General features: G+C 66.9%; 57 protein-coding genes, 1 tRNA gene and 1 pseudogene (1 of these 59 only partly in view). 32 read left to right on the top strand and 27 right to left on the bottom strand.

What is annotated here, in order from left to right; genetic code table 11:
• The 3 genes in view from VRZ77_RS07155 to fabI are tightly spaced (at most 45 nt apart) and all read left to right on the top strand, a layout consistent with a single transcriptional unit that may run on beyond the window.
• A protein-coding gene (locus VRZ77_RS07155) for a DUF3141 domain-containing protein (RefSeq protein ID WP_414591975.1) crosses the window boundary here: on the top strand, positions 1–160 show its final stretch. 2,030 nt of this gene lie to the left of the window's left edge; only the last 160 of its 2,190 coding nucleotides appear in the window; its start codon lies off the left edge, out of view; it ends in the stop codon at positions 158–160.
• A 6-nt stretch (positions 161–166) separates the two neighbouring features.
• Positions 167–1,135 (top strand): phosphate acetyltransferase, encoded by a 969-nt coding sequence (locus VRZ77_RS07150; protein ID WP_414591974.1) that lies wholly within the window; start codon positions 167–169, stop codon positions 1,133–1,135.
• A gap of 45 nt (positions 1,136–1,180) precedes the next feature.
• Positions 1,181–1,966: an enoyl-ACP reductase FabI gene (fabI, locus tag VRZ77_RS07145; RefSeq protein ID WP_414591973.1), complete on the top strand. Its 786-nt coding sequence runs from the start codon at positions 1,181–1,183 to the stop codon at positions 1,964–1,966.
• Between the two features lie 72 nt (positions 1,967–2,038).
• Here the strand turns inward: fabI and VRZ77_RS07140 are convergent, their stop codons facing one another.
• From VRZ77_RS07140 to VRZ77_RS07085, 12 genes are all read right to left on the bottom strand, one after another.
• Positions 2,039–3,274, bottom strand: a complete 1,236-nt coding sequence (locus VRZ77_RS07140) for an HlyD family secretion protein (protein ID WP_414591972.1) — start codon at positions 3,272–3,274, stop codon at positions 2,039–2,041.
• Positions 3,267–3,662: a hypothetical protein gene (locus tag VRZ77_RS07135; RefSeq protein ID WP_414591971.1), complete on the bottom strand. Its 396-nt coding sequence runs from the start codon at positions 3,660–3,662 to the stop codon at positions 3,267–3,269. The genes VRZ77_RS07140 and VRZ77_RS07135 overlap by 8 nt, the downstream gene beginning before the upstream one ends.
• A 96-nt stretch (positions 3,663–3,758) precedes the next feature.
• Positions 3,759–4,259, bottom strand: coding sequence for a hypothetical protein (locus VRZ77_RS07130; RefSeq protein ID WP_414591970.1), 501 nt, complete (start codon positions 4,257–4,259; stop codon positions 3,759–3,761).
• A 66-nt stretch (positions 4,260–4,325) separates the two neighbouring features.
• A complete protein-coding gene (gene ppk2 / locus VRZ77_RS07125; RefSeq protein ID WP_414591969.1) occupies positions 4,326–5,132 on the bottom strand; it encodes a polyphosphate kinase 2 in 807 nt (268 codons plus the stop codon).
• 213 nt (positions 5,133–5,345) lie between these two features.
• Positions 5,346–6,560, bottom strand: a complete 1,215-nt coding sequence (gene zigA, locus VRZ77_RS07120) for a zinc metallochaperone GTPase ZigA (RefSeq protein WP_414591968.1) — start codon at positions 6,558–6,560, stop codon at positions 5,346–5,348.
• A gap of 176 nt (positions 6,561–6,736) precedes the next feature.
• On the bottom strand, positions 6,737–7,066 hold the full coding sequence (locus VRZ77_RS07115) for a hypothetical protein (RefSeq protein ID WP_414591967.1): 330 nt from the start codon (positions 7,064–7,066) through the stop codon (positions 6,737–6,739).
• A 229-nt stretch (positions 7,067–7,295) separates the two neighbouring features.
• Positions 7,296–7,382: transfer RNA gene (locus VRZ77_RS07110), tRNA-Leu, on the bottom strand.
• Between the two features lie 13 nt (positions 7,383–7,395).
• A complete protein-coding gene (locus VRZ77_RS07105) occupies positions 7,396–9,090 on the bottom strand; it encodes a formate--tetrahydrofolate ligase (RefSeq protein WP_414591966.1) in 1,695 nt (564 codons plus the stop codon).
• Between the two features lie 55 nt (positions 9,091–9,145).
• Entirely contained in the window at positions 9,146–9,556 is a 411-nt protein-coding gene (locus VRZ77_RS07100) for a DoxX family protein (protein WP_414591965.1), read from the bottom strand.
• 99 nt (positions 9,557–9,655) lie between these two features.
• Positions 9,656–10,048 carry a hypothetical protein gene (locus tag VRZ77_RS07095; RefSeq protein WP_414591964.1) on the bottom strand — a complete coding sequence of 131 codons (393 nt, stop codon included), beginning with the start codon at positions 10,046–10,048 and terminating at the stop codon, positions 9,656–9,658.
• 12 nt (positions 10,049–10,060) lie between these two features.
• Positions 10,061–10,567, bottom strand: a complete 507-nt coding sequence (gpt, locus tag VRZ77_RS07090) for a xanthine phosphoribosyltransferase (protein ID WP_414591963.1) — start codon at positions 10,565–10,567, stop codon at positions 10,061–10,063.
• 166 nt (positions 10,568–10,733) lie between these two features.
• On the bottom strand, positions 10,734–11,492 hold the full coding sequence (locus VRZ77_RS07085; protein WP_414591962.1) for a competence/damage-inducible protein A: 759 nt from the start codon (positions 11,490–11,492) through the stop codon (positions 10,734–10,736).
• 203 nt (positions 11,493–11,695) lie between these two features.
• Here VRZ77_RS07085 and VRZ77_RS07080 point away from each other — a divergent pair, with 203 nt between their 5' ends.
• From VRZ77_RS07080 to VRZ77_RS07055, 6 genes are all read left to right on the top strand, one after another.
• A complete protein-coding gene (locus VRZ77_RS07080) occupies positions 11,696–13,114 on the top strand; it encodes a circularly permuted type 2 ATP-grasp protein (RefSeq protein ID WP_414591961.1) in 1,419 nt (472 codons plus the stop codon).
• An 88-nt stretch (positions 13,115–13,202) separates the two neighbouring features.
• Positions 13,203–13,826 (top strand): LysE family translocator, encoded by a 624-nt coding sequence (locus VRZ77_RS07075; RefSeq protein ID WP_414592043.1) that lies wholly within the window; start codon positions 13,203–13,205, stop codon positions 13,824–13,826.
• Between the two features lie 12 nt (positions 13,827–13,838).
• The gene (locus VRZ77_RS07070; RefSeq protein ID WP_414591960.1) at positions 13,839–14,783 is read left to right on the top strand and encodes an alpha-E domain-containing protein; all 945 of its coding nucleotides are present in this window, start codon (positions 13,839–13,841) and stop codon (positions 14,781–14,783) included.
• A gap of 22 nt (positions 14,784–14,805) precedes the next feature.
• Positions 14,806–15,642, top strand: coding sequence for a transglutaminase family protein (locus tag VRZ77_RS07065; protein ID WP_414591959.1), 837 nt, complete (start codon positions 14,806–14,808; stop codon positions 15,640–15,642).
• Between the two features lie 78 nt (positions 15,643–15,720).
• Positions 15,721–16,464, top strand: a complete 744-nt coding sequence (locus VRZ77_RS07060) for a peptidase (RefSeq protein ID WP_414591958.1) — start codon at positions 15,721–15,723, stop codon at positions 16,462–16,464.
• Positions 16,465–16,833: 369 nt separating this feature from the next.
• Entirely contained in the window at positions 16,834–17,580 is a 747-nt protein-coding gene (locus tag VRZ77_RS07055; RefSeq protein ID WP_414591957.1) for an SDR family oxidoreductase, read from the top strand.
• A gap of 7 nt (positions 17,581–17,587) precedes the next feature.
• Here the strand turns inward: VRZ77_RS07055 and VRZ77_RS07050 are convergent, their stop codons facing one another.
• A complete protein-coding gene (locus tag VRZ77_RS07050; RefSeq protein ID WP_414591956.1) occupies positions 17,588–18,190 on the bottom strand; it encodes an exopolysaccharide biosynthesis protein in 603 nt (200 codons plus the stop codon).
• 137 nt (positions 18,191–18,327) lie between these two features.
• On the bottom strand, positions 18,328–18,603 hold the full coding sequence (locus VRZ77_RS07045; protein WP_414591955.1) for an usg protein: 276 nt from the start codon (positions 18,601–18,603) through the stop codon (positions 18,328–18,330).
• 292 nt (positions 18,604–18,895) lie between these two features.
• Between VRZ77_RS07045 and groES the strand changes: the two genes are divergently transcribed.
• The 3 genes from groES (at position 18,896) to VRZ77_RS07030 (ending at position 21,788) form a co-directional block, all read left to right on the top strand.
• Positions 18,896–19,210: a co-chaperone GroES gene (gene groES, locus VRZ77_RS07040; protein ID WP_414591954.1), complete on the top strand. Its 315-nt coding sequence runs from the start codon at positions 18,896–18,898 to the stop codon at positions 19,208–19,210.
• Between the two features lie 62 nt (positions 19,211–19,272).
• Positions 19,273–20,913, top strand: coding sequence for a chaperonin GroEL (groL, locus tag VRZ77_RS07035; protein WP_414591953.1), 1,641 nt, complete (start codon positions 19,273–19,275; stop codon positions 20,911–20,913).
• Positions 20,914–21,239: 326 nt separating this feature from the next.
• Positions 21,240–21,788: a hypothetical protein gene (locus VRZ77_RS07030; RefSeq protein ID WP_414591952.1), complete on the top strand. Its 549-nt coding sequence runs from the start codon at positions 21,240–21,242 to the stop codon at positions 21,786–21,788.
• Here VRZ77_RS07030 and VRZ77_RS07025 read toward each other — a convergent pair.
• The 5 genes from VRZ77_RS07025 to VRZ77_RS07005 form a co-directional block, all read right to left on the bottom strand.
• Positions 21,785–22,960, bottom strand: coding sequence for an ABC transporter permease (locus VRZ77_RS07025; protein ID WP_414591951.1), 1,176 nt, complete (start codon positions 22,958–22,960; stop codon positions 21,785–21,787). The genes VRZ77_RS07030 and VRZ77_RS07025 overlap by 4 nt on opposite strands.
• Positions 22,957–23,901 carry an ABC transporter ATP-binding protein gene (locus tag VRZ77_RS07020; RefSeq protein ID WP_414591950.1) on the bottom strand — a complete coding sequence of 315 codons (945 nt, stop codon included), beginning with the start codon at positions 23,899–23,901 and terminating at the stop codon, positions 22,957–22,959. Before VRZ77_RS07020 ends, VRZ77_RS07025 begins: the two co-directional genes overlap by 4 nt.
• A complete protein-coding gene (locus tag VRZ77_RS07015; protein ID WP_414591949.1) occupies positions 23,898–24,845 on the bottom strand; it encodes an HlyD family secretion protein in 948 nt (315 codons plus the stop codon). The genes VRZ77_RS07020 and VRZ77_RS07015 overlap by 4 nt, the downstream gene beginning before the upstream one ends.
• Positions 24,842–25,501, bottom strand: a complete 660-nt coding sequence (locus VRZ77_RS07010) for a TetR/AcrR family transcriptional regulator (RefSeq protein WP_414591948.1) — start codon at positions 25,499–25,501, stop codon at positions 24,842–24,844. The genes VRZ77_RS07015 and VRZ77_RS07010 overlap by 4 nt, the downstream gene beginning before the upstream one ends.
• A gap of 145 nt (positions 25,502–25,646) precedes the next feature.
• The gene (locus tag VRZ77_RS07005; protein ID WP_414591947.1) at positions 25,647–27,860 is read right to left on the bottom strand and encodes an esterase-like activity of phytase family protein; all 2,214 of its coding nucleotides are present in this window, start codon (positions 27,858–27,860) and stop codon (positions 25,647–25,649) included.
• A gap of 270 nt (positions 27,861–28,130) precedes the next feature.
• Here VRZ77_RS07005 and VRZ77_RS07000 point away from each other — a divergent pair, with 270 nt between their 5' ends.
• The 3 genes from VRZ77_RS07000 to VRZ77_RS06990 all read left to right on the top strand — a co-directional run bounded on the left by VRZ77_RS07000 (position 28,131) and on the right by VRZ77_RS06990 (position 31,506).
• Positions 28,131–29,273: a TRAP transporter substrate-binding protein gene (locus VRZ77_RS07000; RefSeq protein WP_414591946.1), complete on the top strand. Its 1,143-nt coding sequence runs from the start codon at positions 28,131–28,133 to the stop codon at positions 29,271–29,273.
• Between the two features lie 287 nt (positions 29,274–29,560).
• Entirely contained in the window at positions 29,561–30,181 is a 621-nt protein-coding gene (locus VRZ77_RS06995; RefSeq protein WP_414591945.1) for a TRAP transporter small permease subunit, read from the top strand.
• Positions 30,181–31,506, top strand: coding sequence for a TRAP transporter large permease (locus VRZ77_RS06990; RefSeq protein WP_414591944.1), 1,326 nt, complete (start codon positions 30,181–30,183; stop codon positions 31,504–31,506). The genes VRZ77_RS06995 and VRZ77_RS06990 overlap by 1 nt, the downstream gene beginning before the upstream one ends.
• A gap of 75 nt (positions 31,507–31,581) precedes the next feature.
• On the opposite strand, the gene VRZ77_RS06985 is transcribed toward VRZ77_RS06990, so the two are convergent.
• A complete protein-coding gene (locus VRZ77_RS06985) occupies positions 31,582–33,066 on the bottom strand; it encodes a helicase HerA domain-containing protein (protein ID WP_414591943.1) in 1,485 nt (494 codons plus the stop codon).
• A 190-nt stretch (positions 33,067–33,256) separates the two neighbouring features.
• Here VRZ77_RS06985 and VRZ77_RS06980 point away from each other — a divergent pair, with 190 nt between their 5' ends.
• Complete coding sequence (locus VRZ77_RS06980) at positions 33,257–33,718, top strand: DUF488 family protein (protein WP_414591942.1); 462 nt, start codon at positions 33,257–33,259, stop codon at positions 33,716–33,718.
• 220 nt (positions 33,719–33,938) lie between these two features.
• A complete protein-coding gene (bcsS, locus tag VRZ77_RS06975; RefSeq protein WP_414591941.1) occupies positions 33,939–34,613 on the top strand; it encodes a cellulose biosynthesis protein BcsS in 675 nt (224 codons plus the stop codon).
• Positions 34,614–34,618: 5 nt separating this feature from the next.
• On the opposite strand, the gene VRZ77_RS06970 is transcribed toward bcsS, so the two are convergent.
• From VRZ77_RS06970 to VRZ77_RS06960, 3 genes are read right to left on the bottom strand one after another with little or no spacing between them, the layout of a single operon-like run.
• Positions 34,619–36,283, bottom strand: coding sequence for an NTP transferase domain-containing protein (locus VRZ77_RS06970; RefSeq protein WP_414591940.1), 1,665 nt, complete (start codon positions 36,281–36,283; stop codon positions 34,619–34,621).
• Entirely contained in the window at positions 36,280–36,981 is a 702-nt protein-coding gene (locus VRZ77_RS06965; protein WP_414591939.1) for an XdhC family protein, read from the bottom strand. The genes VRZ77_RS06970 and VRZ77_RS06965 overlap by 4 nt, the downstream gene beginning before the upstream one ends.
• A complete protein-coding gene (locus VRZ77_RS06960) occupies positions 36,981–37,304 on the bottom strand; it encodes an XdhC family protein (RefSeq protein WP_414591938.1) in 324 nt (107 codons plus the stop codon). The genes VRZ77_RS06965 and VRZ77_RS06960 overlap by 1 nt, the downstream gene beginning before the upstream one ends.
• A 90-nt stretch (positions 37,305–37,394) precedes the next feature.
• Between VRZ77_RS06960 and VRZ77_RS06955 the strand changes: the two genes are divergently transcribed.
• Both VRZ77_RS06955 and VRZ77_RS06950 read left to right on the top strand, forming a co-directional pair.
• Positions 37,395–38,483 (top strand): lysine-2,3-aminomutase-like protein, encoded by a 1,089-nt coding sequence (locus VRZ77_RS06955; RefSeq protein WP_414591937.1) that lies wholly within the window; start codon positions 37,395–37,397, stop codon positions 38,481–38,483.
• Complete coding sequence (locus VRZ77_RS06950) at positions 38,480–39,670, top strand: NAD(P)/FAD-dependent oxidoreductase (protein WP_414591936.1); 1,191 nt, start codon at positions 38,480–38,482, stop codon at positions 39,668–39,670. The genes VRZ77_RS06955 and VRZ77_RS06950 overlap by 4 nt, the downstream gene beginning before the upstream one ends.
• 6 nt (positions 39,671–39,676) lie before the next feature.
• Here the strand turns inward: VRZ77_RS06950 and VRZ77_RS06945 are convergent, their stop codons facing one another.
• On the bottom strand, positions 39,677–40,177 hold the full coding sequence (locus tag VRZ77_RS06945) for a flavin reductase (RefSeq protein ID WP_414591935.1): 501 nt from the start codon (positions 40,175–40,177) through the stop codon (positions 39,677–39,679).
• Positions 40,178–40,563: 386 nt separating this feature from the next.
• Here VRZ77_RS06945 and VRZ77_RS06940 point away from each other — a divergent pair, with 386 nt between their 5' ends.
• The 7 genes from VRZ77_RS06940 to VRZ77_RS06910 all read left to right on the top strand — a co-directional run bounded on the left by VRZ77_RS06940 (position 40,564) and on the right by VRZ77_RS06910 (position 47,017).
• The gene (locus VRZ77_RS06940) at positions 40,564–41,481 is read left to right on the top strand and encodes a branched-chain amino acid ABC transporter permease (protein ID WP_414591934.1); all 918 of its coding nucleotides are present in this window, start codon (positions 40,564–40,566) and stop codon (positions 41,479–41,481) included.
• Positions 41,482–41,492: 11 nt separating this feature from the next.
• Positions 41,493–42,932 carry a high-affinity branched-chain amino acid ABC transporter permease LivM gene (gene livM, locus VRZ77_RS06935; protein ID WP_414591933.1) on the top strand — a complete coding sequence of 480 codons (1,440 nt, stop codon included), beginning with the start codon at positions 41,493–41,495 and terminating at the stop codon, positions 42,930–42,932.
• Positions 42,932–43,891, top strand: coding sequence for an ABC transporter ATP-binding protein (locus tag VRZ77_RS06930; protein ID WP_414591932.1), 960 nt, complete (start codon positions 42,932–42,934; stop codon positions 43,889–43,891). The genes livM and VRZ77_RS06930 overlap by 1 nt, the downstream gene beginning before the upstream one ends.
• 29 nt (positions 43,892–43,920) lie before the next feature.
• Positions 43,921–44,634 carry an ABC transporter ATP-binding protein gene (locus tag VRZ77_RS06925; RefSeq protein ID WP_414592042.1) on the top strand — a complete coding sequence of 238 codons (714 nt, stop codon included), beginning with the start codon at positions 43,921–43,923 and terminating at the stop codon, positions 44,632–44,634.
• A gap of 107 nt (positions 44,635–44,741) precedes the next feature.
• Positions 44,742–45,095, top strand: a complete 354-nt coding sequence (locus tag VRZ77_RS06920; RefSeq protein ID WP_414592041.1) for a DUF6867 family protein — start codon at positions 44,742–44,744, stop codon at positions 45,093–45,095.
• Between the two features lie 182 nt (positions 45,096–45,277).
• Positions 45,278–46,378 (top strand): branched-chain amino acid ABC transporter substrate-binding protein, encoded by a 1,101-nt coding sequence (locus VRZ77_RS06915; RefSeq protein WP_414591931.1) that lies wholly within the window; start codon positions 45,278–45,280, stop codon positions 46,376–46,378.
• Between the two features lie 126 nt (positions 46,379–46,504).
• Positions 46,505–47,017, top strand: a complete 513-nt coding sequence (locus tag VRZ77_RS06910) for an N-acetyltransferase family protein (protein WP_414591930.1) — start codon at positions 46,505–46,507, stop codon at positions 47,015–47,017.
• Positions 47,018–47,030: 13 nt separating this feature from the next.
• Here the strand turns inward: VRZ77_RS06910 and VRZ77_RS06905 are convergent, their stop codons facing one another.
• On the bottom strand, positions 47,031–47,762 hold the full coding sequence (locus tag VRZ77_RS06905) for a cytochrome c biogenesis CcdA family protein (protein WP_414591929.1): 732 nt from the start codon (positions 47,760–47,762) through the stop codon (positions 47,031–47,033).
• A 124-nt stretch (positions 47,763–47,886) separates the two neighbouring features.
• On the opposite strand from VRZ77_RS06905, the gene VRZ77_RS06900 reads away from it, so the two are divergent.
• The 4 genes from VRZ77_RS06900 (at position 47,887) to VRZ77_RS06885 (ending at position 52,000) form a co-directional block, all read left to right on the top strand.
• The gene (locus VRZ77_RS06900) at positions 47,887–48,906 is read left to right on the top strand and encodes a P1 family peptidase (RefSeq protein ID WP_414591928.1); all 1,020 of its coding nucleotides are present in this window, start codon (positions 47,887–47,889) and stop codon (positions 48,904–48,906) included.
• A 100-nt stretch (positions 48,907–49,006) separates the two neighbouring features.
• Entirely contained in the window at positions 49,007–50,206 is a 1,200-nt protein-coding gene (locus VRZ77_RS06895) for a quaternary amine ABC transporter ATP-binding protein (protein ID WP_414591927.1), read from the top strand.
• Positions 50,207–50,217: 11 nt separating this feature from the next.
• Entirely contained in the window at positions 50,218–51,072 is an 855-nt protein-coding gene (locus VRZ77_RS06890; RefSeq protein ID WP_414591926.1) for an ABC transporter permease, read from the top strand.
• A 73-nt stretch (positions 51,073–51,145) separates the two neighbouring features.
• Complete coding sequence (locus VRZ77_RS06885) at positions 51,146–52,000, top strand: glycine betaine ABC transporter substrate-binding protein (protein WP_414591925.1); 855 nt, start codon at positions 51,146–51,148, stop codon at positions 51,998–52,000.
• A 91-nt stretch (positions 52,001–52,091) separates the two neighbouring features.
• Here the strand turns inward: VRZ77_RS06885 and VRZ77_RS06880 are convergent, their stop codons facing one another.
• Entirely contained in the window at positions 52,092–52,463 is a 372-nt protein-coding gene (locus tag VRZ77_RS06880) for a hypothetical protein (RefSeq protein ID WP_414591924.1), read from the bottom strand.
• A 183-nt stretch (positions 52,464–52,646) separates the two neighbouring features.
• Here VRZ77_RS06880 and rpe point away from each other — a divergent pair, with 183 nt between their 5' ends.
• Both rpe and purB read left to right on the top strand, forming a co-directional pair.
• On the top strand, positions 52,647–53,333 hold the full coding sequence (gene rpe / locus VRZ77_RS06875; protein WP_414591923.1) for a ribulose-phosphate 3-epimerase: 687 nt from the start codon (positions 52,647–52,649) through the stop codon (positions 53,331–53,333).
• 71 nt (positions 53,334–53,404) lie between these two features.
• On the top strand, positions 53,405–54,712 hold the full coding sequence (purB, locus tag VRZ77_RS06870; protein WP_414591922.1) for an adenylosuccinate lyase: 1,308 nt from the start codon (positions 53,405–53,407) through the stop codon (positions 54,710–54,712).
• Between the two features lie 59 nt (positions 54,713–54,771).
• On the opposite strand, the pseudogene VRZ77_RS06865 reads toward purB, so the two are convergent.
• Positions 54,772–55,095: pseudogene (locus tag VRZ77_RS06865) on the bottom strand (hypothetical protein); the annotation flags it as partial.

Raw genomic sequence — 55,095 nt, 5'->3', positions numbered from 1 at the left:
TGCCGAAGTGCTGGCGCTGCTGGAGAAGGTGTTGACTGCTCGCGGAGCGCTGACGGGTGCGGCCGCCGAACATTTCGAGGAAATCAGGGCGCTGTTCGACGCCCCGGCGCGGGGCGGCCGCCGGACGCGGCTGGCGGTCGCGGCGCGAAAGGAAGGCTGAACGAGAATGGCGGATATGCTCGACCCTGACGGCGCCGCTCCGAAGCTCTCGAAATATGACCGGCTGATCGCCAGTGCCAGCGCCTGCGACCCGGCGCCGACCGTGGTTGCCCATCCCTGCGACGAGACCTCGCTGCGCGGCGCGCTGGAAGCCGCCGAAGCGGGTCTGATCGTGCCGGTGCTGGTGGGGCCGCAGGCGAAGATCGCGGCGGTGGCCGCCGAACACGGGATCGATATCACCGGCATCGAAATCGTCGATGCCCCGCACAGCCACGCCGCCGCGGCAAAGGCGGTGGAACTGGTGCGGCAGGGGCGCGGCGAGCTCTTGATGAAGGGCAGCCTGCATACCGACGAGCTGATGAAGGAGGTCACCTCCTCGGCGACCGGCCTGCGTACCGCGCGGCGCCTGAGCCATGTCTTCGTGATGGACGTGCCCGGCCATGATGAGACCCTGTTCATCACCGACGCGGCGATCAACATCTTTCCCGACCTCGACGCCAAGCGTGACATCATCCAGAACGCCATCGACCTGTGGACCGGCATTGGGCTTGGCACGCCGCGCGTGGCCATCCTCTCGGCGGTTGAGACCGTGACCACCAAGATCCCCTCCACCATCGAGGCAGCAGCGCTGTGCAAGATGGCCGATCGCGGCCAGATCACCGGCGGGCTGGTCGACGGGCCGCTGGCCTTCGACAACGCGATCTCCCCGGAAGCCGCCGCGATCAAGGGCATCGCCTCGCCGGTGGCCGGCCGGGCGCAGATCCTCGTGGTGCCGGACCTCGAAGCCGGCAACATGCTGGCGAAGAACCTCACCTTCCTCACCCATGCCGATGCCGCCGGCATCGTGCTCGGCGCGCGGGTGCCGATCATCCTCACCTCGCGGGCGGATTCGGTGCGTACCCGCCTTGCCTCCTGCGCGGTGGCGACGCTCTATGCCGCCGCCCGCCGCGCCGCCGCCGCCGTGCCGGCGGTGTAGCCCGTTCTCCCCGCCCCGGCCCGCCGCCCCAACCGGAGACCTGCGATGTCGATACCTGCCGCCACGGCGAAGCTGCTCGACGGCAAGAAGGGACTGATCGTCGGCATCGCCAACGACCAGTCGATCGCCTGGGGCTGCGCGCGGGCCTTCCACCGCTTCGGGGCGACACTCGCGCTCACCTATCTCAACGACAAGGCGAGGCCCCATGTCGAGCCGCTGGCCCGCGAGGTCGAGGCGCCGATCTTCCTGCAGCTGGACATGAACGTGCCGGGGCAGGTCGAGGCGGTGTTCGAGACCATCGCCGAGCAATGGGGCGAGCTGGATTTCGTCATCCATTCCATCGCCTTCGCCCCGCGCGAGACGCTCGCCGGACGGGTGACCGACGCCCCGCTGGAAGGTTTCCTCAAGACCCTGGAAATCTCGTGCTGGTCGTTCCTGCGCATGGCGCAGCTCGCTGAGCCGCTGATGAAGAACGGCGGCACGCTGTTCACCATGACCTATTACGGCTCGCAGATGGTGGTGGAGAACTACAACATCATGGGCGTCGCCAAGGCGGCGCTGGAAAGCGCGGTGCGCTACATGGCCGCCGAGCTTGGACCCAAGGGCATCCGCGTACACGCGATCTCCCCCGGGCCGCTGGCGACGCGCGCGGCTTCCGGTATTCCCGAATTCGACGCGCTGCTCGACAAGGCCCGCCGCAAGGCGCCGGCGCGCGAGCTTGTGGGTATCGACGATGTCGGCACCACCACCGCCTTCCTCGCCCATGACGCCGCCCGGCTGATCACCGGGCAGGTGCTCTATATCGACGGCGGCTACCACATCATCGACTGAGCCGGCAGACGAGCGGGCAACGGAAAGGCCGGCGCGGAGCCCCCGCGCCGGCCTTTCGTCGTCCGAGCCTGTTCAGTGTCCGCCGGAGAACACCAGAGTTTGCACCGGCAGGATCAGCGCCTGGATGCGCAGCAGCAGCGCGTGGACCAGCGCTACCGCGTCGACCATATGCAGGTACAGGGCGGTGAAGAAACCGAGGCCGCCCGCCGCCAGCTGCTCATGGTTGCTCGAATAGGCATTGGCGACGCAGCTCGATCCCGGCGGAACGCCGTCCAGGCCGCCCTCATAGAGCGGCTCAAGGAACACGGTGATCGTGCCGGGCTGCTGCACCTGCTGGGCATCGAGCAATTGCTCGGTGGAGCGGAACTGGCCGGCGGCGATGACATCCTGAACGCTGGTAACGACCATCGGGATGATGGCGAAGGGCTTCGACAGGCAGGTTGCCTCCGCCACCATGCCCGGCTTCATCACCTGCGCCTCGATCTGGCCGAAGCCGGCGATAAGGCGCTCGCGCCCGGCGCCATCCGGGATCAGCACGCCGGCGGTGCGGATCATCGGATTCACCAGGTCTCCGGCCCGAAGCGAGAACTGCTCGACGCGCCCGTCAACGCCCGCGCGCACCACGGTCTTGGCGAGCTGAGCCTCGGCCTCGATAAGCGCCGCCTCGGCGCTCGCCTTCTGGGCCGGCAACAGGGTATCGAGCCGGGCCTGAGCCCCCTCCTTCGCCGCCTTCGCCGCGATGACCGCGCCTTCACGGCCATCGACCACGACCTGAAGCCGCTCGATCTCGCGCTGGCTGACCACATTGGCGTTGCGGGCGTTCAGCTCCTGCTTGGTCGCAAGTTCGTCCACGGCCTGCTGCAAGGCCTGCTCTGCCTGCCGGATCTGGCCATCAGCGGCCGTGATGTCGGAGCGCGCTACCACCATGGCCGCGTCGCTCTCCACGATGCGCCGGCGGGCGCTTTCCACCGCGGCACGCTGAACGGCGTCGTCGAGGGTGAACAGGGGCTGTCCCTTGGCGACGTGATCGCTGGGCGTCACCAGCACCTGCGAAACCCTGCCGACAGTCTCCGGCAGGATCGATACCGTCCGGAAATAGGCGGTGACGTTGGAGGTTGCGGGGTGGTGATAGAAGATCACCGTGATCAACGAGACCGTAAGCATGAGGCAGGTGGTGATGCCCCAGCGCAGCTCGAACCACACCGAATAGAGCGTGATCTCGCGCCCGATCCGCTTGCCTTGCACATAGCGCCGGTACAGGTAGTCCGGCAGGACGGTCAGCAGCGAGCAGAGCAGCAGCTCAAGCATGATGGTCGCCCTCCGCGCGTGTCTCGGCTTCGGGCTTCGGCGAGGGCAGGCCCGCGAGCTTTTCCTGCGCGCGCGCGATGCGGTTCAGCGGGGCGAGGAAGTCCGGCAGGTCGATGAAGGCCAGCAGAAGCGCCGCCACCCACAGCACATGGGCATGGGTGAAGAGCGCGAGCAGGCACATCACCGCTACCAGCTCGAACTGAAGCTTCTGGCCCTTGTGTGCCAGCCGCTCGGGCAGCGAGTGGATGTGCAGGAAAAACACGCCGGCCAGCAGGACGGCGCCGATCAACGTGATCGTCGCCACCACCATCAGCACGTCGGTATTGCCCGGAGCGGTGATGAAGAACGGCAGATCGTGGGGAGCGGATGGATTCAGAGCCGCCATCAAGCGCAAACTCCAGAGGGCGCGCCACCATCGGCCGCCGCGACTGACGAGGAATGCGGTGCCTCGTTGCCGCCGTCAAGCTAGGCGGCGCCGCGAGTCTCAGTGATGACCCCAGGTGAGAAAGAAGCCGACATCGCCGGGCATGCCGCGCGGCCATTCCACGATCATGGCGGCAAGGCCGAAACCCTTCGGCTTCAGGAGATCGCGCCACAATTCATAAGCCTGGCGCGGGCGCCCGGTCAGCGTGTCGGGCCAGCCGTCCAGCGAGTTGTTAATGGCGCGGCCATGGTCGGTGCACAGCGTGTTGGGAAAGCGCATGACCATCATTTCGGTCTCGCCACGCTCGGCGGCGGCGCGCAGCTTTACCAGCACGTTCTGCTCGATCTCCGCGATCCTGGCCGGGGTGAGGTCCAGCGGCTGGGCAAGCGTCTTCGCCAGCTCCTGCTTGGCCTTGTCGGCCTTTTCCATCGCCTCCACCGCTTCATTGGCGCGGGCGAGGGCCACCTGGTCCATATAGTTGCGCAGGTCTTCGGCCGTCATGAAGGATTCATCGCCGAGGGGGCGCTGGTGGGGGTCGGAAATCTTGCTGGCATCACTCATCATCGGACTCCATACCGAACTGGCGGATCGTCTTGACGCGGGCACGGCAACCGGACGGGCGCCCGGTCAGTACACGGCGGGGACATGGTGGCGCGTGTCTTCCGGCGGCTGGTAGCCCTCGGCTTTCTGGCGCTTGGGAAGCTTGATCTTATGCCGCTTAGGCGCCTCGTAGGGCACCTTGGACAGCAGGTGGGTGATGACGTTGAGCCGCGCGCGCCGCTTGTCGTTGGAATTCACCACGTACCAGGGCGCCCAGGGCGAATCCGAGGCCGCGAACATCTCGTCACGCGCGCGGGAGTAGTCGTACCAGCGGCTGTAGGATTTGAGGTCCATCGGCGAGAGCTTCCAGACCTTGCGCGGGTCCTTGATCCGGCTCTCGATGCGCCGGGTCTGCTCCTCCTGGCTGACCTCCAGCCAGTATTTCAGCAGCAGCACACCGGAATCGATCATCGCCTTCTCGACCGCCGAAATGGTGTCGAGGAATTTTCGAGCCTGCTCGTCCGTGCAGAAGCCCATCACGCGCTCGACGCCGGCGCGGTTGTACCAGCTGCGGTCGAAGATCACGACCTCGCCTGCTGCCGGCAGATGCGGCAGGTAGCGCTGGGCGTACATCTGCGACTTCTCGCGGTCGCTGGGCGGCGGCAGGGCGACCACGCGGAACACGCGGGGACTGACGCGCTCGGTGATCGCCTTGATCACGCCGCCCTTGCCGGCGGTGTCGCGGCCCTCGAACACGATGCAGATCTTGGCGCCGGTCGCCTTAGCCCATTCCTGAAGACCGACCAGCTCGCCATGGAGCTTCTTGAGCTCGGCTTCATAGTTCGTGCGGGAAAGCTTGGCGTCCTTGGAGGGCTTCTCGGCCTCGCCGCTCATGGACCTTCTCCCTTTCGAGGCAGGTTCGCCCCGGCGGCGTGCAGACGCCCCTGTTATTATCGCGCGTTCGCAGGTGATCGCCACCTGCATGGATCATAACCCGGCACGAACACGCCGAGGTTATTCTGATCGCAAGAACAGGAGGGCTTTTCAACTTGGGAGAATAACGGAGAGGAAGCCGCCGGGGTCGCTCAGCAGCCGGGGGCGCGCGGCCTAAGCCGGCTCCGTCTCCCAGGAGGGAAACGGGTCCGGCAGGTGCTTCAGCTCGGTCGGATCGAACAAGGTTGGCGTGAGCGGGCCGACGAGGCACTCGTCCAGCGCCGCACGGATGGCCGCCTCATCCATGTTCACGCCGATGAACACCAGCTCCTGCCGCCGGTCGCCATAGCCCGGTGTCCAGTGCGAGCGCAGCCACGAGCGCCAGTCCGGCTGCGTCGGCCAGCGCTCGGTCGGGATCGCGGCCCACCACTGTCCGATCGAGCCGGTGCGGCAGATGGAGCCGGCGAGCGACATTTCGCCGACCCGGCGCGGACGGGTCGCCAGCCAGAACAGACCTTTGGCGCGGACGAGGCCGGGCCAGGTCCGGGACAGGAAGGCGCTGAACGTTTCGGGATGGAACGGGCGGCGAGCGCGGTAGACGAAGCTGGAGACGCCGTATTCCTCGGTCTCCGGCACATGGTCCTTGAAGCCGTTCAGCTCCTTGAACCAGGTCGGGTGCTCATGCGCCGCTTCGAAATCGAAGCGGCCGGTGCCCAGAATGTCCCTCAGCGGCACGTTCGCGTGGTCGGCTTCGATGATCAGGGCGTCGGGATTGAGCGCCTTTACCACCGCCCGCACCTCACGCCGTCGCTCATGGGCGACGTCCGACACCTTGTTCAGCACGATGACATCGGCGAATTCGATCTGCTCGGTCAGCAGATCGACAAGGGTACGCTCATCGCCCTCGCCCGCCGTCTCGCCCCGGTCGCGCAGGAAGTCGCGCGAGCCGAAATCGCGCAGCAGATTGGCCGCGTCGACCACCGTCACCATGGTGTCGAGCCGGGCGAGGTCGGACAGCGAGAAACCATCCTCGTCGCGGAACTCGAAGGTGGCGGCCACGGGAAGCGGCTCGGCGATGCCGGTGGATTCGATCAGCAGATAATCGAAGCGCCCCTCACCCGCGAGGCGCTTCACCTCGGAAAGCAGGTCGTCGCGCAGCGTGCAGCAGATGCAACCATTGGTCATCTCCACCAGCTTCTCCTCGGTCTGGGAGAGGTTGGCCCCGCCTGAGCGCACCAGCTCGGCGTCGATGTTCACCTCCGACATGTCATTGACGATCACGGCGACGCGCAGCCCCTCGCGATTGGCGAGGACATGGTTGAGCAGCGTGGTCTTGCCGGCGCCAAGAAAGCCGGAAAGAACCGTTACCGGAAGGCGTGAGTCTGACATATATGCGCGCTCAACTTGCATAATGATACAATGTATCATTTGCACGCTGCACGCGCTCGATCAAGGCACCGGGAGTTGCGCCCTCCGTCGGCGATAGCCAGACGCGACAACGCCGCCCCGGAAGCGGCGATCCCGGGGCGGCGGTCGGTTTCTGCGTGGGTAAGGAGCGCGGCGGCTCAGTCGATCCGGCGCGGAGTGCGGCGTATCATGGCGTCGCGGCTGCGCACGCGCACCGGGACCAGCGCGGGACGCGGCGTCATCTGTCGGCGCCCCCCGGTCCCATCGTCTTCGCCGAGCAGCATCACGGCAAAGCCCATCTGGACGCTGCCGAAGGTGATGGCGAGCGCAACCGTGAGCACCAGAGCCGCAAGAAGGCCGTTGGAAGAGTGCAGCACCAGCTCGCCGAGCCGGGCCACGTCGAACGCGATGAGCCCGCCGACGAACAGGACAGCCAGCGCGCACCCGATGAGGGCGTGACGCAGAAGGAAAAGAACGTGCCTGGGCATGACGCCATCCGCCTTTCCGAAACGCGCCGGATTCGGTCGCGCATATTCTCTCAAAGATAATCCGCGCAGGGGCGCCCGCAAGCGGGAAAGGTCGTTAAATCCGACAATCGGCGCGCGCGTGGGGAGGATCCGTCAGGACCGCCGACCAGTAAGCGCGAGGAGCACGCACGACCGCTCGACGGCCGCAAGGGCTTTGGCGTGGGGATCGTCGGTAAGTCGGATATCAGAATGGTGCGGACGACGGGACTCGAACCCGTAAGCCTTTAAGGGCGCAAGATTTTAAGTCTCGTGCGTCTACCAGTTTCGCCACGTCCGCCAAGTCTGATGGGTCAGCTCAGGCCCCCGATGAAGCCGGTCTCGTCGACGAAAATCTGTTCCGCCGCCGGCCGCGAGGGCAGGCCCGGCATCGTCATCACGTCGCCGCACAGCGCCACCACGAAGCCCGCGCCGGCCGAGAGCCGCACGTCGCGGATCGGCAGCACGAAGCCTTGCGGCGTGCCGCGCTGCGTCGGGTCGGCCGAGAAGCTGTACTGGGTCTTGGCCATGCAGACCGGCAGGTCGCCATAGCCGAGCGCCTCGTACTCGGCGAGCTTCCTGAGCGCGGCGGGTTCGACCGAAATCGAGCCGGCGCGGTAGATGCGGCGGGCGATGGTCTCGATCTTCTGCACCAGCGGCAGCGCACTGTCATAGAGCGGCTGGAACGAGGAAGGCTCGGCGGCGAGCTTCATCACCTCGGCCGCAAGCCCGGTCGCGCCGGCCGAACCCTCGGCCCAGTGCGAGCACAGGTGGACGCTGGCGCCGACCGTGTTACACGCAGCCTCGACGGCGGCTATCTCGGCCGGGGTGTCGCTGGTGAAGCGGTTGATCGCGACCACCACCGGGACGCCATAGGCCTTCATGTTCTCGATGTGGCGCACCAGATTGCCGGTGCCGGCCGTCACCGCCGCGACGTTCTCCGGCCCGAGGTCCTTCTGCGCGACGCCGCCATGCATCTTCAGCGCGCGCACGGTTGCCACGATGACTATGGCGGACGGCGCAAGGCCGGCCTGTCGGCACTTGATGTCGAGGAACTTCTCCGCGCCGAGGTCGGCGCCGAAGCCGGCTTCCGTCACCACGTAATCGGCGAGACCGAGAGCGGAGCGCGTCGCGATCACCGAATTGCAGCCATGGGCGATATTGGCGAACGGGCCGCCATGGACGAGGGCCGGCGTGCCCTCCAACGTCTGCACCAGATTGGGCTGGAACGCGTCGCGCAGCAGCGCGGTCATGGCGCCGGTGATCTTGAGATCGGCGGCGGTGATCGGCGTGCGGGCACGCGTCTGTGCGATCACCATGCGGCCGAGACGCTCCTCAAGATCGGGAAGCGAGCGGGCGAGGCAGAAGATCGCCATGATCTCGCTGGCAACCGTGATGTCGAAGCCGTCCTCGCGCGGAAAGCCGTTGGCCGCCCCGCCGAGCCCGACCACGACGCTGCGCAGTGCACGGTCGTTGAGGTCCACGACGCGGCGCCAGTTGATGCGGCGCGGGTCGATGTCGAGCGCGTTGCCCCAGTAAATGTGATTGTCGATGGCGGCCGCGAGCAGATTGTGCGCCGCGCTGATGGCGTGGAAATCGCCGGTGAAGTGCAGGTTGATCTCCTGCATCGGCACGATCTGCGCCCGTCCGCCGCCGGTGGCGCCGCCCTTGGCGCCGAACACCGGCCCGAGGCTCGGCTCGCGCAGCGCGATCGCCACCTTCGCGCCGGCGCGGGCCAGCGCGTCGCCGAGGCCGATCGTGGTGGTGGTCTTGCCCTCGCCGGCCGGGGTCGGGTTGATCGCGGTGACCAGGATCAGCTTGCCGCCGAGCCGGGCCTGCGCGGCATTGACCACCTCCGGGGCGATCTTCGCCTTGTAGGGACCGTAGCGGTAGAGCGCGGCGGCGGGCAGGCCGAGGCGCGCGCCGATATCCTCGATCGGCTGCAGCGGCACCGAGGCGGCGATGGCGGCGTCGCTGTTCGGGTCGACGGTACGGGCCGCGATATTCATCTCAAACGTCCTCCACTCCCGCGGCAAAGCCGCCGCGGGCCTTTCTCGATCCGGCTCAGGCGGCGCGCGTGCGCTCGGCAAGAATGGCCACCAGCAGCATGCCGCCAATGACCGCAAGATGCTCGACGAAGAAGTAGAACTCGATCTGGGCGCGCTCGCCTTCCATGGTCCAGAAGGCGTGAGCGATCGGAATCGTCAATACCGTGAAAATACCCAGAGCCCCTGCCGCCAGCCAAGTGATGCGGTTGAACAGGATCAGGAACGAGCCGGTGAGCTGGGTAACGATGGTGAGCACCGCGAACAGCCAGGGCGGGTTAAGGCCGAAGAAAGCCATCTCCGCCTGCGCAGCCTGAAAATCAAGAAGCTTGCTTATCCCGCTGCCGAGAAACATGAAAACCAGCAGCAGGCGAGCGACGAACGCCGTGACCGGCGCGCGCAGGAGCATGGAAATCAGGCCAGGCGTCATCGGAGCATCTCCCCCAAAGGCAACCGATCGCATCGACAGCGTGGTCTCGTAGCGCAGGCACGGCGGAAAGGCGAGGCGCCGGCCGTCCCGATGAGGCCCTTACTGACGCGACGTGTCGGGAGCGGGTGCGCCACCCTCCGCCTCAGCGGCTGCGCGCTCGTCCTCTTCGCGCGCGGCCTTGGCCTCGGCGATGAACTCGGCGGCGCCCTTCTTGGCCTCGCGCACGCTTTCTCCAAGCTCGCGGGCGAAACGGTCGAGGTCGAGCCTCAAGCCCCCAACCGACGGCTTCTCGGTCTCCGAGGCATAGGCGATCATGCGCAGCGACAGGCCGAGATCGGAGGCGAGCTGGGCCATGAAGCCGTCGCTCAGGTCCTCCTTGTCGGCATAGGCGATCAGCATCTCGTAGAGCGCGTTGCGGTGCTGCTCATAGGCCGCCTCATACGCGTCGTCCGACATCTCGTCGCGGGGAATTTCCTCGTCGTCATAACCCATCGCGGTTCTCCCTCAGGCCACGCCGTCGCGGATCGGCGGCTGGAACGACAGGCCCATGTCCCACGGAAAATAGATCCAGGTATCCTGGCTGACCTCGGTGATGAAAGTGTCGATCAGCGGACGGCCGAGCGGCTTGGCGTAGACGGTGGCGAAATGCGCCTTGGGCAGCATCTCGCGCACCACGCGCGCCGTCGAGCCGGTATCCACGAGGTCGTCGATCACCAGCAGCCCCTGCCCGCCCTCGCCCGCCGCGGCGAACACCGCGTCGGCGATCGGCTTGAGCACCTGCATCTCGCCCTGGCTCTTGTAGTCATGGTAGCTGGCGATGCACACCGATTCGATCAGCCGGATACCGAGTTCGCGCGCCACGATGGCGGCGGGCACCAGGCCGCCGCGCGTGATGCACACCAGCCCGACGAACGGACCCGCCCCGGCGAGGCGCCAGGCGAGCGCGCGGGCGTCGCGATGAAACTGGTCCCAGGAGACGGGAAAGGCCTTCTTCTGGCGATCGTCGGACATGGGCGAAACCTCGGGCAGGCAATGTCACGGGCGTCGGGCGCGCGAACGCGCGCGACGCTTGGTCCGCGATCATTAGCCTTACCGGGCGCTCCGCTCCAGTAGCCGCGACGGGCAATTACGCTTCGCGCGTGCGCTGTCCCCAACGCACGCCATTCGCGCAGCCGCTTCAGGCGCCGCCAGCGCGCGCGGCCGCGAACTCGTCGACCATGCGGCGCACATCCGCCACCGCTGCGGCGAGGTGCTCGGGATCGCGCGAACGCACCACGAGATTGGTGTTCGGCCGCCCGCTCTCCTCGATGAACGGGTAGCTGCCGATGGTCACTTCCGGGTGCGCCTTCGCGATGAGCGCCAGCGGGCCGCCAATGTCGCCCTCGCGGGCGTTGGCCGGCAGGGTTTGCGACAGCATCACCTTGCCGGTGCGCAGCTTCGGCGCCACATCGTCCAGCATGGCCTGCATGATCGTCGGGACCCCCGCCATGACGATGACATTGCCGATCCAGAAGCCGGGCGCCTTCGAGACCGGGTTCGCCACCAGCTCGGCGCCGCGCGGGATGCGCGCCATGCGCAGCCGCGCCTCGTTGAGATTGGCCTCCCCGACATGGGCCGCCAGCAGGGCGCGGGCGCGAGGGTCGACGTCGATCGGCACCCCGAACGCCTTAGCCACCGCGTCGGCGGTGATGTCGTCATGGGTCGGGCCGATGCCGCCGGTGGTGAACACATAGGTGTAGCGCGCGCGCAGCGCGTTCAGCGCGGCGACGATCTCCTCCTCGATGTCGGGGACCACCCGGACCTCGGACAGGTCGATGCCGATCGCGGTAAGGTATTCCGCGATATAGCCGATATTCCGGTCCTTGGTCCGCCCCGACAATATCTCGTCGCCGATTACCAGAATACCAGCCGTTACCGCGTCAACGCTCCTGGTCATGCGATTCTTCTCCCGTTCCGCCGTCCGATCGCCCGGTTCCGCCGCAATTCAACGCAGTCCGCGCCGCAAGCAAGGGCACGACGCCTTCCTTTTGGGCAAAATGCGGCCATTCGCAGGATTATGGGCATCGGTACTGTTCCGCCTCTTCCGCTGGCACGGCGTTTGTAGCTAACTTGTTCGAATTGGGGAGTAGATTTGCACCGATGACCGTCGCGTTCGACGAAATGACCAATGCGGACGGTTCTATCCGCTCCGCCTATTCCGCCCTCGCCCGCTGGCTGAGCGATGTTCCGCCCGACGTGCTGGACTTCCGCCGCCGCGAAGCCGAGTTCATTTTCCGCCGCATAGGTATCACTTTCGCCGTCTATGGCGACAGCGATGCGCAGGAACGCCTGATCCCGTTCGACATCATCCCGCGCATCCTCACCGGCGGTGAGTGGTCGCGGCTGTCCAAGGGGCTGGAGCAGCGCACCAAGGCGCTCAACCTCTACATCAAGGATGTCTATTCCAAGCGGGACATTCTCAAGGCTGGAATCGTGCCCGAGGATCTGGTCTACCAGAACCCGGTGTTCCGCCCGGAAATGAACGGCCAGAAGGTCCCGCACGACCTCTATGTCCACATTGCCGGTATCGATGTGGTGCGCGTGGACGCCGACACCTTCTATGTGCTCGAAGACAATGCCCGCACGCCTTCCGGCGTCTCCTACATGCTGGAGAACCGCGAGATCATGATGCGGCTGTTCCCCGAGCTGTTCGCGGAGAACCGCGTCGCGCCGGTGGAGAACTACACCGACGAGTTGCTGGCCACGCTGAAATCCCTGGCGCCCACCACCGCGACCAGCGATCCCAATGTCGTGGTGCTTACCCCCGGCATCTATAATTCGGCCTATTACGAACACTCGTTCCTGGCCGACAAGCTGGGCGTCGAGCTGGTGGAGGGGCGCGACCTCTTCATCAAGAACGACATCGTGTTCATGCGCACCACCGAGGGGCCGAAGCGCGTCGACGTGATCTATCGCCGCCTCGACGACGATTTCCTCGATCCCCTCGCCTTCCGCCCGGACAGCGCGCTCGGCGTGCCCGGCCTGATGAGCGCCTACAATGCCGGCAACGTCACGCTGACCAACGCGGTCGGCACCGGCGTTGCCGACGACAAGGCGGTCTACAGCTACATGCCGGACATCATCCGGTTCTATCTGGGCGAAGAACCGCTGCTCAAGAACGTGCCGACCTGGCGCTGCCGCGAGCCGGACCATCTGAAATACGTGCTCGACCATCTCCACGAACTGGTGGTGAAGGAAGTCCACGGTTCCGGCGGCTACGGGATGCTGATCGGCCCGCGCGCGGACAAAGCGCAGATCGAGCTGTTCCGCAACAAGCTGAAGCAGGACCCCACCAACTTCATCGCCCAGCCGACGCTGGCGCTCTCCACCTGCCCGACCTTCGTGGAGGAAGGCATCGCCCCGCGCCATGTCGACCTGCGCCCCTTCGTGCTCACCGGCTCCGACCGCGTGCGCATCGTGCCGGGCGGGCTGACGCGCGTGGCGCTGCAGGCCGGCTCGCTGGTGGTCAATTCCAGCCAGGGAGGCGGCACCAAGGATACGTGGGTGCTCGACGAATAGCCGGGAAAGGGCGAGCTGAGGAGGCGGCATGCCGATGGACACGATGACGATGGAAGCCATGTTCGGCGGCGCCACGCTCGCAGGGGCAATGTCGCTTCAGACCTGGCTGGCGTTCGCCGCCGCCTCCGCGGTGCTCCTGGTGATTCCCGGGCCGACCATCCTTCTCGTGGTCTCCTACGCGCTCGGTCAGGGCCGCAAGGTCGCCTTCCCCGTCGCTACCGGCGTCGCACTCGGCGATTTCACGGCGATGACGCTCTCCATGCTCGGCGTGGGCGCGCTGCTCTCGGCTTCGGCGCTGTTGTTCACCGCGCTGAAATGGATCGGCGCGCTCTATCTGATCTGGCTCGGCATCAAGTTGTGGCGGGCCGGAGGCGCGGCGTCCGTCGGGCCGGCTCAGGGTGACGGCTCGCCGCTGCGCATGCTGCTCCATGCCTGGATCGTCACCGCGCTGAACCCCAAGAGCATCACCTTCTTCGTGGCGTTCCTGCCGCAGTTTCTCGACCCCTCCCGCAGCTTCGTCGGCCAGATGGTGATCTTCGAGACCACCTTTCTCGTCCTCGCGGCCGCCAATGCCTTCGGCTACGCGCTGATTGCCGGGCGGCTGCGCTCGGTGATCCACCATTCCAGCATCATCAGCGCCATCAACCGGGTTGGTGGCACCCTCCTGATCGGGGCGGGCGTCGCCACGCTCGTCTGGCGCAACGCCAAATAGATAGCGGACACCATGCTTTCACGCACTGCAGACAATCTCTACTGGCTGGCCCGCTACATGGAGCGGGCGGACTGCCTCGCCCGTATCCTCGACGTCACGCAGCGGCTCGCGCAACTGCCGACGGCTTATGGCGGCTCGACCAATGAATGGCGCTCGGCGCTGCTGACGGCCGGCTGCGCCGACCTGTTCAAGCAGATCCATGGCGATGACACCAACGAGCAGAATGTGGTTTCCTTCCTCGCCTTCGCGCCGGAGAACCCATCCTCGATCCGCAACTGTTTCGAGATCGCGCGCACCAATGCCCGCTCGGTGCGCACCGCGCTGACCATGGAAATGTGGGAGACCATCAACTCCGCCTGGCTGGAGCTGAAGCGCTATTCCACCAAGAGCATGACCCGCGAGGAGCTGGCGCGCTTCCTTTCCTTCGTGAAGGAAACCTCGCTGCGCTTCGACGGCGCCGCCTACCGCACCATGCTGCGCAACGATGCCTTCTGGTTCTCGCGCGTGGGGATGTATGTTGAGCGCGCCGACAACACCGCGCGTATCCTCGACGTGAAATACCATGTGCTGCTGCCGGACACCGAGCATGTCGGCGGCCCGCTGGACTACTTCCAGTGGGCCTCGATCCTGCGCTCGGTTTCGGCGCTGACCTCGTTCCACTGGGTGTATCGCCAGAGCGTGAAGCCGTGGCTGGTGGCGGACCTGTTGATCCTCAACGCCCAGATGCCGCGCTCGCTGACGAGCTGCTACCAGAACATCACGCGCTATCTCGACGACATCGCCGCCTATTATGGCCGTCAGGGCTCCTCGCAGCGCCTGGCGCGCACCACGCTGACGCGGCTGGGCAACAGCCGCATGGACGACATTTTCCAGACGGGCCTGCACGAATTCATCGACGGCTTCGTCGTCGAGAACAATCGGCTGGGTGCCACCGTTACGGACCAGTACCTGATCTGAACCGAAACCCGGTCATCGTGTCATGCGTATCCATGTAAACCACGCCACCACCTACACCTACGATCCGCCGGCCAACGGCGCGATCCAGATCCTGCGGCTCACCCCGCGCAACCATGACGGCCAATATGTCGTCTCTTGGCGCATCGATGTCTCCGAGAGCTGCCGGCTCCAGGCGCATCAGGACGCCTTCGGCAACCTCACCCACACCTTCGCGGTGGATGGGCCGATCAGCGAATTGCGGGTGCTGGTCGAGGGCGAGGTCGAGACGCAGGACACCGCCGGCGTGATCCGCGGCATCAGCGAGCGCTTTCCGCCCTCGCTCTACATGCGCGAGACCGATCTCACCGCGCCGAACGCGGTGCTGCGCGAATTCGCGCTGGATGCCGTGGGGAGCGACCCCGACCGGCTGGCGAAGCTGCACACGCTGATGGACAGCATCGGCGCTGCGATGACTTACGATCCCGACCCGACCCACGCCTCCACGAGCGCGATCGAGGCGTTCGAGCTGAAGCGCGGCGTGTGCCAGGACTATGCGCACATCTTCATCGCCTGCGCGCGCCATATCGGCATTCCGGCTCGCTATGTCAGCGGCTACCTCGTCGGTGACGGCGCTACGGCGGCGCAGGGCGCGGGCCACCAGGCCGGCCATGGCTGGGCCGAGGCCCATATCGAAGGGCTGGGCTGGGTCGGCTTCGACGCCACCAACCAGATGTGCCCGATCGAAACCTATGTCCGGGTCGCCGTCGGGCTGGACTACCTGAACGCCGCGCCGGTGCGTGGAAACCGCTATGGCGGGGGCGACGAGAATCTCTCCGTCGCGTTGTCCGTCGATCAATCAAGCCGCCAGATTCAGGGTTGATTGTTGTCCATCAACGAAGCGTCCGGCTATAAGGGCGCCTGAAACAAGCCGCGTGCGGCCCGTGGGGAAGTGCCTTTCATGACATATTGCTGTGGTATCTTGGTGCGTGACGGCCTCGTCATGATCGCCGACACCCGCACCAATGCGGGCCTCGACAACATTTCCACCTTCCGCAAGCTGCATGTCTTCGAGCAGCCCGGCCGCCATGTCATGGCACTGGCCACGGCGGGCAATTTGTCGATCTCGCAGGCGGTGATCTCGACCTTGCAGGAAGGGCTCAAGAACCCGGAGACCGGCGAGAAGGAAACGCTGGCCGGCGCGTCCAGCATGTTCCGTGCGACGCAGCTGGTCGGCCGCGCCATCCGCCATGTCCACGGCCTCTACAATGAGGGGCTGCGCGAGGCGGATCTGCGCTTCGAGGTGTCGTTTCTGTTCGGTGGGCAGGTCAATGGCGGCCGGTTGCGGCTGTTCATGATCTACTCTGCCGGCAATTTCATCGAATGCACCAACGACACCCCGTTCCTGCAGATCGGCGAGCACAAATACGGCAAGCCGGTGCTGGACCGTTCCATCACCTATGACATCGACCTCTACGATGCGCTGAAATCCGGCCTGATCTCGATGGATTCGACCATGCGCTCGAATCTCGGCGTCGGGATGCCGATCGACGTGCTGGTGGCGCGCCGCGATGCCGGGCAGTCGGAGCTGAACTACCGCATCGAGTTCGGCGAGCCCTATTTTCACGACCTTCGCGAGCGCTGGTCTGCCGCACTGCGGGCCGCGCATAATTCGATTCCCCGCCCGCCCTATGGACGCTCTTGACGCGCAAAGAAAAGCCGCCGTCCGATCGGGATCGGCGGCGGCGTTAGTCTGGGGAGAAACCGACGACATCGCCGATAAACTATCTCGTCAGGTGATGAGATAGAGAAGAATGATGATCGGAATCGGGATGCCGATAAGCCACATCAGAATAGCAGGCATGATGTTGTCCTCCAGATTTCTTCCGTGATGCTTGACTTGCCGGGATAACGCCGCTCCCGCGATCCGGTTCCCGTTCCACAAGACGCTGGATCACTTTCGATAAAGCCTGCGGATGTCGGTATCAGCCTGTCGATGACTCGGCGGCGTCAATCCTGTCTTGCCGAGCGTCATCGCCTCGGCCATCGTGTCGCTCCCCGGGAGGAAAAGAACATGACCGCCAAGCGTATCGCCCTCGTCACCGGCGCCGGCACCGGCATCGGCAAGGCCGCCGCCATCGCCCTCGCCCATGACGGCTTCACCGTCGTGCTCACCGGCCGTCGCCGCGAGCCGCTGGAGGCGGTCGCGGCCGGCATCGGGGCCGGCGCGCAGGTGATCCCCTCCGATATCTCCGACCCCTCCTCCGTCGCCGCGCTGTTCGGGGAGGTGGAGGCCCGGTTCGGAAGGCTCGATGTGCTGTTCAACAATGCCGGCGGCTGGTCCGCCGCCATGCCGATCGAGGACATTCCGCTGGAGGACTGGCAGCGCGTGGTGAATGTGAACCTCACCGGCGTGTTCCTGTGCACCCAGGCGGCGATCCGCATGATGAAGGCGCAGGATCCCAAGGGCGGTCGCATCATCAATAACGGCTCGATCTCCGCCCACGCGCCGCGGCCCAATACCGGGCCCTATACCGCGACCAAGCACGCCGTCACCGGGCTCACCAAGCAGGTCGCGCTGGAGGGACGCTTGCACAACATCGCCTGCGGGCAGATCGACATCGGCAATGCCGACACCGACATGGCGGTGAAGATGAAGACCGGCATTCTTCAGCCCAACGGCCAGCTCATGGTCGAGCCGACCTTCGATCCGGCCGATGCCGGCCGCGCGGTCGCCTATATGGCGAGCCTGCCGCTGGAGGCCAATGTGCTGAACATGACAATCATGGCCACCGCCGCCCCGTTCATCGGGCGCGGCTGAGCGCGGTTCAGATGAAGGCCAGCGCGCCCTGGTAGAGCATCCAGCTCAAGAACCCCATGACGCCGAAGCTGATCAGGGTCGCGACGATGCCGGCGCAGATGAAGGCGCCGTCGCGTTCCACCAGCCCGAGGCCGAGGATGCACACCGCGATGCCGGGCGGCAGATTGCCGAAGATCGGGATCGGCAGCAGCAGCAGCAGGCCGAGCACCACCACAAGCCCGCCCAGCACATAGCGCGCGAGCGGGCTGGAAAGCTGTTCGAGCCGCGGGCGCGAATAGCGTTCAAAGCGGCGGATCCACGGCAGCGCGCCGTTGACGATGCGCTCCAGCAGCGCGCGGGAGAAGGTGCGCGCAGCCAGCCAGCGCGGCAGCCATAGCTCGTCGCGCCCCATCACCATCTGCACCCCGACGAGGCACAGCAGGATGCCGCAGATCACCGGGATGCCCGGCGGCATGGGCAGCGCGTTCGGCAGGCCGAGCAGCAGGATCGACAGGCCGAAGGCGCGGTTGCGCAGAGCGTGCACCACCTCGCCCACGCCGATACGCTCCGCCGAATGGGCGGTGATGATCGCCGACAGAAGTTCGGACGTGCGCGGCGAACGATGATCCACGGAACTGACCAAAATGCCCTTTGACTACGACGGACGGCCGGTTCCGCCTCCCGCTTCGCCGCCCTCATAGCACGGCGATCAAGGCAAGGAGAGGGCATCGTCGTCAAAAGGCGGGCGGTCGGCCCTAGGTCGCAGCGTCAGTTCAGCCGGAAAACCCCGTCGACGGCGCGCAATTCGGCCGGCCGGATCAGGCGTGAATGGGCTACCGTCACCGAATGGAGCGGCCCTTCCAGCTCGCGCTTCCAGAATTCCAGGAAACGGTTCAGCTCGGGAAAATGCGGGCACAGATCGTAATGCTGCCAGAGGTAGGTTTGCAGGAACGAGGGATGATCCGGCATACGATAAAGAATCTGGGCGGTGGTCAAACCATAGCCGGAAAGCTGCCTTACGAAGTCGTCGGAAACCGAAGCCATGCGGAACCTCCTTTCGCAGTGATTCCGATTCTGCGACCGCTTCCGGGTGGCTGCAAGGCTAAAAACTGAATTTCGTGTTCGATATCAATGCATTGGCAGCATTTATTGCGGAGTGCTGACAGCGGGCGGCCGGCTCCTTTGGCACTCTCTTCCTACGACTGCCAGTTTTTTCGTCCCCTGCCCTTGCGCCCCCTCTCCACGCCGCCTAGATGTGCCCCGGCGGCTGCGGCCTTCGGGTGACGCGGCTGCATATCATGTCAATGATTGTCCATGAATTTTGTGGAGACACGCGATGAAGTTCCGTCCTTTGCATGACCGCGTGGTGGTCAAGCGCATCGACGCGGAGACCAAGTCCGCCGGCGGCATCATCATCCCCGACAGCGCCAAGGAAAAGCCCTCGCAGGGCGAAGTCGTGGCGGTCGGTCCCGGCGCGCGTGACGAGGCCGGCAAGCTGGTCCCGCTCGACGTGAAGGCGGGTGACCGGGTGCTGTTCGGCAAGTGGTCCGGTACCGAGGTCAAGCTCGACGGCGTCGAGTACCTGATCATGAAGGAATCCGACATCCTCGGCGTTATCGAAGACGCTTCCTCGGCCAAGAAGGCCGCGTGACGCAGGCCGCCTGACGCGCGGTTTCGCACGACGCTCGAAACGACTTACCGGAGTTAAGCCAAATGTCTGCCAAGGAAGTAAAATTCTCCGTCGAAGCGCGCGACAAGATGCTGCGCGGCGTCGACATCCTCGCCAATGCGGTGAAGGTCACCCTCGGCCCCAAGGGTCGTAACGTCGTGATCGAGAAGAGCTTCGGCGCTCCCCGCATCACCAAGGACGGCGTGACCGTCGCCAAGGAGATCGAGCTCGAGGACAAGTTCGAGAACATGGGCGCCCAAATGGTGCGCGAAGTGGCCTCGAAGTCCAACGACCTCGCCGGTGACGGCACCACCACCGCCACCGTGCTGGCCCAGGCGATCGTCCGTGAGGGCGCGAAGTCCGTGGCCGCCGGCATGAACCCGATGGACCTCAAGCGCGGCATCGACCTCGCCGTGGAAGCCATCGTCGCGGATCTCAAGAAGAACGCGAAGAAGGTCACCTCCAACGAGGAGATCGCCCAGGTCGGCACCATTTCCGCCAACGGCGATTCCGAGATCGGCAAGTTCCTCGCCGAGGCCATGCAGAAGGTCGGCAACGAGGGTGTCATCACCGTCGAGGAAGCCAAGACCGCCGAGACCGAGCTCGATGTGGTCGAGGGCATGCAGTTCGACCGCGGTTATCTCTCGCCCTACTTCATCACCAACGCCGAGAAGATGCGCGTGGAGTTCGAGGACCCCTACATCCTCATCCACGAGAAGAAGCTCTCGGGCCTCCAGGAACTGCTGCCGGTTCTCGAAGCCGTGGTGCAGACCTCCAAGCCGCTCCTCATCATCGCCGAGGATATCGAGGGTGAGGCTCTGGCCACGCTCGTCGTCAACAAGCTGCGCGGCGGCCTGAAGGTCGCGGCCGTGAAGGCTCCTGGCTTCGGCGACCGCCGCAAGGCCATGCTGCAGGACATCGCGATCCTGACCGGCGGCACCGCGATCTCCGACGACCTCGGCATCAAGCTCGACTCGGTGACCCTCAACATGCTCGGCCGCGCCAAGAAGGTGGTGATCGAGAAGGAGAACACCACCATCGTCGACGGCAACGGCGCGAAGGGCGACATCGAGGCCCGCGTGGCGCAGATCAAGGCGCAGATCGAGGAGACCACCTCGGACTACGACCGCGAGAAGCTCCAGGAGCGTCTGGCCAAGCTTGCGGGCGGCGTCGCGGTGATCCGCGTCGGCGGCGCGACCGAGGTCGAGGTGAAGGAGAAGAAGGACCGCGTTGACGACGCGCTGCACGCCACCCGCGCGGCGGTCGAAGAAGGCATCCTTCCGGGCGGCGGCGTCGCGTTCCTGCGCGCCATCAAGGCGCTGGAAGGCGTCAAGACCGCCAATGCCGACCAGAAGACCGGCGTCGAGATCGTCCGCAAGGCGATCCAGACCCCGGCCCGCCAGATCTCCTCGAACGCGGGCGAAGACGGCTCGCTGATCGTCGGCCGCATCCTGGAGAAGGACAGCTACTCCTTCGGCTTCAACGCCCAGAGCGGCGAATATGTCGACATGTTCAAGGCGGGCGTGATCGATCCGGCCAAGGTGCTGCGTTCCTCGATCCAGAACGCGGCCTCGGTGGCCTCGCTGCTGATCACCACGGAAGCCATGATCGCCGACGTGCCGAAGAAGGCCGGCGCCGCGGCCCCGGCCATGCCCGGCGGCGGCATGGGCGGCATGGACTTCTGAGGACGCTCCAGTAGCCGCCGGGCCCTCGCAAGACCGACATCGGCCACGGCCGATGTCTCCGGCGGCGGCATGGGCGGCATGGATTTCTGAGGACGCTCCAGTAGCCGCCGGGCCCTCGCAAGACCGACATCGGCCACGGCCGATGTCTCCGGCGGCGGCATGGGCGGCATGGACTTCTGACCGAAGGCTATTGCCTCACGGAACGACGGAAAGGCGCGGCGAAAGCCGCGCCTTTTTTGTTTTGGACAAGAAAGATTTGCTGCCCCCCGTTGTCGAGATGCAAAAATACAGATACCTAACCATAGGTTGCATTTTCGGGGGGTGCTGTGGCGATCTGGGAAATTCGCATCGTTCGCTTTGTGGAACAGCGCCGGGACAGCGATGGCAAACGACGTACGGTCGGTCGATATCAGGTCTATCACGACGGCGTCGCGCAGCCGCACCCGTTGCTAAGCGGCGCGACTGCCGAGTCTCGGGGCCCCGGCGCCAATGCCCCCAAGGGCAATGGCCGGCGCGTCGAGCCTGGCCGTTACCCGCTCTGGACGCAGAATGGTACGAAATACAAGACCATCGATTATTCGCCGTCGCTGAACCAGGCTTCGATCCCTCGACCCGGCATCGAGCTGGGCAACACCGCCGAGCGCAAGGAAATTCTCATCCATCCGGGGATCGGCTTTCTCGCGAGTATAGGCTGCATAAATCTGTGCAGCTCGCTGCCTCATGCGAATGAACCGATTGACTATGCTGGCAGCCGCCAGCGGGTCATTGCCGTGATTGACGACATGCGTGCCTTTCTGCATTCGCATTTTCCAACGCAGAACGGCAAGGCGATCACCGATGCCTTCGCGGTGATCGACGGTGAGCCTGCATTCTAATCCAGCGTCTGCCGGAACCTCCGCACCGCGATGAACATCGCGACCAGCATGATCGCCGCCAGTGCCAGGATGTCGTGAGACAGGTCGGTCGCGGTCGAGCCCTTCAGCAGGATGCCGCGCACCATGCGCAGATAGTGCGTCAGCGGCAGGGTCTCGCCGATCCATTGCGCCCATGTCGGCATGCCCGTGAACGGGAACATGAAACCCGAGAGCAGGATGTTGGGCAGGAAGTACATGAAGGTCATCTGCACCGCCTGAAGCTGGTTCTGCGCCAGCGTCGAGAAGGTGTAGCCGATCGACAGGTTGGTCACGATGAACAGCGCGGTGAGCGCCAGCAGCAGCGCGAGCGAGCCGATGATCGGCACCGCGAACAGGAACACCCCCGCCACCAGGATCATCGCCGCCTGAAGCGCGCCGACCATGACATAGGGCGCGATCTTGCCGAGCATGATCTCCACCGGGCGGATAGGCATGGCGAGCAGCGTCTCCATGGTCCCGCGCTCGATCTCGCGCGTCACGGAGAGCGCGGTGAAGATCAGCATGGTCATGGTGAGGATGGTGCCCAGCAGGCCGGGCACGATGTTGAGCTGCGTCACCGCCGCCGGGTTGTAGCGGGCATGGGTGATGATCTGGAACGGCGGCGGCGCCGGCTCCAGCCCGCTGCCCGCCGGCCCGCCCTCCTGCGCGAAGCGCTCCCGCCGCACCGAGGTGTCGATGAGGTTCTGCAACGCGGCGATGGCGCTGCCGGAGGCGACGGGATCGGTGGCATCGGCGGCGACCAGCATCGCCGGGTTCTCGCCGCGCCGGGCGCGCCGCTCGAAGCCGGCGGGGATTTCCACCACGAACAGCACGGCGCCCGAGCGCATCAGCTCCTCGGCCTCGGCCTCGCTTTTCGGCAGGTGGGTGAGGGTGAAATATTTGGTGTTCTGGATCGCCGACATGATGGAGCGCGTCAGCGAGGTGTTCTCGTGCGCCAGCACCGCCGTCGGCAGATGGCGCGGCGTGGTGTTGATGGCGTAGCCGAACAGCACGAGCTGGAGCAGCGGAATGCTGATCATGGTGGCGAACGACACCCGGTCGCGCATCAGCTGGAGGAATTCCTTGCGCACCATGGCGTCGACACGGGTGAGGAATCCGGTCAGCCGGCCGAACATGCCCGCCCGCGCGCTCATCGGAAATTATCCTTGGAGCGGTTCATCAGGTCGATGAACACGTCTTCCAGCGTCGGCGCGTCGCGGCGCCATTCCAGTTCGGGCCGGGTGCGGAACGGGGCGATGGCGGCCTCCAGTGCGGCCTCGTCATGGCCCCCGACATGGACCGAGGCGCCGAAGGGCGCCACCATCTCGATGCCGGGCGTCGCTTCCAGCTCGCGCGCCAGCCGCGCCGGGTCGCCGCCGGTCACGCTCCAGGTCACCAGCCCGGCGCCGGCGATCACCTCGTCCACCGTGCCCTGCGCCAGCAGCTCGCCATAGGCGATATACGCGATCTCATGGCAGCGCTCGGCCTCGTCCATGTAATGGGTGGAGACCAGCACGGTCAGGCCCTCGGCGGCCAGTTCGTGGATCTGCGCCCAGAATTCGCGGCGCGCCTTGGGATCGACGCCGGCGGTCGGCTCGTCGAGCAGCAGCAGCTGCGGCGAGGGCAGGATGCAGGCGCCGAGCGCGAGCCGCTGCTTCCAGCCCCCGGAAAGCGAGCCGGCGAGCTGGCGGTCGCGCCCGCTGAGGCCCAGCCGATCGACGGCCGCGCGCGCGGCGCCGGACGGATCGGGCATCCCGTAGATGCGGGCGACGAATTCCAGGTTCTCGCGCACCGAGAGGTCGGCATAGAGGCTGAAGCGCTGCGTCATGTAGCCGACATGGCGGCGGATTTCGCGGGCCTGGGTCAGGATGTCCATCCCGAGGCAGGTGCCGCGCCCGGAATCGGGGGTCAGCAGACCGCACAGCATGCGGATCGTCGTGGTCTTGCCGGAGCCGTTGGGGCCGAGGAAGCCGTAGATCTGCCCGCGCCGCACCTTCATGGAGAGGTCGTGGACCACCACGCGGTCCCCGAAGCTCTTGCTCAGCCCCTCGACCTCGATCGCATAGTCCGGTGCTGGGGCAGGTTCTCCGGTCACGGCGCGAGCCCCACGCTGACCGGCTGGCCCGGCCGCAGCGAAAGGGGATCGTCGGGCTTCGCCTCCAGCAGGAACACCAGCTTGGAGCGCTCGTCGAGGCTATAGATCACCGGCGGCGTGTATTCCGCGCTCGCCGAGATGAAGCTGACCTTCGCCGGGATCGCGGCGGCACAGCCGTCGCAGGTCACCTCGACCGTCTGGCCGAGCCTGAAGCGCGGCAGGTCGGGCTCGGGTACGAAGAAGCGCACCTTGATCAATTCCGGCGGCAGGACGGAAATCACCGGCCGCCCGACCGGCACCAGCTCGCCGGGGCGGAAATACACGGTCTCGACCGAGCCTTCCCGGGTCGAGGCAAGGTTGCGGCGGTCGAGCCGTGTCTGTGCGGCGTCGAGGCTGGCTTTCGCGGCGGCGACGGCCTGCTCGGCGGCGGCGATCTGCTGGTCGCGCGAGGCCATGCGGCCGACCTCGATCTGCCGCTCGATCTCATTCAGCGCCGCCTGATTCTCGTTATAGGTCGCCTGCGCGGTGTCGTAGGCGGCCTTGGAGCCGACATTCTTCTCGTAAAGATTGCGCTGGCGGTCGCGCTCGATGACGGAGAGGTCGAGCGCCGCCTGCGCCCGGCGCTGACTCGCCTCCAGCACGGCGATCTCTTCCGGCCGCTGGGTGCTGGCCTTCAGGTTTTCGAGGTTGGCCTGCGCCTGCGCGAGCTGGCCGCGCGCAGTGTCGACATCGGCCTGCTGCAGCGCCGGGTCGACCTCGAACAAGGGCTGGCCCGGCGTCACCCGGTCACCTTCGTCGACATGGAGCGTGAGAAGCCGCCCGGCCTCGTCGGGGCCGACGAAGATCAGGTCGCCCTCGGCATAGCCCTGGAACAGCGCCGCACCGCGCTCGCCGCACCCGGCCAGCAGCAGGACGCACGCCAGAACGCCGATCATCCGCCTCATGCCGGGCCTCCCTCGCCTTCGGTCCAGCCGAGGCCGCGCAACAGGATCTCGACATGGGCGGCAAGCATGTCTTCGCTGGCGAGCGGATCGATGCGCTGGAACATGCCTTCCCATAATACCGCAATCAGCAGCGGCGCAATGAGCAGCTGCGGAAAGCGCGCGCCGGCATCGCTGGTGATCTCGCCGCGCGCCAGCGCCCGTTCGTTGACCGCGCGCAACAGGTTCAGCCCGCGCGCCACAACCTCGCGATGATAGAAGGCGGCAAGCTCGGGGAAGCGCTCGCCCTCCCCGATCATCAGCCGCACAATGTGCCGGCGCGGCGAATGCACCGCTTCGCTGATGAAATGGGCGAAAAGCAGCCGCAGAAAATCCCGCGTGCTGCCCTCGAAGTCGGCCAGCCGGGCCTCCATGGTGCCGAGCACCGGATCGACCGCCTCGCGGACCAGCCCCTCGAACAGCGCGGCCTTATCCTCGAAATAGAGATAAAGCGTGCCCTTGGCGACGCCGGCGCGCGCCGCGACGTCCTGCATGCGCGCGCTGGCGAAACCGGATTCGGCGAACACCTCCAGCGCCGCGTCGAGAATGGCGCGCCGGCGCTGGCTGGCATCGGCCCGCTGGGCACGGCGCCGCGGCGGAGATCGGTCGTCGTCGGTCATGCGATCCGCGCTCGATAATGACTGGACGGTCAGTCATATCATGGGGCGCGGTGCCGCGCCACCCGCTCCGATCCGCCTCCCTCGCCGCAAACGAAACGGGCGCCCGTTGGGGCGCCCGCTCGATCTATCGAACCGTCGGTCTCGCTCAGTTGAACACACCGAGCGGGATGAACTGGGTCTCGCCGGACGAGCCGTCCACGCCGTCATTGTCGGTGACGATGAAGGCATTGCCGGCGGTGTCGATGGCGAAGCTTTCCACCTTGTCCAGAACGTAGCCATGCGGCGCCTGAAGCAGCGGCAGCAGGTCCTTCATCTCGGTCTTGGTCAGCACGGGCGGCGCCTGCTCGCTGCCGAGGGGCGCCGGGGTGACGCCCTTGAGCGAGACGAAGGTCAGCTTCTTCAGCTTGGCCGCGTCGCCGATCTGGTTGTCGCGCTCGATCACGATCAGGCCGTCCTTGTAGGCGGTGAGCTCGGACAGGCCGACCCAACCCTTCGCGGCCTTGTCCAGCGGGTAACGCACATAACCCCAGTTCTTGGTCGCGGGCTTGTAGGCGAGCAGCTTGACGAAGCCCTTGGGGTCGTCCTTCCACTCGCGCTGCACGGCGATCCACACAGTCTCGTCGGCGCCGGTCCCGGTGACGGCGACGCCTTCGAAGCCGAAGCGGGTGGCCTGCGAGGCGAGCGCTTCCGGCAGCGCGATCTCCTCGGCGACCGAGCCGTCGGCGTCGACACGCACCAGCAGGTTCTGGGTCGGGTTTTCCTTCTTCTCCGGGTTGCCCTCGGAGACCACCCAGAAGCCACCCTCGGGGCGCACCGCGATGCCTTCGAGGTCGAGCCCCTTAGCCGGCTTGCCATCCTTGGTGAGCAGGGTCGCGGCGGTGATCTTCGCCGGCAGGCTGGAGGCGTCTACGGTGAGGATGCGGGCCTGGGAGTAGGCGCTGTCGGTCACGGCGTAGAGCTTGTTCGGCGTCGTGGCGTCGGCGGCGAAGCCGGAAAGCGCGCTCCACCAGATCGGCAGTCCGTCCGGGCCGTTCTCCGACACGATGGTCGGATAGGCCGGCTTGCCCTGGCCCGCCGTGTAGATCGTGACCACGGAGCCGATGCCACCATCCTCGCGCAGGTCGGTCTCAGCGGCGGTGACGAAAAGGTTTCGCGCGGGAACGGCGAGCAGGCCCTCCGGCCCGATGCCGCCCGGCAGCACCTGAAGAAATTCGGGAGCTTCGCCCGCGCCCTTGTCGCGATACACGAAGACGAGCGAACCGCGCTCGGACGCGACAAAGATCAGACGACTGTCGCCGAAGGTCGCGACTTCCGCGCCCTCCATCTCGATGCCCTTCTTGTTACGCTTGTCCGGGTAGTGGCCGAGGCGCACCGCCATGTGCTCGGGCGCGGTGCCGGATTCGAACAGCAGCTTTCCCGTCTTGTCGAACACGCTGAAGCCGCGCGAACCGCCCTTCCAGTCGCCTTCATTGGCGATCACGAAACGGTCGTCGTCGATCCACTGCACAGTGTCGGGCTCGCGGGGCACGGCCTTCATCGAACCGGAGAGGTCGATCACGCCGTCCTTCTTGGTGTCGATCTTGTCGAGGTCGACGGTGCCGGCGGAGAAGTGGCTGGTGACCTTGCCGGTGGGCAGGTCGACCACCACGATGTGGTTGTTCTCCTGAAGCGTCACCACCACCTCGTTCTTCGAGTTGATGTCGACATATTCCGGTTCCGGGTCTTCCGGTGCGATGGCGGCGAGGCCGGTAAGGTCGACCACCTTCTTGGACTCATCCACCACGCGGCCGTTCTTGACCTCGAAATAAGTGAGGTTGCCGGCCGGCATCTGCGGGATGGCGCCGTCGTTCACATCCTCGTCGCGCTCGTTCTCGATCGCGATGGCGAGGAAGCTCCCATCCGGGCTCTTGGTGATGGAATCGGGCTGTCCGCCGAGGTCGATCTTGTCCTCGACCTTGCGGGTCGCGAGGTCGACCACCGCGAGGTGGCCCGTCGGGTTGGCGTTGGTCTCGGAGGTATTGACGCCGACATAGGCCTTACCGCCGATCACCACGGTGGTGGTGGGCTCGCCGTCGAGGGCGACGACGCCCGCGGGCTTGGGCGCATTGGGATCGGTGATATCGATGAAGCCGATCCGCTTTCCGGGGCTGTCGCTGTAGATCAGCGTGTTGCCGTCCTCGGTCACGGTGATGATCTCGGCGGCCGTGGACTTCGCCGGATCGGCGCCCTGCGGCAGGTTCGCGACCACGTTGAAGGTTGCCGTGCGGTTGAACACCGGCGGAGCGGACTGGGCCACCGCCGCCGAGGCGGCCAGACCGAACGCTGCCAGCGAAACGCCGGCCATGAGAATCGCGCGCATGATTTCATCCCCATCATGATGTCGGGCCGGGCCCGCTCGCGCGCACTTCAAAGGCCAGTGGATGACAACGACATGACGATTGTGTCCTGCTTCCCAGGGGTTTTAGGCCATTTGCGACTTTCGTCTCATAAGAATTCATAACTCAGAGCAATTTAGCCCTTGCGCTTGCCGTACCGGCATCGTCTGATTTCCAAATCGGGACAAGGCGCGCAAAGCGCCGCCCGGCGGGCCGAAAGCCCGCAGAGGAAAACGCCACAGGAGGAACCGCCCATGACCGAGACGTCAGGGAAGAACGTCGGCGCGCGCGCCGACGCCACCGTCACCAGCCGCCGCCGCTTCATCGCCACCGCTGCCGTCGCGGCCGGGGCCTCGGTGGTCGCTGCGCCTGCCGTCCACGCGCAGGCGCCGATCAAGCTGAAATTCCAGTCGACCTGGCCCAACAAGGACATCTTCCACGAGTTCGCCGGCGACTATGTGAAGCGCGTCAACGCCATGACCGGCGGCCGCGTGGAACTGGAAATCCTCCCCGCCGGCTCGGTGGTCCCGGCCTTCCAGATGCTCGACGCGGTATCGTCCGGCATTCTCGACGGCGGCCATGGCGTCGCCGCCTACTGGTACGGCAAGAACAAGGCGTTCTCGCTGTTCGGCACCGCGCCGGCCTTCGGCTGGGATGCCGACGAGCTGCTGGGCTGGATCCGCTATGGCGGCGGCCAGGAGCTCTATGACGACCTCGTGCAGAACACGCTGAAGCTGAATGTGGTCGGCATGCTCACCGGCCCGATGCCCGGCCAGCCGCTCGGCTGGTTCAAGAAGGAAATCAGCACGCCCGAAGACATGAAGGGCATGAAGTACCGCACGGTCGGCCTCGGCGCGGACCTGTTCAAGGAGTTCGGCGCGGCGGTGACGATCGTGCCGGGCGGCGAAATCGTGCCGGCCATCGATCGCGGCCTGCTCGACGGCGCCGAGTTCAACAACCCCTCCTCCGACCTCGTGCTCGGCTTCCCGGACGTGGCAAAGGTCTACATGCTGGGCAGCTACCATCAGGCGCTCGAATGCTTCGAGATCCTGTTCAACAAGAGCAAGTTCGAGGGCCTGCCCAAGGACGTTCAGGAAATCCTGAAGGGCGCGTCGGATGCGACCTCCTCCACCATGATGTGGAAGGCGCAGGACCGCTACTCGAAGGACCTGGCGGCGATCAAGGCTCGCGGCGTCAAGGTTCTGCAGACGCCCCGGCCGGTGCTCGAAGCGCAGCTCAAGGCCTGGGATACGGTGATCGCCAATCTCTCGGCCGATCCCATCTTCAAGAAGGTGGTCGAAAGCCAGAAGGAATGGGCCAAGCGTATCGTCGGCTTCCGTCTCGAATATGAGCCGGATTCGAAGTTCGCCTACGACCACTTCTTCAAGACGGCCTGAGGACCCGGCGGCGGGCGTTTCATCCCCGGACGTCCGCCGCCACGGCCGACACATGCACAGGCGTCGCGCCTTCCTGCGTCGCAGGAGCCGAACCGCCTTCGCCGCAGAGGCGCCGCCGGATAAGCGCCCGTTCCGCGCCCGCGCCCCCACCCGCACGCCGCCGGAAACAAACGGCGGACCGGAAAGCGCGAGGGCACAGATCGGACGGTCATCTGCCGCGCCGCGTGCGTTCCGATTTTCGCCTTCGCCCTGACGCCCTTTCGAGGCGACCCCATTCCGAGGCCCCCATGCAATCACTCCTGCTCGCCGTCGACAGGATAAATGCCTTTATCGGCAAGGTGTTCGCCTGGTGCATCGTCATATTGATGCTGGCGATCTGCTATGAAGTCTTCCGCCGCTACGTGCTTCGCGATCCCACCACCTGGGCTTACGACGTCAGCCTGATGCTGTATGGCGCGCTATTCATGATGGCCGGCGCCTACACGCTCTCGCGCAACGGCCATGTGCGCGGCGACTTCCTGTATCGCAACTGGTCCCCGCCCACCCAGGCGAAGTGCGACCTGCTGCTGTACTTCCTGTTCTATTTTCCCGGCATCCTGGCGCTGATCTATTCCGGCTGGGGCTATTTCTACCTCTCCTGGCTGCTCAACGAGCACTCCTCCTTCAGCCCCGACGGGCCGGTGATCTGGCCGTTCAAGGCGATCATCCCGATCACCGGCGTCATGATGCTAGCGCAGGGCGTGGTCGAGGTGGTGCGCTGCTGGATCTGTATCCGCGACGGCGACTGGCCGCAGCGGCTCCATGACGTGGAGGAGATGGAAAAGGTCATCCTTGAAGAGGCGGCGGCCCGGCAGGAGGCGATCACCAACGCCGCCGACCGCGAAGGCACCACGCGGGGGGCGCTGTGATGTTCATGTCCGATCCCGCACTCGGCATCCTGATGCTGGTGCTGTTCCTGATCTTCCTGATGCTCGGCTTCCCCATCGCCTTCACGCTGATGGCGCTGGGCGTGGGCTTCGGCTACTTCACCCAGGGCGACAGCATCTTCAACCTGTTCGTGCAGCGCACCTATTCGGTGATGGCGAACGACGTGCTGATCTCGATCCCGCTGTTCCTGTTCATGGGTTACGTGATCGAGCGCGCCAACATCCTCGACCGGCTGTTCAAGGCGATCCAGCTCGCGGCAGGGTGGATTCCCGGCTCGCTCGCGGTGGCGACGCTGATCACCTGCGCGCTGTTCGCCACCGCGACCGGCATCGTCGGCGCCGTGGTGACGCTGATGGGCCTGCTCGCCTTCCCCGCCATGCTCAGGGCCGGCTACAACACCAAGATCGCCTCCGGCGTGGTCTGCGCCGGCGGGTGTCTGGGCATCCTGATCCCGCCGAGCGTCATGCTCATCCTTTATGGCGCGACGGCGGGCGTCTCGGTGGTCAAGCTCTACGCCGCCGCCTTCATCCCCGGCGTCAGCCTTGCGCTGATGTACATCGCCTACGTCATCATCCGCGCGATGCTCAATCCCTCGCTGGCGCCCAAATTGCCGGCCGAGGAGCGGAACGTTCCCGCCACGACCATCATCTGGGCGCTGCTGACCTCGTTCCTGCCGCTGGTGCTGCTCATCAGCTCGGTGCTCGGCTGCATCATCCTCGGCCTGGCGACGCCGTCCGAAGCGGCGGCGATCGGCGCGGCGGGCGCGATCCTGCTGGCGCTGGCCTACCGGACGTTCAGCCTGGAGAAGCTGAAGGACTCGGTGTTCCTCACCGCCCGCGCCTCGGCGATGGTGTGCTGGCTGTTCGTCGGCTCGGCGGTGTTCTCGGCGGTGTTCGCGCTGCTCGGCGGCCAGCGCGTGGTGGAAGAGTTCATCATGGGGCTGGACCTCGGACCGGTCGGCTTCCTCATCCTGACGCAGATCATCATCTTCGTGCTGGGCTGGCCGCTGGAGTGGACGGAGATCATCGTGATCTTCCTGCCCATCTTCCTGCCGCTGCTCGACCATTTCGGCATCGACCCGATCTTCTTCGGTGTTCTGGTCGCGCTGAACCTGCAGACCTCGTTCCTGTCGCCGCCCGTGGCGATGGCGCCGTTCTATCTGAAAGGCGTGGCACCCAAGCATGTCTCGATCGACGAGATTTTCTCGGGCGTCATGCCGTTCATCTTCATCGTCATCTTCGCCATGGCGCTGCTCTACATCTTCCCGAGCTTCGCGCTGTGGCTGCCGAACTATCTCTACGGCTGACGCCCCCACATCGGCCGTAGAAGCGCAATGCCCGGCTGCACAGCCGGGCATTGTCGTTTCAGGGGGAGAAGACGTTCAGGAGGCGAGGCCGGCGGCGCCTTTGGGATCGCCCGGCGCGGTCTTCCAGCCGAGCGTGGGGAAGCGCACCACGCGCCGGCCGCGGAAATCGGCCTCGCACACCAGATGGCCGCGCTCTTCCATATAGGTCAGCAGCCAGCGCCCGCGCGAGGGCGAGCGGCTGCCATAGGCGCGCGCCAGCGCTTCGTCCGCCGGGGACGGCGCGCCCTCCATGCCAGCGCGGGCCAGCAGCAGGAACACACCCTGCATCTCCTCCGGCAGGCGCGAGGCCTGTTCCACCGCCCGCTGCCAGCCCTCATCCTCCATCCGCCCGTCCATGCCGGCACGGGCAATGGCGAGACGGCGGGTGAAATCGGCGAGGTCCGGCACCCGCGAGCCGATGCGCCGCACCCGGCAATGCACGAGGAAGTCCGGGTAGAGCGCGGCGGCAGACCGGAACGGTGCCTCCGGGTCGGCGACGAACTGACGGATGATCTCCTCGATCAGCGCCTCACGCTCGGCCTCGAAGGCGGCGACGGCTTCCGGGTCGACCGGCACCGGAACTGGAGCGGGCGTCACTTCCAGCGTGTCGAGAATGTCGTCGGTGGCGCGCGGCTGCAGGCGGGGCGCGGGCATCGGCGCGGGCTCGCCGCCAAGATCGTCGAAGATCAGGTCCTGAAGCTCCGCCGTGCCCATTTCCGGCGGCGGCATCAATTCCGGTCGCCCGTTGCGGCTCGCGGTTTCGACGACGCCGATCTTCACCGGCAGCGGACGGCGCGACAGCGCGGGTCCGAGAGCCACGAAGGAGCCGGTGTTGAGATCGCGGAAACTCTCGGCCTGCCGCTTCTCCATGCCGAGCAGGTCGGCGGCGCGCGCCATGTCGATGTCGAGGAAGGTACGCCCCATCAGAAAGTTGGAGGCTTCCGCCGCGACGTTCTTGGCAAGCTTGGCGAGACGCTGGGTGGCGATCACGCCGGCAAGTCCGCGCTTGCGGCCGCGGCACATCAGGTTGGTCATCGCGGTCAGCGAGATGCGGCGCGCCTCGTCGGAAATCTCGCCCGCACCGGAGGGCGCGAACAGCTGCGCCTCGTCGACGATCACCAGCATCGGGAACCAGTAGTCGCGCTCGGCATCGAACAGGCCGTTGAGGAAGGCGGCGGCGGAGCGCATCTGGGCGTCGGCGTCGAGGCCCTCCAGATTGAACACCACGGAGGCGCGATGGCGGCGGATGCGCGCGGCGATGCGCTGGATTTCCCCAGCGGTGCGCTCGGCGTCGATCACGACATGGCCGAAGCGCTCCGCCAGCCCCACGAAATCGCCCTCCGGGTCGATGATCGCCTGCTGCACATGGCCGGCGCTCTGTTCCAGCAGGCGGCGCAGCAGATGGGATTTGCCCGAGCCGGAATTGCCCTGCACCAGCAGGCGCGTGGACAGCAGTTCCTCAAGATCGAGCCGGACCGGCTGGCCGGCGGTGCTGGTGCCCAGATCGATGCCGATCTTCATGCCGCTCAAAACGTCCCTGTCGCTTGCCGTGCCGGCACGGCGGCCGGCAGCCTCAAGCCTCTAGCACCGCGTGAAGGGGGGATGGTGGTGGTGCGGTGACACGTCCACAGATTCGCGCGGCTCCCGCAAGGGGACTCCCGCAACCGGCCTGCGCCTCGACAAGGCGGGCGGGCTCTGCCACATCTGCTGCATGTCAGCCCCCGCCCCGCTTTTCACCATCGGCTACGAGCAGGTCTCGTCCTCCTCCGTGCTGGAGACACTTTCGGGCGCCGGTGTCGATCTCCTGGTCGACGTGCGCGCGGTCGCCGCCTCCCGGCGCGCCGGCTTCTCCAAGACCCTGCTGGCGGCGGGCGTATCCAATATCGGCATCGGCTACCTGCACCTGCGCGGCCTCGGCACCCCCGCCGAGGGGCGGCAGGCGGCGCGCACCGGCCATTTTGGCGAGCTGCGCCGCATCTATGGCGCGCATCTGGACACGCCGACGGCGCGTGCGCAGATGGACGAGCTGGCCGCGCTGGTGGCCGCCGGTAGGCGGGTCTGTCTGCTGTGCTACGAGCGCCATCCCGAGCACTGCCACCGCCAGATGATCGCCGACATCATCTGCGAGCGCGTCGGCGTTCCGGTCGAGCACCTGGCCGCCGCGCCGCTGTGAAGGGCGGTTTTGGCCGGGCTGCGACAAGAAGTGCTGTTTCTGCACCCTCCCAAGTAGAAGACTCAATCCTGGATTGATTGAGTACAACCTGTCGACCGTGTTCCGCTGAGGTATCGAGGTCTTCATCAGCAGAACATGGGGCGGTGCCGGGATGCGTCGGGCGCGCCGGCGTGCGAGGGATGCGCTTTTTGCCGGCCTGCTTCTGGCGGGCGGTTCGGCAGTGCCTGTTCTCGCCGGCGAGACCGCCGACAACACCCATCTGCAACGTTACTATTTCTTCAGCGGTATCGATGTCGCGCGTGACACCTCCTATGGCTGGGCCGGCGCGGCCTGGGCGCCGTTCGGCCCGATGGACCGGGAAGGCCTGCGCCTGCGGGCGCAGGCGGGCGGCGGGGGCTATCGCTACCGCACCAACGCTGTGCCGGGCGGCTGGAACAGCGCCACCAAGATCGAGGGCGAGGTACTGGCCGGCTGGCAGTTCCTGCGCGGCCCGCACGCGCTCGCGCTCTATGCCGGGGTAAACGTCACCGACAACCGCCTCGACCAGCCCGACCCCTCAAATCGCGACCAGGGTACGCAGTTTGGCATAAAGGGCGTGGCGGAGTGGTTTTACCGGATCGACGACACCTGGATCTGGACCGCATCGCTTGGCGGCTCCACGGCGGACGGAACCGCCGTGGCACGGGCCACCCTGAGCCGGCGCGTCCATGAGCGCGCCGCGCTCGGCACCGAGGCGCAGGCCTCGACCGACTGGCTTGAGCAGCACGCCGGCGCCGGCCTGTTCATCGAGGTGCCACTGGCCGGCCGGCAATGGCGCGTGGCTGGCGGCTGGCGCTGGAGCAGCGACAGCGACGACGGGCCCTACGGCACCGTCTCCTATTACGCGCCGTTCTGAGGCGCTCAGGCGTCTTCGGCTTCCATGCCGTCGAGCGCGGGCGTGGGATCGACATCGGCCCGCGCGGCGATGACGTGGATCTGCAGCGCCTCCAGCTCCTCGCGCGTGTCGATATCGGTGAACGCGCCATTGTCGTCCACCGCCACCTCGATCACCGCGTCGGGGTTCTCGGCGATGATCTGGCGCGCGCCGATATCGCCGGAAAGCGCCATCAGTGCGGGAAACAGGCGACGCGACAGCGCGACCGGATTGCCGCGCTTGCCCTCGCGCACCGGCACCGCGATCAGAAGCCCGGCCTCGGGATCGAGCGCGTCGGCCAGCCGCCCAATCAGCTCCGCGCCGACCTTGGGCATGTCGCCGAGCATCACCACCACGGAGGCGACATCCTCCGGCAGCGCGGCGATGCCGGCCTTCAGCGAGGTGGAGAGCCCGTCGGCGAAATCGGGGTTATGGATCAGGGTGACGTCCAGCCCTTCGAGCGCCGCCGTCACCGGCTCGGCCTCATGGCCCGTCACCACCACCACCGGCCCGGTCTTGGCGGCGAGCGCGGAACAGGCGGCGCGGCGCACCAGCGGCTCGCCGTCGAGCAGGGCCGACATCTTGTTGACGCCGTTCATGCGCGTGCCGCGCCCGGCGGCCAGCAGCACCACGCCGGTGCGGCCGGAGTTCGCCGCGTCGTCCTCGCGCGGCTGGGGACGTGTCGGAATTTCCATGAGCAATCCTCCTACACCCATGGACATGATATCAGATCTCGAAACGTCCAGTCCCGCCAGCATCCGGCCGAGCACCCAATCGAAGCCGTTTTCCTTCGGACTGCGCGCGCAGCCCGGCGCGCCGAGCACCCGAACGGAACCAACACGGCCGACCAGCAGCAGATTGCCGGGATCGACCGGCATGCCGAAATGCTCGATCACCCCGCCGGCCGCCTCGATTCCGGCGGGAATCACATCGCGGCGGTCGGCGATGGCCGAAGCGCCGAACACGAGCACCAGCTCCGCGCCCTGCCCGATCGCCGCACGCACCGCCTGCGCGACGGCGGCGGCGTCATGGGCCACGCGCTGCTCGCCGATCAGCGACGCACCGGTCGGCGCAAGTCGCGCCGCCGTGGTCCTCGCCGTCTTGGCGAGCACCTTCTCGCTGAGGGCCGGCAGACACGTCGAGACGAGAGCGACGCGCGTCAGGCGGTAGGGCGCGACCCGTACCAGCGGCCCAGCGAGCGCGGCGATGCGGTGCAGCACCGTACCGGGCACGGCGAAGGGGATGATCTTCACCGTGGCGATCATCTCGCCGGCGCGCACGGCTCGGAACGCCGGAAGTGTGGCGAGCGTCACCGCCTCGTCCACCATGTTCAGCGCGTCGATGCCCGCGCGGTCGACGAGGAGCAGGCCGGACACCGTCGCCCGGATGTTGACGCGACCGGTGAAGGCGGCGTCCGCCACAGCATGGGGACCGAGCACGGAGGCCGCGACCCGTGAGGCCGCCTCGTCCTCCCAGACATCGCCGGGTTCGGCGCGCACGGCGATCACCTCGCCCTGGCCCGCCGCGCGCAGTTGCGCGATCAGCCCGGGATCGAGCCGCGTGCCCTTGCGCAGGGTGAGGCCGGGCAGGCTCAGCGAATGGACGGTCACCGCGCCTTCGGCATCGTCCAGCGTCACCGTGCCGAACTTCATGCCGCCCGCTCCCGCGCGGCGGGGCGCTGGCGCAGCGTGCCGACAACCTGCGCGAGGATCGCCACCGCGATCTCCGCCGGCGTCGCCGCCCCGATATCGAGGCCGATCGGGGCATGGATGCGCGCCAGCATCTCCGTGCCGAGCCCGCGTCCGGCGAGCCGCTCAAGCCGCGCGGCGTGCGTCTTCCGCGAACCGAGCGCGCCGACATAGAAGCAGCCGCGCCGCAGCGCCTCCTCCAGCGCCGGATCGTCGATCTTGGGATCGTGGGTCAGCGCGGCGAAGGCGGTGAACGCGTCGAGCGCGAGGCTTGGGAGCGCTTCGTCCGGCCATTGCGCGCGGAGGTCGACGGCGGGAAAGCGCTCGGGTGTGGCGAAGGCGCTGCGCGGATCGACAATCACCACATCGAGCCCGGTCATCGCCGCCATCGGCGCCAGCGCCTGCGAGATATGCACGGCGCCGGTGATGACGAGGCGCGGCGCCGGCACCTGCACCGACAAGAACATGCGTTCATTGCCGTGTTCGACCATCGCGCTGCGCCCGGTCCGCAGCGCCTCCGCCAGCTGGCCGGCGAGCGGATCGGCCGGGACTTGCGCGGGCGTCACCAGACGCTGCCGGCCGCTGCCGAGTTCGGTCACCACGATCGCGGCGCGGCGGGCGGCGCGCTCCGTGTTCAGCGCTTCGAGCAAGGCAAGATCCATCAGCCGACCTTCTCGACATAAACCGAAATGCGCCCGCCGCAGGACAGGCCGACCCGCCAGGCGGTCTCGTCCGCGACGCCGAAGGAGACGAGGCGGGGCTGGCCGTCCGCGATCACCTCGGCGGCCTCGGACACCACGGCGCCCTCGACGCAGCCCCCCGACACCGAGCCGAGGAAATCGCCGCGGTCATCGATCACCAGATGGCTGCCCACCGGTCGGGGCGCCGAGCCCCAGGTCTCGACCACGGTGGCGAGCGCCACGCCCCGCCCCTCGCGGCGCCAGCGCGCGGCCGCTTCCAGCACGTCGTCTTCCCGCACATTCATGGGCTGTGTCTCCGAACCGTGCCGCCAGCATAGCCCAGCCATGCGCGGCACGCCTTGCCGAGATGCCCGGAACCGATCACAAGAGCGCGCATGAGCCAAGCCCGTTCCCTGCCCGCGCTGACCACCCCTGCCCTGCCGCCCCGCACCCTGCGCGGCGTTGCCGACCTTGCCGAGGCCGGGCTGGTGGCGAGCGACCCGGCGCTGGAAGCGGTGGCCGCCCGCTATGCCGTGGCGGTCACGCCGACGCTGGCCGGGTTGATGACGCCGGGCGAGGCGGGGGATCCCATCGCCGCGCAGTTCCTGCCCGATGCGCACGAGCTGGAGACAAGGCCCGACGAGCTTGCCGACCCGATCGGCGACGAGGCGCACAGCCCGGTGCCGGGCATCGTGCACCGATATCCCGACCGGGTGCTGCTGAAGCTGGTCGGCGTCTGCGCGGTCTATTGCCGGTTCTGCTTCCGCCGCGAGATGGTGGGGCCGGGTGCGGAAACCAGCCTCTCCGACGCCGCGCTCGATACGGCACTGGCCTATGTTGGCGCCCACCCCGAGATCTGGGAAGTGGTGGTGACCGGCGGCGACCCGCTGGTGGCCTCGCCGCGCCGGCTGGGCGAATTGATGGCGCGGCTCTCCGCCATCGACCATGTGAAGATTGTGCGCTTTCATACCCGCGTGCCGGTCGCCGCGCCCGAGCGCATCACCGCCATGCTGGTGGCGGCCCTGCGCGCGCCGAAGCTCACCACCTACATCGCCGTCCACGCCAACCATGCGCGCGAGCTAGGCGTCGAGGCGCGGGCGGCGCTGGCGCGGCTGGCGGATGCCGGCATCGCACTGGTCAGCCAGAGCGTGCTGCTGCGCGGGGTGAACGACGATGCGAGCACGCTTGCCGCCCTGTTCCGCGCTTTGGTCGAGTGCCGGGTGAAGCCCTATTACCTGCATCATCCCGACCTTGCTCCCGGCACCGCCCATTTCCGCCTCCCCATCGAGCGCGGACAGGAACTGATGGCGGCGCTGCGCGGGCGGCTCTCGGGCCTCGCTTTGCCGACCTATGTGCTCGACATTCCCGGCGGCTACGGCAAGGTGCCGGTCGGCCCGTCCTATCTGGAGCCGACGCCGGAAGGCTGGCGCGTCACGGATTATTGCGGCGGCGCGCACGACTATGATGCCGGGGTGCCGGCGTGACCCTCGCGCCCCGCCTGTTCGATGTCGTGGTGCTCGGCGCCGGCGCGGCGGGCCTGATGTGCGCCATCGAGGCCGGCAAGCGCGGGCGCTCGGTGCTGGTGATCGACCATGCCCGCGCGCCGGGCGAAAAGATCCGCATCTCCGGCGGCGGACGCTGCAATTTTACCAATCTCGACGCCAGCCCACGCGCCTATCTTTCCGCCAACCCACGCTTCTGCATCTCCGCGCTCAAGCGCTACACCCAGCACGACTTCATCGCGCTCGTGGATCGCCATGCCATCGCCTGGCACGAGAAGACGCTCGGGCAATTGTTCTGCGACGGCTCGGCGCGGCAGATCGTCGACATGCTGCTGCGCGAATTGAGGGATGCTGGCGGCGAGCTGGCCTTGTCGACTTCGATCGAGGAGGTCTCGCGCACCGCCGACGGTTTCCATCTGCGCACCAGCGCCGGCCTGCTGGCCTGCCGCTCGCTGGTGGTGGCGACCGGGGGCAAGTCCATCCCGAAAATGGGCGCGACCGGTCTCGGCTATGAGATCGCCGAACATTTCGGGCTGAAGATCGTTCCGACGCGCCCCGGCCTCGTGCCGCTGACGCTGGAGCCGGGCTCGCTGGAGCGGCTGGCCCCGCTTGCCGGGGTCGCGGTCGAGGCCAGCGTGCGCCACGGCAAGACCCGCTTCGACGAGGGGCTCCTGTTCACCCATCGCGGCCTCTCCGGCCCGTCGATTCTCCAGATTTCCTCCTACTGGCGCGAGGGCGACGACATCGAGATCGCGCTGGCGCCCGGCATCGATGTGTTTGCGCAACTGCGCGACGCGCGTGCCTCAAATGGCCGGCAGGCGCCGGTCTCCGCGCTGTCCGCCTTCCTGCCGCGCCGGCTGGCGCAGCTTGTCGCCGATAGCGAGGCAGGAGGCCGCAACCTCGCCGATTTGTCGGACCGCCATCTCCGGCAGATCGATTCGGCGGTGAACGCGTGGCGGCTCAAGCCGACCGCCTCCGAAGGCTACCGCACCGCCGAGGTGACGCTCGGCGGGGTCGATACGGCGGGGCTGGACCAGCGCACAATGCAGGCGAAAGAAGCGCCGGGCCTGTTCTTCATCGGCGAGGTGGTGGACGTGACCGGCTGGCTCGGTGGCTATAATTTCCAGTGGGCCTGGTCGTCGGGCTGGTGCGCGGGGCAAGCCGTCTAGCCCCGCTCACAGCACCCGATAGCTGCGATCAACATAAGCGAGCCCCGGCGCCGCCGGCCCGAGCGTGACCGCCTCGACATGGCCGACCAGCACATTGTGCGTCGCGATGGTGCGCACCTCGGCCAGCCGGCATTCGAACACGGCGAGCGCGCCCGTGAGGCACGGCACGCCGAGCGTGCCGTCCTGCCAGTGCCCGACCGAGAAACGCTGCTCGCCGTTCATGCCGAGCCTGCCGCCGAAGCTGTCGGCCACCGCCTGCTGCTCGCCGCTGAGCATGTTCACGGCGAACAGCCCGGCCTGCCGGAAGGCGGCGGCGGCGTTGATCGAGCGGTTGAGGCAGACCAGCAGAGTCGGCGGCGCGTCCGAAACCGAAACCACCGCGGTTGCGGTGAAGCCGGCGCGGCCGGCCTCTCCGCGCGTCGTGACCACATGGACGGCCGCGACGAGGCGGCTCATCGCCTCGCGATAGAGTGCCGGCTCGGCCTTGTGGCGGGTAATGTCGTCCAACGGGACCTCCGTGACGCCCCGACGACGGTCGGAAAGCATCCTGTGCATAACTCCGAAGCCGGGCGAAAGGAAACCGTCTGACGGGTCGAACCTTGGACGTAGCACACCCAGACACCCGCCAGCGAAAAACACAGGCCGTTCTTGGCATCCGACAGGTGCAACCCGCCGGCTAAGCAACCCGCATCTCAGAAATTGAGGTGTTTCGCCCTACGGCAATACCGAAACATCATTTCTTTCGATCGATTGCATTTCGCCTTTCGATCGAATTGTATCCTTTTAAGGGCCGCGCTAAGAGTTAACGGCGCTCATATGAGCATGACCACAATCTGGGCAGCGGCTGCGGCGCTTAAAAGATGCGCCCGGCGGCCGAGGGGAGCCAGTTCGTAATGGACGTCTTTGTTCAGCAACTCATCAACGGTTTGACGCTCGGCTCGATCTACGGGCTGATCGCGATCGGTTACACCATGGTGTTCGGCATCATCGGCATGGTGAACTTCGCCCATGGCGACGTGTTCATGGTGTCGGCGTTCATTTCGCTGATCTGCTTCCTGCTGCTCACCACGGTGCTGGGCATCACCTCCATCTTCCTGGCGCTGGCCATCGTGCTGGTGGTGGCGATGTTCTTCACCTCGCTGACGAGCTGGGCGATCGAGCGGGTGGCCTACCGGCCGCTGCGCGGCTCCTTCCGCCTCGCGCCGATGATCTCGGCCATCGGCATGTCGATCTTCCTGTCGAACTTCGTCCAGGTCGCGCAGGGCCCGCGCAACAAGCCGGTGCCCCCGATGATCACCGACGTGATCGTGCTGATGGACAACGGTTCCTATCAGGTCACGCTGGCGTGGAAGCAGGTCATCATCATGGCAGTGACCGCGGTGCTGCTGACCGGCTTCTGGTATCTGGTGCAGAAGACCTCGCTCGGCCGGGCGCAGCGCGCCTGTGAGCAGGACCGCAAGATGGCCGCGCTGCTCGGCATCAATGTCGATCACACCATCTCGCTGACCTTCGTCATCGGCGCCGCGCTCGCCGCCGTCGCCGGCACCATGTACCTGATGTATTACGGCGTCGCCCATTTCGCGGACGGCTTCGTGCCCGGCGTGAAGGCGTTCACCGCGGCGGTGCTCGGCGGCATCGGCTCGCTGCCTGGCGCCGTGCTGGGCGGGCTGCTGATCGGCCTCATCGAGACGTTCTGGTCGGCCTATTTCTCGATCGAATACAAGGACGTCGCGGCGTTCTCCATTCTCGCCATCACCCTTATCTTCATGCCGCAGGGCCTGCTGGGCCGGCCTGAAGTCGAGAAGGTGTAGGGTTTCCCATCATGGCAGCGCATATCGCTGAAAGCGCCCCCGCCGCCGGGGCGGCCCCGGCTTCCGCCTTCCCCCATGCCCTGAAGGACGCGTTCTTCGCCGGCCTGATCACGCTGGGCCTGATCGGCCCGCTGGTCGGCTTCGAAACCGTGATCCGCGACGGCGTGCTCGGCCTCGACTACCGGCCCTATGCCGTGGCGGTGATGGTCGCCATCGTATTCGCCGGCCGGCTGATCCTCAATCTCACGGTGTGGTCGCCCAACCGGGTGGTCAAGACCCGCACCGGTCCGGGTGCCGTTGCGCGGACCTTCACTGCCATCGGCCCGGCCTTCAAGCCGGCGTTGCTGGCCTTCGCCATCGCCTTCCCGCTGATCGCGGTGCTGTCGATGGGTGGGCTCAACGAGAGCCGCTACCTGATCGACCTCGGCATTCTCATCCTCACCTATGTGATGCTGGGCTGGGGTCTTAACATCGTGGTCGGCCTCGCCGGCTTGCTGGACCTCGGTTATGTCGCCTTCTACGCGGTGGGCGCCTACACCTACGCCCTGCTCGCCACTTCGGCGCCGGTGAACGACTTCTTCGCCGGGCTGATCGGCGAGCAGTTCTGGGCGGACTGGGCGTTCTGGATCTGCCTGCCGGCCGCCGGCATCTTCGCCGGCGTGTGGGGCATGATCCTCGGCTTTCCGGTGCTGCGCCTGCGCGGCGACTATCTCGCCATCGTCACGCTGGCCTTCGGCGAGATCATCCGCCTGGTCCTGATCAACTGGGTGGACTTCACCGGCGGCGGCGCGGGCATCGCCTCGATCCCGCGTGTCACCTTCTTCGGCATTCCGTTCAATGCGAGCGAGAATGGCTTCGCGGCGCTGTTTGGGCTGACCTTCGACCCGATGCACCGCATCATCTTCCTTTACTTCGTGATCCTGTGCCTGGCCCTGCTCACCGCCTTCGTCACGGTGCGGCTGCGCAAGCTGCCGGTGGGCCGGGCGTGGGAAGCGCTGCGCGAGGACGAGATCGCCTGCCGCTCGCTCGGCCTCAACACTACCAACGTCAAGCTGTCGGCCTTCGCCACCGGCGCGATGTTCGGCGGATTCGCCGGCTGTTTCTTCGCGGTGCGCGCCGGCTTCGTCAGCCCGGAGAGCTTCACCTTCGACATCTCGGCGATGATCCTCGCCATCGTGGTGCTCGGAGGCATGGGCTCGCAGATCGGCGTCGCGGTCTCGGCGGCGGTGATGATGGGCGGCATGGAGATGCTGCGCAATCTCGGCTTCCTCAAGCAGTTCTTCGGCAACGAGTTCGACCCGAGCCTCTACCGCATGCTGCTGTTCGGGCTTGCCATGGTGGTCATCATGGTGTGGAAGCCGCGCGGCCTCGTCTCGACCCGCGATCCCACGATCTTCCTCAAGGAGAAGAAGTCGGTCTCGGGCGATCTCGTCAAGGAAGGGCACGGCTGATGTCGCTCCCCACAGATACCACCGCGCACAGGTGGGACATCGATCCCATACTGAGCGTCGAGCACCTGTTCATGCGCTTTGGCGGGCTGGTCGCGGTCAACGACCTGTCCTTCAAGGTCGGCCGCGGCGACATCACCGCGCTGATCGGGCCGAACGGCGCCGGCAAGACCACGGTGTTCAACTGCATCACCGGCTTCTACAAGCCGAGCGAGGGCCGCCTCGTGCTGGCGCACCAGCGCCCGCCCACCGATTCCGAGCTCGCCGCGGTGACGCTCAACGGCGAGCGCTCGCTCGCCGGAAGCTCGGGCGCGGTGTATCTGCTGGAGCGCCTTCCGGACTACCGCGTCTCCGGCGACGCCAAGGTGGCGCGCACCTTCCAGAACATCCGCCTGTTCACCGGCATGACCGTGCTGGAAAACCTGATGGTGGCTCAGCACAACGCGCTGATGAAGGCCTCGGTATTCTCGATCAAGGGCCTGCTCGGCCTGCCGAGCTGGAACGCGGCGCAGAAGGCGGCGCGCGAGAAGGCGGTGTATTGGCTGGAGCAGGTCGATCTGCTCGACCGTGCCGACGATCCGGCGGGCGACCTGCCCTATGGCGCCCAGCGTCGGCTGGAGATCGCCCGCGCCATGTGCTCGGAGCCGATCCTGCTGTGCCTCGACGAGCCGGCGGCCGGCCTCAATCCGCGCGAGAGCCTTGAGCTGAACGCGCTGCTGCGCTCGATCCGCGCCGATCACGGCACCTCGATCCTGCTGATCGAGCACGACATGAGCGTGGTGATGGAGATTTCCGACCACGTCGTCGTGCTCGACTACGGCACGAAGATTTCCGACGGGACGCCCGAAGCGGTGAAGAACGATCCGCGCGTCATCGCGGCCTATCTCGGTGTCGATGAGGACGCCGTCGAGGAGGTCGAGGCGGAAATCGACGCCACGGTTGCAACGGGAGCGTCATCGTGACCGACACTTCTACCCCCGCCGAGGCCCCGATGCTGGCCGTGCGCGGCGTCAAGACCTTCTACGGCAACATCATGGCGCTGAAGGGCGTCGACGTGGACGTGCATCGCGGCGAAATCGTCACGCTGATCGGCTCCAACGGCGCCGGCAAGTCGACGCTGATGATGACCATCTTCGGCCAGCCGCGCGCCCGCGAGGGCCAGATCGTCTATGAGGGCCGCGACATCACCAAGATGCCGACCCACGAGATCGCCCAGCTCAAGATCGCGCAATCGCCGGAAGGCCGGCGCATCTTCCCGCGCATGACGGTCTATGAGAACCTGCAAATGGGCGCTTCGGTCGACGGCTTCGCCCATTTCGACAGCGACCTGCAGAAGGTCTACACGCTGTTCCCGCGCCTCAAGGAGCGCATCAACCAGCGTGGCGGCACGCTCTCGGGCGGCGAGCAGCAGATGCTGGCGATCGGCCGCGCGCTGATGAGCCGGCCGCGCCTGCTGATGCTGGACGAGCCCTCGCTCGGCCTCGCCCCGCTGATCGTGAAGCAGATCTTCGACGCGATCCGCGAGCTGAACCGTGCCGAGGGCCTCACCGTATTCCTGGTGGAGCAGAACGCGTTTCACGCGCTCAAGCTCGCCCATCGCGGCTATGTGCTGGTGAACGGTTCCGTCACCATGTCCGGCGAGGGGCGCGAGCTGCTGGAGCGCCCCGAAGTCCGCGCGGCCTATCTCGAAGGCGGGAGGCACTGATCATGGCAGCCGAATTCTCCGGGACCATCATTTCCCAGGGCGCGCCGACCAGCCTCGCCGTCAGCGGGCCCATCGCGGTCATCGGCGCCGTCGCCGCCGCCTTCCTAGTGGCGCCGGAACTCGTCGTCGAGGTCTCGCGCGGCGACTTCCTGCTGGTCACCATCTTCCTCGGCGGCGGGGCGTCCTGGCTCTCGGGCCGCGCCATCGCCAAGACCTGGCGCGGCTATCGGCAGGCCGTGCTCTATGCGGTGCTGCTGGGCTGCGTGGTGCGTTTCTTCCACTTCGCGCTGTTCAACGGCACGCTGATGTCCGGGCACTATTTCCTGACCGACACCGCGTTCCTCATCGCGGTGACCACGCTCGGCTTCCGCGCCGAGCGCGCCAAGCAGATGGCGACCCGGTATAGTTGGCTTTATCGGCAGGCTGGCCCGTTCGGCTGGCGCGAGAAGAGCAACGGATAGATTTCTTGAGAATTTCCCTTGAGCGCCGGACGTGGCTCGGATTTGATGCTTGCAGATGCGCGCTTCGTCTTCGCCGTCGACACCGGCACGGAAACGGGCATGATGGCGCCCAGGGGCGATGACCGCGACAGGAAATGGCCGCGTAAAGTTCTAATCCTCCCAGAGAATCAGGAGAGAAGTTCATGAAGAAGCTTCTGTTGGCCGGTATCGCGCTCGGCGCGATGGTGGCGATGGCCATGCCGGCTTCCGCGCAGGTGAAGGTCGGCGTCGGCGGTCCGATCACCGGCCCGAATGCCACCTTCGGCGCGCAGCTCAAGAACGGTGCCGAACAGTGGGCGGCCGACGTCAACGCCAAGGGCGGCCTGATGGGCGAGAAGGTCGAGATCGTCATCGGCGACGACGCCTCCAAGCCCGAGCAGGGCGTCTCGGTCGCGAACAAGTTCATCGCGGACGGCGTGAAATTCGTCCTCGGCCACTTCAACTCCGGCGTTTCGATCCCGGCCTCCGAGCAGTATGCCGAAGCCGGCGTGATCGCGATCTCCCCGGCCTCGACCAACCCGAAGCTCACCGAGCGCGGCCTGACCAACGTGTTCCGCACCTGCGGCCGCGATGACCAGCAGGGCGCCACCGCCGGCGAGTACATCCTGAAGAACCTTCAGGGCAAGAAGATCGCCATCGTCCACGACAAGACCCCCTACGGCAAGGGCCTGGCCGACGAGACCAAGAAGTCGATCAACGCCGGCGGCGTGACCGAAGTCATCTACGAGGGCATCAACCCGGGTGAGAAGGACTACACCGCGCTCGTCTCCAAGCTGAAGGGCGCTGGCGTCGACGTGCTCTACTACGGCGGCCTGCACACCGAAGCTGGCCTTCTGGTTCGCCAGATGCGCGACCAGGGCCTGAAGACCGTCCTGTTCTCGGGCGACGGCATCACCGACAAGGAGTTCTGGACCATCGCCGGTCCGGGCGCCGAGGGCACGCTGATGACCTTCGGTTCCGACCCCCGCAAGATCCCGGCGGCCGCCGCGGTCGTCGAGGAGTTCAAGAAGAAGGGCATCGATCCGGAAGGTTACGTGCTCTACACCTATGCGGCCGGCCAGATGCTGCAGCAGGCGGCGGACGCCACCAAGTCGCTCGACCCGAAGAAGATCGCCGAGTACATCCACTCCGGCGCCAAGTTCGACACGGTGCTCGGCACGCTCTCCTTCGACAAGAAGGGTGACCGCACCAGCGGCGACTACGTCGTCTACGTCTGGAAGGACGGCGGCTATTCCGAGCTGTGAGCCGCGGGCGCATCACCGCGCCAGTGTCTGAATAACGAGACCCGCCGGAGCAATCCGGCGGGTTTTCTTATGGGGCGACTTGCGCACAATCTGCGGCGACAGATTCGCCGTGCCGCAGGAATCCCCATGCCGATGCCGTCCAATATCCGCCTCGACACAGCTCGCCCGGACGATGCCGAGGCGATACTGGCGGTCCACCGCGCCGCCATTCGCGGGACGGCCGTCGGCTTCTATGCGCCCGAGATCATCGATGCCTGGGCGCCGCTTCCGGTGCGGCCCGAACATGTGGATGCCCTCGCTTTGCGCGTCGAGAACGGCATCGAGGAAGCGGTTGTCGCGCGCCGGCGCGGGGCCGGCATCGTCGGCTTCGGCTCATTCGTTCCGGGCCGGCGCGAACTGCGCGCGGTCTATGTGCGCCCCGATTACGGACGCATGGGCATCGGCGCGGCCATGCTGGCAGCGCTGGAGCTGCGGGCGCGCAAATACGGGCTCAAGGAACTGGTCATGGATGCCAGCCTCAATGCCGAGGCCTTCTATCTGCGCCACGGCTTCGTGACCGAGCGGACGGGCGAACATCTGCTGAGCGGCGGCCTGCGCATGGCGTGCCTGCGCATGCGCAAGCCGCTGGCCGGGCGCTGAAGAGGATCGCGCGTTAGCCGAAGCTCGCCAGCGCCGGGAAGGTCTCCAGCAGCCAGTAGCTCATCTGCGCCATCCAGCCGGAGAGGAAGCCGATGCCGGTGAGCACGAGCAGCGCGCCCATGCCCTTCTCCACCGCCGGCAGCCAGCGCCGCGCGTGCATCAATAGCCCGAGCGCCGGCCGCGCCATCGCCGCGACCAGCAGGAACGGCACTCCCAGCCCGGCGGAATAGATGCCCAGCAGCAGCGCGCCCTGGGTGAGGGTCTGCTCGCTCGCCGCCACCGCGAGGATCGCCGCCAGCACCGGCCCGATGCACGGCGTCCAGCCGAAGGCGAAGGCCAGGCCCATCAGATAGGCGCCGAACAAGCCGGTGGGGGCGTCGACATGCACGCGCTTCGTCTGGCTCAGCCAGCCGAATTTCAGGATGCCGAGGAAGTGCAGCCCCATCGCCAGGATCGCGATGCCGGCGACGATGGAGAGTTCCTGCGAATACAGCCGCAGATAACCGCCGATCACCGAGGCGCCGGCGCCCAGCGCGACGAACACGGTGGAGAATCCGGCCACGAACAGCAGCGCCGCGCCGAGGGTGCGCCGGGCGGCGGCGTCGGTCGGGGCCTTGTGGGTGATCTGGTCGAGGCTGGTGCCGGCCAGATAGCACAGATAGGGCGGCACCAGCGGCAGCACGCAGGGAGAGGCGAAGCTGGCAATGCCGGCGACAAAGGCCGCCGGGAGCGTGACGTCGGCCATGAATTTTGGCAACCTGCATCGTTCCGGTTCCCTCCCAATGCACCTCCCGTGCGCCTTTAGCAATGAGACCGACCCGCCTCTCCCCGTGATGTGATGGCGCGGCCGGCAAGATGGAGAGACGCCCATGCGCGCCACCCTCGCCCGCAACCTGATCACCGATGTCGCCGGGCTCAAGGTCGGCAATGCCACGGACCTCACTCTCGGTTCCGGCGTCACCACCATCCTGTTCGACGAGCCGGCGGTTGCCTCGGTCGATGTGCGCGGCGGGGGGCCGGGCACGCGCGAGACCGACCTTTTGGCGCCGGACGAGACGGTGGGCGCGATCCACGCCATCACGCTCTCGGGCGGGTCGGCCTTCGGGCTCGATGCGGCGGCGGGGGTGATGGCGGCTCTGGCCGAGCGCGGCATCGGCTTTCCCGTCGGCGATGCGCTTGTGCCGATCGTGCCGGGGGCGGTGCTGTTCGATCTGCTCAACGGCGGCAACAAGGAGTGGGGCCGCTTCGCTCCCTATCGCGACCTCGGCTATCAGGCGGCCAATGCCGCCGGGCTAGATTTCCCGCTTGGCACCGTCGGCGCCGGCACCGGCGCGACCACGGTGAGCATGAAGGGCGGCCTCGGCTCGGCCTCGATGCTCTGCTCCACCGGCCATACGATCGGCGCGCTGGTGGCGGTAAACGCCTGCGGGGCGACCAACCTGCCGGGCATGCCGCATTTCTGGTCCGCGCCTTTCGAGCAGGGCGGCGAGTTTGGCGGCCTCGGCCTGCCCCATCCCCTGCCCGCGCTGCCCGATCCGCCGGCGCTCAAGGGCCTGCCGGCCGGCGCCAACACCACCATCGCGCTGGTCGCTACCGACGCGGTGCTGACCAAGGCCCAGGCCAAGCGGCTCGCGGTGATGGCCCATGATGGCTTCGCCCGCGCGATCTGGCCGGTGCACACCCCTCTCGACGGCGACACCATCTTCGCCGCCGCGACCGGAAAGCGCGAGCTCGCCGACCCGGTGTTCGACCTCGCGCTGATCGGGGCCGCGACGGTGGCGACGCTGGCACGCGCCTGCGCCCGCGCTGTGTATGAGGCGAACGCCCTTCCCCAGCGCGGCGCACAGCCGAGCTGGCGCGATCTGTGGGGCGGCCCGCCGCTCAGTTGAGCGCCATCATGTGACTGTCGTATTTCCAGCCCCTGCCGTCGCATCTGTGCAATCGGCATGGCTGCCATGCGCCTGACACTCTCCTGGCACGGGGGAGTTCATGACTGAGAAACGGCCTCGCATCAGGGTTCGCGGACTGACCAAGATTTTCGGCGACGACGCCGGAAAAGCCCTGCCGCTTCTGCAGAGCGGCCTCGGCCGCGAGGCGATCTTCAAGCAGACCGGGGCGGTCGTGGGCTTGAACGATGTCAGCTTCGACATCGCCGAGGGCGAGATTCTCGTGGTGATGGGACTTTCCGGTTCCGGGAAGTCGACCTGCCTGCGCTGCATCAACCGCCTCGTCGAGCCGACCGCCGGCTCGGTGCTGCTCGACGAAACCGACCTCACCAAGCTCTCCGAGAGCGAGTTGATGGCCGTGCGGCGCACCCGCTTCGGCATGGTGTTCCAGCAATTCGCGCTGTTCCCGCACCGGACCATCCTGCGCAATGTCGAATACGGGCTTGAGGTGCAGGGCGTCTCCCCCACGCTGCGCCGCGAGCGCGCGATGGCCGCGCTGGAGACTGTCGGGCTGAAGGGCTGGGAGGCTCACCTGCCCTCGCAGCTTTCCGGCGGCATGCAGCAGCGCGCCGGCCTCGCCCGCGCTCTGGCGCTGGAGCCGGACGTGCTGCTGATGGACGAGGCGTTCAGCGCGCTCGACCCGCTGATCCGCCGCGACATGCAGCAGGAGCTGGTGGCGCTGCAGAAGCGGCTGAAGAAGACCATCGTGTTCGTCAGCCACGACCTCGACGAGGCGATCGCGCTCGGCGGGCGGATAGTGCTGATGAAGGACGGCGCGGTCGTCCAGCAGGGCTATGCGTCCGATTTCCTCGCCAATCCCGCCGATGATTATGTGCGCCGCTTCGTTGAGCATATCGATGTGCTCGGCGTGGTCACGGCGGGCGCCGCCATGCGCGCGCCGGCCTGCGTTGTGCCCTGGCACGTTCCCGCCGCCGAGGCGCTGGTACGGCTCGAACAGTCCGGCGACCCCGCCGCGACCGTCGTGTGCCAGAACGGGCTGTTCCAGGGCACGGTCGATGCCGGCGTGCTGCGCGGTGCCGGGGCGACGGAAATCCGCCTGCTGGCCAGCGACCGCGACGCCTGCGTCCCCGACACCGCGACGCTCAACGAGGCGGTGTCGCGACTGGCGGCCGGGCGTGGCGAGATCGCGGTGGTCGGCGCCGGGCGCGAATTGCGCGGCGTGATCAGCAATACCGACCTCGTGGCCGCGCTCGCGCGCCGCCGCGGCGAACCGATGCACTGAGGGCGCCGGCGATGGACTTCGAAATCCCCCGCATTCCCCTTGCCGAGATGTGCGACGCCGCGCTGGATTGGGCGACGGAGCATTTCTCCGGCGTCACCCGCGCCATCAGCGCGGTGATCGGCACCGGCATCGAGGCCACCACCGATTTCCTCGTCGACCTGCCGCCCTGGCTGGTGATCCTGGTGTTCGGCCTGATCGTCTGGCGGCTGACGACGGCGCGCATCGCGCTGTTCACCATGCTCGGCTTCGCCTTCCTGTGGAATCTCGAACTGTGGCGGGCGACGCTGCAATCTTTGGTGCTGGTGCTGGTCTCCACCGCCTTCGCGCTGATGATCGGCATTCCCATCGGCATCGCCGCCGCGCTCAGCCGCCGGTTCTGGCGCGTGGTCGGGCCGGCGCTCGACATGATGCAGACCATGCCGAGCTTCGTGTACCTGATCCCGGCCATCCCTTTCTTCGGGCTCGGCGCCGTGTCGGCCTGCTTCGCCACCATCGTCTTCGCCATGCCGCCGACCATCCGGCTCACCGCGCTCGGCATCATGCAGACGCCGCCGGAACTCGTAGAGGCGGCGGATTCCTTCGGCTCCTCGCGCTGGCAGAAGCTGTTCAAGCTCCAGCTTCCCCTCGCCATCCCCACCATCATGGCCGGCATCAACCAGACCATCATGCTCGCGCTCTCCATGGTGGTGATCGCGGCGATGATCGGCGCCGGCGGCCTCGGCGGCGAGGTGTGGAAGGCGATCCAGCGGCTGGAGGCCGGACAGGGCTTCCAGGCGGGCATCGCGATCGTCGTGCTCGCCGTCATCCTCGACCGCATCACCCAGCACATCGCCCGGCGCATGCGCATGGACCGCGGCGCCGGCTAGCCGCCCGATTTTCTCAAGGAAGCACAAGACTTCCGCCCCGCAACCTCAACTTCCAGAATCGGAGTCTCCGTCAATGTCGATCCTTTCGAAACTCCTCAAGGGCACGGCGGTCGCCGCCGCCGCTCTCGGCCTGACGCTCGGCGCGGCGCAGGCGGAAAAGAAGGACCTGACCATCGCCTATGTCGAATGGTCGGATGCCGTGGTCGCCACCAACGTCGTCAAGGCGGCGCTGGAGGATAAGGGCTACAAGGTGAAGATCGTCCCGCTCTCGGGCGCGGCGATGTGGCAGGCGGTCGCCACCGGCGAGGCCGACGCCATGGTCGCGGCCTGGCTGCCGGGCACCCATGCCGCCTATTACGACAAGCTCAAGTCCAAGGTCGACAATCTCGGGCCGAACGTCACCGGCGCCAAGATCGGCTGGGCGGTGCCGACCTATGTCGACATCACCACCATCGAGGACATCAAGAAGGATCCGGCGAAGTTCGGCGGCAAGGTGATCGGCATCGATCCCGGCGCCGGCCTGATGAAGGCGTCGGAGAAGGCGATCAAGGAATACGGCCTGCCGGTGAAGCTGGTCGAGGGTTCGGACGCCACCATGGTCGCCGCGCTCAAGGACGCCTACGCCAAGAAGGAGCCGATCGTCATCACGACCTGGACCCCGCACTGGATGTTCGCGACCTGGGACCTGAAATATCTCGACGATCCCAAGGGCGTGTTCGGCGGCGAGGAGACCGTGAACACCATCGTCTCGACCAAGCTCAAGGAAGAGGCGCCCGAGGCCTACAAGATCCTCGACGGCTTCAACCTCTCGCTCGCCGACGAGCAGGCCCTGATGGTGGAGAACGAGAAGCCCGGCGCCGATCCGGCCGCCACCGCCAAGGCCTGGGTTGCCGCCAACAAGGCCAAGGTCGACGCCTGGACGAAGTGATCTCGCTCCCCTGAAACGACCTCCTGAAAACTAAAACGCGGCCGGAATTCCTTCCGGCCGCGTCCTGTTTCAAAGCGCTCTTGCGCGTGCCTCAGGGGCACGGCTCCCAGAAGCCCTGGGTGCGCTGGGGGTTGGTGTAGAACCAGCAGTAATTGGGCTGGGGCGGCGGGCCGACCAGATTGGCGGCCGCAACGCCGGTCAGGAAGCCGAGCGCCGCGCCCGCGGCCACCGCGCCACCCGGCGCCCAGTAGCGGCGCGGGTTGACAACGACCACGCCGCCGCCGCGCGGCACCGGGCCATAGTAGCGGCCCGCGCCATAATAATGGCCCGGATTGCCGGCCGCGCCCACGCAGCCACGCGGTCCGCAGGCGCCGGCGCGCCAGGCGTTGGCCTCGGGCATGGTCGCCAGCAGCCCGGCGACGGCGACGACGGCCCCCGCCGCCAGATATCGAACAGTCTTCATAGGCAGGCTCCCCTCGTCCGTCGCGCCGCCCGCGCCCGCCGGCGCAGTATCCTTTATCGACGCGACTCGCAGCAGCTTAGTCCTCCCTCAATACCGGCGCATCCGGTCTCCTTCGGATTTGTCGGCTTTCTTGCGGGCGGGGCGCTCCCCATGTTAGGGGCGCGGCAATTCGGAGAACCTGCCATGCCCCCCCGCCCGCTGATCATCGCCCCCTCGATCCTCGCCAGCGACTTCGCCCGCTTCGGCGAGGAGGTCCGCGCGGTCGACGCCGCCGGGGCCGACTGGATCCATATCGACGTGATGGACGGTCATTTCGTGCCGAACATCTCGTTCGGCCCGGATGTGGTGAAGGCGATCCGCCCCTACAGCGAAAAGCCGTTCGACGTGCATCTGATGATCGCGCCGGTCGATCCCTATCTGGAAGCCTTCGCCAAGGCCGGGGCTGACCACATCTCGATCCATGCCGAGGCCGGCCCGCATCTGCACCGCTCGCTTCAGGCGATCCGCGCGTTCGGCAAGAAGGCGGGCGTCGCGCTCAACCCCGCCACCCCGGCCGGCGCCATCGAGCATGTGCTCGACCTGATCGACCTCGTGGTGGTGATGACGGTCAATCCCGGCTTCGGCGGGCAGGCCTTCATCGCGCCGGTGATGGACAAGGTGCGCCAGCTCAGCGCGATGATCGGCGACCGCCCGATTGACATCGAGATCGATGGCGGCGTCACCAACGTCACCGCGACCGACTGCGCGTTGGCCGGCGCCAACGCGCTGGTCGCCGGCTCCGCCGTGTTCAAGGGCGGCCCCGACGCTTATGCCGCCAACATCAGGGCGATCCGTGAGGCGGCGGCGCGGGTGCGCGGCGAGATGGTCTGAGGCCGGTATTTGTGGGATCTGGCCTAATCTGCTAGAGCGCGGCTGTCCCTCGACCGTCGAAAGAGCCGCCCGTGATCCCGCGCTATACCCGTCCTGAAATGGCTGCCATCTGGGAGCCGCAGACCCGCTTCCGCATCTGGTTCGAGATCGAGGCGCACGCCACCGATGCGCTGGCCGAGCTCGGCGTGGTGCCGAAGGAAGCCGCGGCGAAGATCTGGGAAAAGGCGAAGGACGCGACCTTCGACGTCGCCCGCATCGACGAGATCGAGGCGGTCACCAAGCATGACGTCATCGCCTTCCTGACCCATCTCGCCGAGATCGTCGGGCCGGAGGCGCGCTTCGTCCACCAGGGCATGACCTCCTCCGACGTGCTCGACACCTGCCTGAACGTGCAGCTCGTGCGCGCCGCCGACATCCTCATCCAGGATGTGGACCGGCTGCTGGCCGCTCTTGAGGCCCGCGCTTTCGAGCACAAGCTCACCCCGACCATCGGCCGCTCGCACGGCATCCACGCCGAGCCGACCACCTTCGGCCTCAAGCTCGCGCAGGCCCATGCCGAATTCCAGCGCAACCGCGCGCGCCTCGTCGCCGCCCGCGAGGAAGTGGCGACCTGCGCCATTTCGGGCGCCGTCGGCACCTTCGCGCAGATCGACCCGCGCGTGGAGGAATATGTCGCCGAGAAGCTCGGGCTGAAGGTCGAGCCGGTGTCGACGCAGGTCATCCCGCGTGACCGCCACGCCGCCTATTTCGCCGCGCTGGGCGTGGTCGCCTCCTCCATGGAGCGCGTGGCGATCGAGATCCGTCACCTCCAGCGCACCGAGGTTCTGGAAGCCGAGGAGTTTTTCTCCGAGGGCCAGAAGGGCTCCTCTGCCATGCCGCACAAGCGCAACCCGGTGCTGACCGAGAACGTCACCGGCCTCGCCCGCCTCGTGCGCGGCATGGTCACCCCGGCGCTGGAGAATGTGGCGCTGTGGCACGAGCGTGATATCTCGCACTCCTCCGTCGAGCGCGGCATCGGCCCGGACGCGACGGTCACGCTGGATTTCGCACTGAACCGCCTCGCCGGTGTGGTCGAGAAGCTGCTGGTCTATCCGCAGAACATGCAGAAGAACATGGACCGCCTTGGCGGCCTCGTCCATTCGCAGCGCGTCCTGCTGGCCCTGACGCAGAAGGGCGCCAGCCGCGAGGACGCCTACCGCCTCGTGCAGCGCAACGCCATGCCGGTGTGGCGCGGCGAAGGCGAGTTCCAGAACCTGCTGACCAACGATTCCGAGGTCCGGCAATATCTCACGCCTGAGGAGATCGCCGAGAAGTTCGACCTCGGCTATCACCTCAAGCATGTCGATACGATCTTCAAGCGCGTCTTCGGTCACGCCTGATATTTCAATGTATTAAATGGAGTTCCGCAGACATCGCCCGATATCTGCGGAAGCCGTCCTCAGTGGGCGCGGTGGAAGCCACCACCCATGCCGCCCATCGGGCGCATGCGCATGCCGCCATAGCCCGCGCCCCGCATCATCGGGGGGCGGCCGCCCATATAGGGGCCGCGCCCCATGCCAGGACCGCGCACCATGCGAGGGCCGGGCCCCATGCGCGGACCGCGCCAGCCGGGGCCGCGTCCCCGCCAGCCGGGATTGCCGTTCCACACCCGGCGCGGGCCGTTCCAGCCCGGACGCGGGCCGCGCCAGCCGGGACGGTTCCAGCCGCCCGGGGGCGGGCCCCAATAGTTGCCGCGCCAGCCGGGTCCGCCCCAGCCCCAGCC

The organism is Ancylobacter sp. G4_0304 (assembly GCF_047501495.1).
GTDB lineage: Bacteria > Pseudomonadota > Alphaproteobacteria > Rhizobiales > Xanthobacteraceae > Ancylobacter.
The sequence above is the reverse complement of the archived record's forward strand: the minus strand, read 5'-3'. Positions and strand labels throughout refer to the sequence as shown.

Bases quoted from the DNA above. Each gene is read 5' to 3' on its own strand.
- VRZ77_RS07115 (WP_414591967.1), bottom strand. From the start codon at position 7,066: ATGCCCAGGCACGTTCTTTTCCTTCTGCGTCACGCCCTCATCGGGTGC.
- VRZ77_RS06995 (WP_414591945.1), top strand. From the start codon at position 29,561: ATGCAATCACTCCTGCTCGCCGTCGACAGGATAAATGCCTTTATCGGC.
- VRZ77_RS07015 (WP_414591949.1), bottom strand. From the start codon at position 24,845: ATGAGGCGGATGATCGGCGTTCTGGCGTGCGTCCTGCTGCTGGCCGGG.
- VRZ77_RS07000 (WP_414591946.1), top strand. From the start codon at position 28,131: ATGACCGAGACGTCAGGGAAGAACGTCGGCGCGCGCGCCGACGCCACC.
- VRZ77_RS07060 (WP_414591958.1), top strand. From the start codon at position 15,721: ATGACATATTGCTGTGGTATCTTGGTGCGTGACGGCCTCGTCATGATC.
- fabI (WP_414591973.1), top strand. From the start codon at position 1,181: ATGTCGATACCTGCCGCCACGGCGAAGCTGCTCGACGGCAAGAAGGGA.
- VRZ77_RS07100 (WP_414591965.1), bottom strand. From the start codon at position 9,556: ATGACGCCTGGCCTGATTTCCATGCTCCTGCGCGCGCCGGTCACGGCG.
- VRZ77_RS06910 (WP_414591930.1), top strand. From the start codon at position 46,505: ATGCCGATGCCGTCCAATATCCGCCTCGACACAGCTCGCCCGGACGAT.
- VRZ77_RS06940 (WP_414591934.1), top strand. From the start codon at position 40,564: ATGGACGTCTTTGTTCAGCAACTCATCAACGGTTTGACGCTCGGCTCG.
- VRZ77_RS07005 (WP_414591947.1), bottom strand. From the start codon at position 27,860: ATGCGCGCGATTCTCATGGCCGGCGTTTCGCTGGCAGCGTTCGGTCTG.
- VRZ77_RS06905 (WP_414591929.1), bottom strand. From the start codon at position 47,762: ATGGCCGACGTCACGCTCCCGGCGGCCTTTGTCGCCGGCATTGCCAGC.
- ppk2 (WP_414591969.1), bottom strand. From the start codon at position 5,132: ATGAGCGGCGAGGCCGAGAAGCCCTCCAAGGACGCCAAGCTTTCCCGC.
- VRZ77_RS07130 (WP_414591970.1), bottom strand. From the start codon at position 4,259: ATGAGTGATGCCAGCAAGATTTCCGACCCCCACCAGCGCCCCCTCGGC.
- VRZ77_RS06895 (WP_414591927.1), top strand. From the start codon at position 49,007: ATGACTGAGAAACGGCCTCGCATCAGGGTTCGCGGACTGACCAAGATT.
- VRZ77_RS06955 (WP_414591937.1), top strand. From the start codon at position 37,395: ATGAGCCAAGCCCGTTCCCTGCCCGCGCTGACCACCCCTGCCCTGCCG.
- VRZ77_RS07025 (WP_414591951.1), bottom strand. From the start codon at position 22,960: ATGAGCGCGCGGGCGGGCATGTTCGGCCGGCTGACCGGATTCCTCACC.
- VRZ77_RS07080 (WP_414591961.1), top strand. From the start codon at position 11,696: ATGACCGTCGCGTTCGACGAAATGACCAATGCGGACGGTTCTATCCGC.
- VRZ77_RS07065 (WP_414591959.1), top strand. From the start codon at position 14,806: ATGCGTATCCATGTAAACCACGCCACCACCTACACCTACGATCCGCCG.
- VRZ77_RS06985 (WP_414591943.1), bottom strand. From the start codon at position 33,066: ATGAAGATCGGCATCGATCTGGGCACCAGCACCGCCGGCCAGCCGGTC.
- VRZ77_RS06980 (WP_414591942.1), top strand. From the start codon at position 33,257: ATGTCAGCCCCCGCCCCGCTTTTCACCATCGGCTACGAGCAGGTCTCG.
- VRZ77_RS06885 (WP_414591925.1), top strand. From the start codon at position 51,146: ATGTCGATCCTTTCGAAACTCCTCAAGGGCACGGCGGTCGCCGCCGCC.
- VRZ77_RS06890 (WP_414591926.1), top strand. From the start codon at position 50,218: ATGGACTTCGAAATCCCCCGCATTCCCCTTGCCGAGATGTGCGACGCC.
- VRZ77_RS06970 (WP_414591940.1), bottom strand. From the start codon at position 36,283: ATGAAGTTCGGCACGGTGACGCTGGACGATGCCGAAGGCGCGGTGACC.
- VRZ77_RS07105 (WP_414591966.1), bottom strand. From the start codon at position 9,090: ATGAATATCGCGGCCCGTACCGTCGACCCGAACAGCGACGCCGCCATC.
- VRZ77_RS07075 (WP_414592043.1), top strand. From the start codon at position 13,203: ATGTCGCTTCAGACCTGGCTGGCGTTCGCCGCCGCCTCCGCGGTGCTC.
- rpe (WP_414591923.1), top strand. From the start codon at position 52,647: ATGCCCCCCCGCCCGCTGATCATCGCCCCCTCGATCCTCGCCAGCGAC.
- VRZ77_RS07010 (WP_414591948.1), bottom strand. From the start codon at position 25,501: ATGACCGACGACGACCGATCTCCGCCGCGGCGCCGTGCCCAGCGGGCC.
- VRZ77_RS06900 (WP_414591928.1), top strand. From the start codon at position 47,887: ATGCGCGCCACCCTCGCCCGCAACCTGATCACCGATGTCGCCGGGCTC.
- VRZ77_RS07045 (WP_414591955.1), bottom strand. From the start codon at position 18,603: ATGGCTTCGGTTTCCGACGACTTCGTAAGGCAGCTTTCCGGCTATGGT.
- VRZ77_RS07095 (WP_414591964.1), bottom strand. From the start codon at position 10,048: ATGGGTTATGACGACGAGGAAATTCCCCGCGACGAGATGTCGGACGAC.
- VRZ77_RS06880 (WP_414591924.1), bottom strand. From the start codon at position 52,463: ATGAAGACTGTTCGATATCTGGCGGCGGGGGCCGTCGTCGCCGTCGCC.
- livM (WP_414591933.1), top strand. From the start codon at position 41,493: ATGGCAGCGCATATCGCTGAAAGCGCCCCCGCCGCCGGGGCGGCCCCG.
- VRZ77_RS06930 (WP_414591932.1), top strand. From the start codon at position 42,932: ATGTCGCTCCCCACAGATACCACCGCGCACAGGTGGGACATCGATCCC.
- groL (WP_414591953.1), top strand. From the start codon at position 19,273: ATGTCTGCCAAGGAAGTAAAATTCTCCGTCGAAGCGCGCGACAAGATG.
- VRZ77_RS07085 (WP_414591962.1), bottom strand. From the start codon at position 11,492: ATGACCAGGAGCGTTGACGCGGTAACGGCTGGTATTCTGGTAATCGGC.
- VRZ77_RS06915 (WP_414591931.1), top strand. From the start codon at position 45,278: ATGAAGAAGCTTCTGTTGGCCGGTATCGCGCTCGGCGCGATGGTGGCG.
- zigA (WP_414591968.1), bottom strand. From the start codon at position 6,560: ATGTCAGACTCACGCCTTCCGGTAACGGTTCTTTCCGGCTTTCTTGGC.
- VRZ77_RS07055 (WP_414591957.1), top strand. From the start codon at position 16,834: ATGACCGCCAAGCGTATCGCCCTCGTCACCGGCGCCGGCACCGGCATC.
- VRZ77_RS06925 (WP_414592042.1), top strand. From the start codon at position 43,921: ATGCTGGCCGTGCGCGGCGTCAAGACCTTCTACGGCAACATCATGGCG.
- VRZ77_RS06990 (WP_414591944.1), top strand. From the start codon at position 30,181: ATGTTCATGTCCGATCCCGCACTCGGCATCCTGATGCTGGTGCTGTTC.
- VRZ77_RS07070 (WP_414591960.1), top strand. From the start codon at position 13,839: ATGCTTTCACGCACTGCAGACAATCTCTACTGGCTGGCCCGCTACATG.
- VRZ77_RS06960 (WP_414591938.1), bottom strand. From the start codon at position 37,304: ATGAATGTGCGGGAAGACGACGTGCTGGAAGCGGCCGCGCGCTGGCGC.
- gpt (WP_414591963.1), bottom strand. From the start codon at position 10,567: ATGTCCGACGATCGCCAGAAGAAGGCCTTTCCCGTCTCCTGGGACCAG.
- groES (WP_414591954.1), top strand. From the start codon at position 18,896: ATGAAGTTCCGTCCTTTGCATGACCGCGTGGTGGTCAAGCGCATCGAC.
- VRZ77_RS07140 (WP_414591972.1), bottom strand. From the start codon at position 3,274: ATGCTTGAGCTGCTGCTCTGCTCGCTGCTGACCGTCCTGCCGGACTAC.
- VRZ77_RS06965 (WP_414591939.1), bottom strand. From the start codon at position 36,981: ATGGATCTTGCCTTGCTCGAAGCGCTGAACACGGAGCGCGCCGCCCGC.
- VRZ77_RS07150 (WP_414591974.1), top strand. From the start codon at position 167: ATGGCGGATATGCTCGACCCTGACGGCGCCGCTCCGAAGCTCTCGAAA.